Source organism: Nonomuraea turcica, from assembly GCF_030718205.1.
In the GTDB taxonomy this organism is placed as follows: Bacteria; Actinomycetota; Actinomycetes; order Streptosporangiales; family Streptosporangiaceae; genus Nonomuraea.
Genome location: NZ_JAUZQF010000003.1, coordinates 227,899 through 284,104, shown reverse-complemented (window position 1 = coordinate 284,104; position 56,206 = coordinate 227,899). Strand labels below are relative to the sequence as shown.

The window sequence follows — 56,206 nt, the reverse complement described above, 5'->3', positions numbered from 1 at the left end:
AGCGGGTATTTCGCGTGCCGGGTGCCGAGGAGCACGTCGGTGTCGCAGCGCTCGCGGTAGCCCTCCAGGGGGTAGCGGGACATGCTCGCGCCGAGGAACAGCAGGTCGTCGAAGTGCGGCAGGCGGCGCTTGGCGCCACCGCCGCGGATGTCGTACACGCCGGTGGCGGCGGCCCGCTGGATGGCGTGGATGGTGGCGCGGTCGAACGTGGCCGACTCGCGCAGGCCCTCAGTCATGGAGTCTCCCTCAGTACGCGTTGTCGACCGTGAAGTGGTAGAGCCGCCGCGCCGAGCCGTAGCGGCGGAAGGCCGCCGGATCCTCGTCCATCTCGGCCAGCTTCAGCAGCTCGGCCAGCTCGGTCAGGTGCTCGTCGCGGACCGGCTTCTCCACGCAGTCGGCCCCGAGCGACTTGACCGTGCCCTTGACGTAGATGCGTGCCTCGTACACCGAGTCGCCCAGGGCGTCGCCGGCGTCGCCGCACACGACCAGGCGGCCCGCCTGGGCCATGAACGCGCTCATGTGGCCGATGCTCCCGCCGACCACGATGTCGGCGCCCTTCATGGAGATGCCGCAGCGTGCCGCGGCATCGCCCTCGATCACCAGCAGCCCGCCGTGCGCGGTGGCGCCGGCCGACTGGGAGGCGTTGCCGCGTACCCGGACCATGCCGGACATCATGTTCTCCGCCACCCCCACCCCGGCGTTGCCGTGCACCGTGACGGTCGCGAGCTGGTTCATCCCGGCGCAGTAGTAACCGACATGCCCCTCGATGTCCACGGTGAGGTCCCGGGTCAGGCCGCAGGCGACGCTGTGCGCGCCACGCGGGTTGAGCACCCGCCACCTCGGCGCCGGGTCCGGCGCGTGCAGGGCCTGGTTGAGCTGCCTGACCGGCGATGCGGCCAGGTCCACGGTCAGCGCTTCCACACGTACACCTCTTCCGGCTCGGGTTCGAAGATGCGGGCTGACTCCACGCCCGGCAGCACCGCCAGCGCCCGGTACTCCGAGGCCATCGCCACCCAGCCGGGGGTCTCCGCGACCAGGGCGGGTTTGCATGCGATGGCGTCCCGTACCACGGCGAACGAATCGGCGGTCGTGACCAGCAGCGTGTAGAAGCCGTCGAAGCGCTCGCACAGCAGTCGCAGCGCCTTGTCCAGGTCCGCGCCACGGGCCAGGTGATAGGCGACGAAACGGGCGCCCACTTCCGAGTCGTTGTCGCTGTCGAAGGACACGCCCTCGGCCCGCAGCTCCCGGCGGATGGTGGCGTGGTTGGCGAACGACCCGTTGTGCACCAGGCACTGGCCGGGGCCGACGGAGAACGGGTGCGCCCCCTGGGGGGTGACCGCGGACTCGGTCGCCATCCGGGTGTGCCCGACTCCCTGCCAGCCCTGTACCCCCGCCAGGCCGAAGGCTCGGGCGAGGTCGCCGGGGTGGCCGGTGCCCTTCAGCACGGCGACCTCTTCTCCCGTCCCGATGACGGTGGCCCGCGGCAGCGCCTGGATCAGCGCGTCCACACCGACCGGCGCGTGCACGACGGTGGTGGGGCCGGCGTCGACGGCCACCGCATCGGGGATCCGGCCTCGGAACGCGGACTCGACGGTGGCGGCGTCGGTGTCCAGCAACGAGACCGCCGCCCGGCCGGGCGGGGTCAGCCGCGGGTCACCGTAGACGGCGACGCCTGCCGAGTCCGGTCCACGCTCCACCAGCTGGCCGAGCATCGCGGCCAGCAGCTCCCCCAACCGCGGATGGAGCTCGGGCTCCCGCAGGTGCAGCCCGACAATTCCACACATGCACAGACTCCTTCTAGAAGGCGGTGAGATAGCGGTCGACTTCCCACGGGCCGACCGTGCCGTGCCAGTCGAAGAACTCCTCGCGTTTGGCCGCGCCGAAGTACCCGCTGACGCCTGGTCCGGCCGCGTCCAGGGCGCCGCTGATCACCGGGTCGGCGGCCAGGGCCTCGACGGCGTGCAGCAACGTCGGCGGCAACTCAGGGCGGGCGGCGACGGCCGACGCCTCCCCCGGCTCTCCCGGGTCGAGGGCCCGCTCGACGCCGTCCAGGCCGGCCGCCAGCGCGGCGGCCGCGGCCAGGTAGGGGTTGGCCGAGCCGTCGCCGCCGCGCAGCTCCACGCGATTGCCGTCGGGCACGCGGACGAAGTGGGTACGGTCGTTGCCGCCGTACCCGGCACGACGCGGTGACCAGGTGGCGCCGGAGCGGGTGGAGGTGGCGCCGGTGCGCTTGTAGGAATTGACGGTCGGCGCGATCACCGCCTGCAGCGCCCCGGCATGCTCGAGGATGCCGGCGATGAACCCGTACGCCAGCGGCGACAGGCCCAGCCCGCGCCGGTCGGAGGTGTCGGGGAAGGCGGGATCCGCGCCGCGCCACAGTGACAGGTGCAGGTGCATGCCGCTGCCGGTGCGGTCGGTGAACGGCTTGGGCATGAAGGTCGCGGTCATGCCGCGCTGCTCGGCCAGCACCGAGACCAGATACCGCATGGTGATCACCCGGTCGGCGGTGGTGAGGGCGTCGGCGTAGGCGAAGTTCTGCTCGAACTGGCCGTTGCCGTCCTCGTGGTCGTTGGCGTAGTTGCCCCAGCCGAGGGCGTTCATGGCCTTGGACACGGCCGTGAGGTGGTCGTACATGCGGGTCAGGCCACGTGCGTCGTAGCAGGGCTGGGCGGCGGTGTCGCGGGAGTCGGCGAGCACCAGCGCGCCGCGCTCGTCCCGGTTGACCAGGAAGTATTCGATCTCCGCGCCCACCGCCAGGGACAGGCCCAGCGTGCGGGCTCGCTCCAGGACGCTGCGCAGGATGAGGCGCGGCGCGTACGGCCACGGCTTTCCGTTGACGTGCGGGTCGCAGTGCACCAGGGCCAGACCGGGCCGGACGAACGGCAGCGGGGTGTAGGAGGCGGCGTCCGGGACGGCGATGATGTCCGGATCGCTCGGCCGCTGGCCGAGCAGCCCGGCAGCGTATCCGGCGAACCCCACGCCCTCGTCGCGGAGCTCCTCCACGGCTTCGATCGGGACGAGCTTGGCGCAGGGTTTGCCGGCCAGGTCGACGAAGACGGCGAGGATGAACTCGATGTCGTCGGCGTGGGCCAGGGCGGCTAGGTCGAGGGGTGCTGCGGCGGCTTCTGTCGACATGAGGGACTCCAGGCGTTGTCTACTGATAAGAATCAGCGTTGCCTGATAGTGGACAACGCCAGTGTTACCGCGATGTTTCCCGCACGCAAGCACGTGGTTGCGCCTCGCCCTTACGCGGGCCATTGACCTCCTTACTGCCGGCTCTGGACAACGTGGCTCGTCCGTGATCTGACGGAGTTGAGAGCGTCGTCGATCACGAACAGGAGCACCTGCACATGAGCGAAACGCCGCGACTGCACACCGCCGGCACCAACATGCTGGACCGAACCCGCGACCTGCGCCCGTTGATCGAGCGCGAGGCGGACACGGCCGAGGCGCGGGGCAGACTCACCACGCCCGTCGTGGACGCCAAGATGCTCGGCAACTGGGACGTCCTGGGCCTGCGCGCGACCGCAGCATCAACTACGCCATCGACGGAGCCTTCGTACCGGAGTTGCAGACGCACGTCTTCACGCAGAACGAGCCGCTGCGCGGCGGCGCGATCTACCGGCTCGGCGTGGCGCGGGCCGGGCGGGCCGGCCAGATCGCCGGCAGCGACGCTTTCCACGCCGGCACCCAGCACATCACCTCGAGCCCGCAGGTGCTTCGGGAATGCGGCCGCGAACTGGCCGGTCTGGCTCCGGACCAGTCCTGGGTGGTCCTCGCGCTGGAGTGAGCATGCCCCTTCCGGGAAGAAGTGACGCATGATATACAATATTTCATGCACCAGAATTCGGCCTCTCGCGTGAGCTACGCCGTCGCCGATGACGGCACCAGCCTTCACTGTGAGGAGACCGGGACCGGCTTCCCCCTCCTCTTCATCCACGAGTTCGCCGGTGATCACCGCAGTTGGGAACCTCAGATCCGGCACTTCTCCCGTTCGTACCGTTGCGTCACCTACGCCGCCCGCGGATACCCGCCGTCCGACGTGCCGCACCGGCCCGAGCAGTACTCGCAGGCCCGTGCCGTGGCGGACGCGATCGCGATACTCGACCATCTGGGCATTGACCGGGCACACGTGGTGGGTCTGTCGATGGGCGGGTTCTGCGCCCTGCACCTGGGCTTGCGCCACCCGGAGCGGGCGGCGTCCCTCGTGGTCGCCGGGTGCGGGTACGGCGCCCAGCCGGAGCGGCAGGCAGGTTTCCGCGAGGAGTGCGAGGCGATCGCCACGGCCCTGGAGGCCGAGGGCGCCGAGGCCTTCGCCGCGCGCTACGCGCAGGGCCCCGCGCGGGTGCAGTTCCAGAACAAGGATCCCCGTGGCTGGGCCGAGTTCGCGCGCATGCTGGGCGAGCACTCCACCCCGGGCTCCGCGCTCACCATGCGCGGGGTGCAGAAGTCCCGCCCTTCGCTGTACGACCTGCGCGAGGAGCTTGCCCGGCTGACGGTGCCCACGCTGATCATGACCGGTGACGAGGACGAGGGCTGTCTGGAGCCGGACCTGATGCTCAAGCGCACGATCCCCACGGCGGGCCTCGCCGTCCTGCCCAGGTCCGGTCACACCCTCAACCTGGAGGAGCCTGAGCTGTTCAACCGGACGGTGGGCGATTTCCTCGCGGCGGTCGAACGCGGCGCCTGGGGGCGGCGTGATCCGCGCTCGTTGTCGGCGAGCACGACCGGCATCAAGTGAGCTCAGGGAGCGTGATTGTCCAGGTGCGCCGCGCCCAGGATGTGCTCGCGGGTGACCTGCGCCGCCCGCGCGCCGTCCCGGGCGCGGAGCGCGTCGATGATCTGGGCGTGCTGTCGCGTGGATTCCAGGTGCGTGCGCAGCACCCGGGGGCCTTGTGGCATGGACTGCCAGAGCAGTCTCATGATCGCGAGTAGCAGCGGGCTGCTGGCGGCCTCGTAGATCATGTGGTGGAAACGGCGATTGAGGTCGGCGTAGCGGGGATCCCCGTCGGGGATGCCGGCCAGCTCGGCGTTGAGCTCTTCCAGCCGTTCGAGATCGGCCTCGCCGATGCGGGGGGCGGCCAGCTCGGCGCCGAGGGACTCCAGCGCCGCACGGATCTGGAAGTTCTCCTCGGTCGCGCCCTTGTCGGCCTCGCTGACCGTCGCCCCCTTGTGCAGGTCGCCGCGCACCAGCCCTTCGGACTCCAGCCGCTGCAGCGCCTCCCGCACGGGCGTCTGGCTGACTCCGAACCGCTCGGCCAGATCGCGCTGCCGCAGCGGGGAGCCGGGCCGCAACTCGCCCGCGATGATCAGCTCGCGGAGAGTGGCGGCCACCATGTCGGTCTTGCTCGTGTACGTCGCCACGCTGGTGTTTCCTTCGTTGATGCGCCCGGTGGGCGAGGCGGCCGCGATAGATTGTATATGAAATGTAAAGTCCTTCACATCCGTCCCACGGCGAGCAGCCGCCGTAGAGCCGCCGCATCCGTACGGAGCGCCTGCGGGTCGGCCGTCTCGTGGACGACCCGCCCGCGCTCGAGCACGAGGGCTCGGTCGACGCGGCGCAGCGCGAAGTCGACCTTCTGCTCCACCAGGATCGCGGACGTGCCCCGGCGGCGCAGCTCGTCCACGACCTCGCCGATCCTGGCCACGGTCTGCGGGTCGAGGCCCTCGGTGGGCTCGTCCATCAGCACGAGCCGGCCGTTGCCCACCAAGGCCCGTCCCATGGTGAGCATCTGCTGCTGCCCGCCCGAGAGCTTCCCGGCCGGCAGGTTCCACCGTTCCCCCAGCACCGGGAACCGGTCGGCGATGTCGTCGATCGTCCACGGGCCACGGCGCGCGGCGACCTTGAGGTTCTCTCGCACGGTGAGGGACGGGAAGACCCGGTGGCCCTGCGGGACGAGGCAGAGCCCGGCGCGGGCGATGCGCTCGGCCGGCACGCCGGCGATGGACCGGCCGCCCAGCGTGATCTCGCCTTCCCTGGGCCGTATCAGCCCGCTGACGGTGTGGATGAGCGTGGTCTTGCCCATGCCGTTGCGCCCGAGTATGCCCAGCACCTCGCCCTCGCGGACGGTCAGCGACACGCCCTGGAGCACGTGGCTGGATCCGTAGTAGGTGTGGACGCCGCGTACGCCGAGCAGCGCCCCAGTAAGTGACTCAGTCATGCGCCACCTCCCCGAGGTAGGCCTCGATCACCCGCTGGTCGGCCGAGATCTCGTCGGGCGTGCCCTCGGCCAGGAGCCGTCCCTGCTGGAGCACGCTGACCCGGTCGGCGAGCCCGAACGCCACCGCCATGTCGTGCTCGATCATCACGATCGTGATGGACCGGGGAAGCGCGGCGACGAGCGCGGTCAGCCGCTCGGCGTCGGCCGGCGCCAGGCCCGCGGTGGGTTCGTCGAGCAGCAGCACGCGCGGCTCGCGGCACATGGCGAGCACGATCTCGAGCACCCGCTGCTGCCCGTACGCGAGCTGCCGGACCGGCCAGTCCGCCGTGTGCTCCAGTTCCCACCCGGTCAGCACGTCCACCGCGCGCTCACGCAGCATGTCCAGCCCGCGCCAGAACACCCGGTGCGCCCGCGCCTCGGCGGCGAGCGTGAGCTGGACGTTCTGTGCCACGGTGAGCTCGCCGAACAGATTGGTGATCTGGAACGTGCGCGCCAGCCCCATGCGGGCCCGCCGGTGCGCCGGCCGCCGGGTCACCTCGCGGCCCAGCAGCTCCACGCGGCCGCCGACCGGCCGGATCTGGCCCGCGAGCACCCCGAACAACGTCGTCTTGCCCGCGCCGTTCGGGCCGATGAGGGCGCGCCGCTCCCCCGCGGGGACGGCCAGGGTCACCTCGTCGTTGGCGCGGAAGGCGCCGTAGCGCACGGTGACGCCGTGCCCGGCGATCGCGATCTCGTTCATTTGCCCGCCTCCACGATCACCGATTCGTCCGCCGCCTCTTCGGCGGGAGGCACCGCTCCGCGCCTGAGCCGGCGCAGCAACGATCGGGACCGCCCCAGCACGCCGTCGGCGAGGAACAACGCCGTCAGGATGTAGACCACGCCGAGCACCGTCGTCCAGCGGTCGGTGTACGTGCTCACCCAGACCTCCAGGCCGGTCACGATCGCCGCGCCGAGGAAGGGACCGAGGAACCTGCGTGCCCCGCCGAGAATGGCGAACACGAGCACCTCGGCGCTGATCTGCCAGCTCAGGCTGGCGGTGGAGACGGACCCCTGCAGGTAGACCTCGAGCGCGCCGGCCACCGCGGAGAAGGCGCCGGACACGGCGAAGGCCATGACCCGGATCGTGGCCACCTGGTAGCCGGTCGCGCTCATCCGCGACTCGCTCTCCCGCATGCCCAGAATGGTCATGCCCGCGGGAGAGCGCTGGAAGGCCCACAAGGCCGCCACGCAGCCGGCGGTAACGGCCAGGGCGAGCAGGTAGAACCCGCCGCCCGTGGGCACCCCGTCGCGCGGGATGCCGGGGATGCCGTTGTCGCCGCCGGTGAGCTCGGTCTGATAGAAGGCCAGGCCGAACACCGCCTGCGCGAGCGCCAGCGTGATCAGCAGCAGGTAGACGCCGCGGACCCGCAGGCAGAACAGCCCGAAGACGGCGCCTGCCACCGCGCCGAGCACCAGCGCGACGGGCATGGTGAGCGGCATCGGCCAGGCCCAGCGGGTGACGGCGATGCCGACCGTGTAACCGCCGATCCCGAAGAAGGCCGCGTGGCCGAGCGACGGCATGCCGCCGTACCCGAACACCACGTTGTACGCCGTCGCGAACAGCCCGAGGATGAGGATCCGGCTCGCGACGAAGACGGAGAACGAATCGAGGGCGACGGGCACCGCCAGCAGCAGCACGGCCGCGGCCGCCACCGCGAGAATGCGCCGGCTCACCGGGTCGCGCCCTTGCCGAGCAGGCCCTGCGGCCGCAGCGCGAGCACGAGGGCCACCGCCGCGTACAGGGTGAACATCGCCCACCCGGGGAACAGCACCCTCCCGAACTCCTCGACGAGGCCGACGGCGAGTGCGGCGACCAGGGCCCCCGGGATGGAGCCGAGGCCGCCTGCGATCACGACCACGAGCGCGAGCAGCAGCACGTCGAACCCGCTGTCCGGCGACAGGCTGGTGAAGGCGCCGCCCCAGACTCCCGCGAACGCCGCCAGCCCGGTGCCGAGCCCGAAGACGAGCAGGAAGATGAGCGGCACCCGGATGCCGACGGTACGCGCCATCTCCTGGTCGTCGACCGCCGCGCGCACCTTCGCGCCGATCGGCGTGTACCGCAGCAGGGCGCTGACGAGCAGGGCCAGGCCGATGGCGATGCCGATGAGGACCAGCCGGAACTTGGGGAACACCAGGGCGCCGAGCTCGACAGGTCCGGTCAGTCCCGGAGGTGTCGGCGGGGAGATCGGGTCGCCGCCGTAGTGGGCGAGGATCTGGTCGCCGATCACCAGCGCGAGGCCGAGCGTGAGCACGATCTGCGGCAGCTCCTGACCGGCGATCCGGTGCAGGAGCAGCCGCTGCGCGATCATCCCGGCGACGGCGGCGCCCACGACGCCGATCCCCATCGCCAGCCAGTAGTCGGTGCCGCGCGTGGCCAGGTCGTACGCCAGGTAGCCGCCGAGCAGGTAGAAGGCGCCGTGCGCGAGGTTCACCGTACGCATCAGCCCGAAGGTGATCGTCAGCCCGCTGGCCACCAGGAAGAGCAGCGACCCGTAGGCGACCCCGTTGAGCGTGTGGGTGAGCCAGCTCATCACTTGGCCCAGGTGCCCTTGAGCTTGTCGTAGCCGGGGAAGGCGAGGTACTTCTCCTCGCCGTAGGTGAAGAACTGGCCCACCTCTGGGATCGTCGAGACGATGGTGTTGGCCCAGGCGCCGTCGCGCTGCTCCACCTTGCGGATGTAGACGTTGTAGACGGCCTGACCGTAGGCGTCGAAGGACACCGGGCCGCGCGGGGACTCCACCTTGACCTTCGTCAGGGCGGCCCGGAGGCTCTCGGGCGTCGGGGCGCCGTCGATCTGGGCCAGCGCCTGTTCCAGGACCATCCCGGCCGTCCAGCCGTCGTCGGCGTACTGGTTGGCGCTCTTCTTGCGCTCCTGGGTGAACGCCGCGACGAGGGCGTCGTTCGCGGGGGACTTGATCTGCGGCGTGTAGTGCAGGCTGCTGATGACGCCCTCGGCCGTGCCGGCCTCCGTGGGGAGGGTCGTCTCGTCGACGGTCGATCCGTGGGCGACCATAGGGAGCTGCACGCCGAAGTCGCGGTAGGCCTTGAGCAGCCGGATGCCGTCCGAGCCCGGCGCCACCACGTAGACGACGTCCGCCTCGTCCTTCTTGATCTGGTTGACGTACGGCCCCCAGTCCTGGGTCGCGAGCGGGGCGTAGATCTCCTGGACCACCGCGCACCCGGCGTCCTCGTACGCGCGGGCGAAGCCGCCGGCGGCCTCCCAGCCGAAGGAGTAGTCGAGCCCGAGGATCGCGGCCTTCTTGTGGCCGAGGGTCTTGCAGGTGTGCTCGCCGAGCGGCATGACGTCCTGGGAGCTGGTGTACGACACCCGGAAGGTGTTGCCGCCCTTCTTCCTGGTGAGCCCGTCGGCGCCGGCCACCGTGATCAGCAGCGGGACATCGGCCTGCTCCAGGTACGGCGCCACCGCGTAGGCGATCGCCGAGTTGACCAGACCCACGACCATCTGCGCCTTGCTCTGCTCGACGAGCTGCCGTGCCTTGGTCGTGCCCTGGGCCGGGTCGGTGCCCTCGTCCTCCTTGACGACCTTGATGCCGTACCCGGAGAGCACTCCGCCCTTGGACTTGAGGTAGAGCTCGAACCCCGCGTTGACATCCGTGCCCAGGGCCGCGAACGGCCCGGTGAGCGGGTTGAGCAGGCCGACGGTCAGCGTGCCTTTGCCACCCGTCGCGGCGGTCGCGCTGGTCGGGGCGCCTTCGATCGAGGGAGACCTGCTGCCGCAGGCCGCGACGGCAAGGAGCGCCGCCACGACGGCGAGGACATGAAGCCGGAAAGGAGGTGATCCCATGTCGTTCTCCTCTGGGCGGGGGGCGAAGGCTCCCGGAGTAACGCCTGATGTTTGGTATATCAAGTTTGATCGGTCGCGTCTATCCGTGGGTTAGCGCGATGTTACGAATCGTCGGCCGACAGCAGCTCGATCACCCGGGAGGCGGACAGCGGCAGCGCCCCCACGCCGCCCCGCAGCCCGAGCGCGTCGCGTACCGCGTTGGCGATCGCCGCTCCGGCCGCGGACAGTCCCCCCTCGCCGGCGCCTTTGACGCCCAGGGGGTTGCCGGGCGACGGAGCGTCCTCGGTGACGATCGTCTCGACCCGGGGCGTCTCCGCCGCGGTGGGCACGAGGTAATCCATGAACGTCGCGGCGAGCGGCTGCCCGTTGTCGTCGTAGCGGAACTCCTCCATCAGCGACCCGCCGATGCCCTGCGCCACACCGCCGACGAGCTGGCCTTCCACCAGGGTGGGGTTGATGGCCCGGCCCACCTCGTAGGCGACCAGGTACCGCCGTACCCGGACGCCGCCGGTCCCTTGGTCCACCTCGGCCAGGGCCACGTGCACGCCGTACGGGTAGGTCATGTGCTCGACCTCGAAGGTGCGCCGCGCCGACAGGCCCGCCGGCTCATCCGCGGCCAGATGCGGGCTGCCCGGAGCACACGCCGCGGCCACCTCGCCGAGCGTCAGCCGCACGTCCGGGCCGGTCACTGCCCCGCCGGTCAGGCGCAACCCGGACTCCGGCACGCCGAGGACGCGGGCGGCGACGCGCAGGGCCCGGCCGGCCACGGCCTCGGCCGCCAGCCGCACCGCCGAGCCGGACACCACGGTCGACCGGCTCGCCCACGAGCCCCCGCCGAACGGCTGCAGCTCGGTGTCGCCGTTGACCACCTCGACCTCGCGGGGATCGACCCCCAGGGGCTCGGCGGCGATCTGGGCCAGCACGGTCTCGATGCCCTGCCCCAGCGAGGTGCCCCCGGAGTGCACCCGCACGGTCCCGTCGGGGCCGACCAGGACGTCGGCGGTGTCGTGCGGGCCCAGACCGCTCTTCTCCAGGAACACCGCGAGCCCCAGCCCCGCGAGGCGGCCCTCGGCCCGCAGCGTGGCGACCTCCTCGGGCCAGCCGGCGGTGTGCGCGAGCGCCCGGTCCAGCAGCTTCGGGTAGTCGCCCGCGTCCAGCACGACGTCGGTGCCGATCGTGTTGAGCGGGCGGGTGTGGGGAATCTCCTCCGGCCGCAGCAGATTGAGGCGGCGCAACTCCACCCGGTCGATGCCGAGCCGGTCGGCGGCCACATCGAACAGGTGCTCCCTGGCGAACGTCCCCTCGAAGCGGCCCGGCGCGCGGTAGGTGCCGCAGGGGGTCTTGTTCGTCAGCACGACCCGGGCACGCCCCGCGTACGCGGGCACCCGGTACGGGCCCGGCAACATCGCGAGCGTCAGCTCGGGCACGAGCACGCCGTGCGTGCGCATGTAGGCCCCGTTGTCGTGGATGACGTCGTCGCGCAGGCCCAGCAGCGTTCCGTCCGCCGCGAACGCCGCCTCGATGCGGTGGCGCTGCTGGCGCGAGTGGTTCACCGCGACGAGATGCTCGGCCCGGTCCTCGGTCCACTTCACCGGGCGGCCCAGCCGCCGGGCCAGCCAAGGGACGAGGAAGTCCTCGGGGTAGAACTCGCCGCGGGGGCCGAATCCGCCGCCCGCGTCCATCGCGTGCAGGCGGATCCGGTGCTCGGGCAGGCCGAGCATGGAGGCGAGGACCCGCCGGTTGAAGACGGGCACCTTCGTGGCACCCCAGATCTCCAGCCGGCCGGTCCCGGCGTCGTAGTCGGCGAGCAGGCCGCGTGGCTCCATCGGGACCGCGCTGTGCCGGCCGACGTCCAGTGTGAGCGCCACCACCGTGTCGGCGGCGGCGAAGGCGGCCGCGCAGTCGCCGTACCCGAGGTCGAGCACGGCCGCGACGTTGCCCGCCTCGTGCAGCGGCACCGCCCCCTCCCCCAGCGTCTCCCTCAGGGCCGTCTCACCGTCGAGCACCGCGTCGAGGTCGTCGCAGGAGACCTCGACGAGCTCGGCGGCGTCCTCCGCGACGTACGGGTCCTCGGCGACGACCGCGGCCACCGGCTCGCCGACGTACCGGACCTTCTCCCTGGCGAGCACCGGCTGCAGGAACGCGCTGAGGTCGTGCCCGCCGACGTTGAGCCGGACCGGGATCGGCGCGACGTCCTTCACGTCCTCGCCCGTGATCACCGCTGTGACGCCCGGCAGCGACCGCGCCTGGCCCGTGTCGATCGACAGGATGCGCGCGTGCGCGGCCTGGGCCCGGACGACCCGCAGGTGCAGCGCGCCGACCCGGTTCACGTCGTCGGCGAACCGGCCGAGCCCGCGCAGCAGCCGCTCGTCCTCCAGCCGCCGCATCCGCCGCCCGTCGCTGGTCACGATCCCGCCTTGCGTCGCTCAGCGGTGGCCAGCAGGGCCTCCACGATGCCCTGGTAACCGGTGCACCGGCACAGGTTCGCCGCCACGACGTCGCGGACCTCCGCCTCGGTCGGCGAGGGGTTCTCCGCCAGGAACGCCTCCCCCAGCATGAGGAAGCCGGGGGTGCAGAAGCCGCACTGCAGGGCATGGCAGCGGGAGAACTCCTCCTGCAGGTCGGACAGCCGCTCCCCGTCCGCCAGCCCTTCGACGGTGCGGACCTCACAGCCGTCGGCCTGCACGCCGAAGACCAGGCAGGACCGCACCGGCTCGCCGTCGACCAGGACCGTGCACGCGCCACAGATGCCGTGCTCGCAGCCCAGGTGGGTGCCGGTGTAGCCGAGGTCGTGGCGCAGCACGTCGGCGAGGGTGCGGCGGGACTCGACGACGGCCTCGTGGTCGGCGCCGTTGACGGTCAGGCTGATCAGATGCAGGTCTTTCACGTGAGGACTCCCAGGATCTGCTCGGGACGGACCGGGATGGTGTCGAGCACCTGGGTGCCGGCGGCGTCGTTGACGGCGTTGACGACCGCGGCAGGGGCGCCGATCGTGCCGCCCTCCCCCATGCCCTTGGAGCCGGTCTCGCTGTGGGACGAGGGCGTCTCGAGATGGAGCACCTCGATCGGCGGGATCTCGGTCGCGGTGGGGACGAGGTAGTCCATGAGCGTCGCGGTGACCGGCTGGCCGGACTCGTCGTAGTGCACCTGCTCGTACAAGGCCGCGGCGATGCCCTGCGCGACCCCGCCACGCACCTGCCCGTCGACGACGAGCGGGTTGATGATCACGCCGCAGTCCTCGACGACGATGTACCGCAGGATCCGTGCCTGGCCGGTGCCCGGATCGAGCTCCACGACGACGGCGTGCGTGGCGTTCGAGAAGGTGCCCGGCGGGTCGTACGCCGCCGAGGCCTCCAGCAGATGATCGCCGTCGAGCCGGTACGACTGGAAGTGGGCGATGCGGGCGACCTCGGCGATGGGCATCGACGCCGCCGGCACGCCGCGGACGGCGACGGCGCCGCCGGCGAGCACGAGGTCGGCGGGATCGGCCTCCAGCAGCTGCCCGGCCGCCCGGCGGATGCGCTCGGCCAGTTGCACGGCGGCCCGCCGGGCGGCGCCGCCGCCGACGACGATGGACCGGCTCGCGAACGTGCCCCAGCCGTACCCGCCCACATCGGTGTCGCCCTGCCTGATGCGCACGTCGTCCGGGTGCAGCCCGAGCTGATCGGCGACGATCTGCGCGAACGTCGTCTCGTGGCCCTGGCCGTGGGAGGCGGTCCCGGTCGTCACGAACACGGTGCCGGAGGGGTCCATCCGGATGTGCGACACGTCGTACCCGGGAGTCATGGCCATGCGCCGCTGCATGAACGCCGGCGTTCCGTACGCCGTGCGCTCGGAGAAGCAGGACAGGCCGATGCCGACGAGCCGGCCTTCGTCCCTGGCCGCGGCGCGGAGGTCGTACCAGCCCTCGGCGCGCAGGCGCTCGGTGGCCAGGTCGAGCGATTCGCGGTAACTGCCGGGGTCGTAGGTGATCCCGGTGACGCCCGTGTAGGGGAACTCGTCCTTGGAGATGAGGTTGCGCCGCCGCACCTCCGCCGGGTCGAGGCCCAGCCGGGCCGCGGCCTTGTCCATGAGCCGTTCCATGACGAAGGTGATCTGCGGGCGGCTCACCCCGCGGTACGGCGCGGTGGGCGCCTTGTTCGTGGCCACGGCCCGGCTGCGCACGCGATAGTGCCGGAGCTTGTAGGGGCCGGGCAGCTCGGTGGCGGCCATCAGCGGCTCGACCCCGGACGTGAACGGGAACACCGAATAAGCCCCGACGTCGCAGCGGATGTCGGCGTCCACGGCCAGGATGCGCCCGTCGGCGTCGAACGCCGCGCGGATGTCGTACTCCTGCTCCCGGGCGTGGAAGGCGGCAGTCAGGTTCTCCTGCCGGTCCTCCACCCACTTCACCGGGCGGCGCAGCCGGTGCGCCAGCGCGGCGACGGCGATCTCCTCGCGTCCGGCGACGCACTTGAGCCCGAAGCCGCCGCCGACGTCCGGCGCCACGACCCGCACCCGGCTCTCCGGCAGGCCGAGTGACGTGGCGATGGCGGTGCGCACCTGGTGGGGGACCTGGGTTGAGACGTGCACGACGAGCTGGTCGTCGCGGTCCGACCATTCGGCCAGGCAGGCCCGGCCCTCCATCGGCAGCGCCGCCAGCCGCCCGCTGGTGAAGGCCTCCTCGAGGACGAGTGGTGCCGCCCCGACGATGGTGTCGAGCTCGGGATCGTCGAACATCGTCAGGTCGACGAAGACGTTGCTGGCGACCCCGTCGTGCAGCGGCGCGGCGTCGAGCGCCCGCCGCAGGGACGACACGGCTTCACCGGGCTCGATGTCGGCGATCACTGCCTCGGCGCCGTCCTCCGCGGCGTACGCGTCCTCGGCCACGACCACGGCGACGGGCTCGGCGACGTGGCGGACGGCGTCCTCGGCGAGGATGGGCATGGTGGACGGGTGGAACTCGGGCCGTTCGAGCACGGCACGCAGCCCGGTGAGCCCGAGATCGGCCGCCGCGAAGGCGGCCACGACGCCGGGCACCGCAAGGGCCGAGGTCAGATCGACGGAGCGGAGCGCGCCGGCCGCGACCGGGCTGCGGGCGAACGCGGCATGCAGCGTGCCGGGCGGCTCGAGGTCGCCGACGAACCGGCCGCGCCCCTGTAGCAGCCGGGGATCCTCCTTGCGCGGGAGTGCCGCCCCGATCCAGCGCCCATCCACGCTGAGCGCAGCCTCACGCACATCCGAACCAGCCGCGGCCTCACGCGCCTCCGAACCGGCCGGAGTCTCAGGCCCTTCCGACCCGGCCGCGGCCTCACGCGCCATCGGCCGCAGCCTCCTCAAGCGCTCGCGTCAGCAGGGTGCGGACCAGCCGCCGGCGATAGTCGGCGCTGCCGTGCACGTCGCTGGGGGGCGACACCTCGCGGGCGGCGACGTCGGCGGCCGCCGCGAAGGCGTCCCCGGTGAGCGCCGCCCCTGCCAGCACCCGCTCCGCCGCGGGAACCCGGACCGGCCGCGCGTCGACGCCGCCGAGCACGATCCGCGCGCCGGTGCAGGTCGTGCCGTCGGCGTCGTCGAGGTCAAGGGCGACCGCCGCCGCGACGATCGCGAAGTCCCCGCGGCGCTGGGCGAACTCGGTGAGCGCGGCACGGGGGGCGGGGCGCGGGAACACCACCTCGACCAGCATTTCGTCCGGGCTCAGCGCGGTCGTCAGGAAACCTTGGAAGAAGCCGGCGGCGGGGATCGTCCTGCGGCCGTGCGGGCCCTCGGCGACGAACTCCGCGTCGAGGAGCAGGGCGAGCATGCACCATTCCGAGGTCGGGTCGGCGTGCGCGATGCTACCGCCGAACGTGCCCCGGGTGCGGATCGGATAGTGGCCGACCCAGTGCGCGGCGCGCGGGAGCACCGCATAACCTCCGAGGACGGCGGGGTCCCGCGTGGTCTCCACCGCGCGGTGGCGGGTGAGCGCTCCGATACGCAGCCGGTCGCCGTCCCGCCGCAGGTACGACAGCCCGGAGATGCGGTTGACGTCCACCAGCGCGCTCGGGCGGGCCAGCCGGAAGTTCATCATCGCGACGAGGCTCTGCCCGCCGGCCAGGATCTTGGCGTCCTCGCCGAGCTCGCCGAGCAGCTCCACGGCCTCGCGGACGTCGTACGCGCGGTGGTAGGCGTACGCGGCCGGTTTCACGAGGGTTTCCCCATATGCCGATCCCTTGACTGGAAGGGGCGATTGAAGTTTGGTATATCATGCATCAATTGGAGGGTGGATGGTCAAGGGTGAGGGCCTGATCCTCGATTCGTCCCGGCCGGGTGTCCTACGCATGCGGCTCGACCGGGGTCGGCGGCGCAACGCGCTGGTCCCTGGCCTCGTGGCCAGGCTACGTGACGCCTTCCGTACTGCCGGTGAGCGCGTGGTGATCCTGGACAGCGCCGATCCGGCGGTGTTCTGCGCGGGCGCCGACCTCGACCTGCCGGACCAGGTCCGGGCCGGGCTGAGTGACGACTTGTACGCACTCTACGAGCAGATGGCCGCGCATCCGGGCCCGGTGATCGCCGTGGTGGAAGGGCCCGCGGTCGGTGGTGGCGCGCAACTGGCCCTCGCCGCCGACCTGCGCGTCGGCGGCCCCGGTGCCCGGTTCCGTTTTCCCGGCGTGGGGCATGGCCTGGCCGTGGGCGCGTGGGGTCTGCCGGCGCTCGTCGGCGCGGGCCGCGCCATGGACCTGTGCCTGACCATGCGCTGGGTGGCGGCGGACGAGGCGGCGCGCATCGGACTGCTGACCAGGCTGAGCGACACCCCGGGCGACGAGGCTTTGGCTCTGGCGGACGAGCTGCTGCGATGCGACCGCGACGCGATCCGCCGCGTCAAAGCGGCGATCCGGGACCCGGCGCTCTTCGACCGACTGGCGGCCGAACGCGCGGGCAACCGCCGCGCCTGGGACGGCTCGGTGGCGTTCCTCCGGCAAGAGAGGGGCGCGCCCCGTGGCTGACCTCGGACGCCAGGCCCTGGGAGCGGCACATGGCTGACCTCGGACGCCAGGCCCTGGGAGCGGCACATGGATGACCTCGGACGCCAGGCCCTGGGAGCGGCACATGGATGACCTCGGACGCCAGGCCCTGGGAGCGGCGCATGGATGACCTGGGACGGGCGGCTTGGGAGCGGCACGTGGAGGACGACGTCGCCGGCGTGCTCGCGGGACTCGCGGAGGGCACGCTGGGCGAGGCGTTCCAGCGGACCGCGCGGCAACGTCCTGACGCCGTCGCCGTACAGGTCGATGATGACGCGCTGACCCACGCCGAGCTGGACGAACGCGCGGCAGCGGTGGCCGGCTGGCTGCGCGGGCGCCTCCCGGCAGGCGCCCGCGTCGTCATCGCGGCGCCCAACGGTATCGCCCTCGTCACCGCCTACGCCGGCGTGGTGCGGGCCGGATGTGTGGCGGTCCTCGCGAGCCCCGCGCTCACCGAGCGCGAGCTGCGCCACCTCGTCTCGGACGCGGGGGCAGAGGCGGCCTTCGCCGCCGGGGCGTCCCGCGAGGCGCTCGCCCGCATCGGCCATCCGCTGCGCACGCTGGCGGCACTCGACGGTACGGACTTCGGCGACGTCCTGGCCTGCGGGCTCGCCCGGGATCCCGAGCCGGTCCCGTCGGACTCGCCCGCACTCCTCGCCTACACCTCGGGAACCACCGGGACGCCCAAGGGCGTGCCGCTGAGCCATGCCAACCTGTTGTCGTCGATCCGCGCGGCCCTCGCCGCCTGGCGGTGGACCGCTGACGACGTCCTCGTCCACGCGCTGCCCCTGACCCATCAGCACGGGCTCGGCGGCGTCCATGCCGCCCTGCTCACCGGATCCCGCACCCGGGTCCTCTCACGCTTCGACCCGCGGCGGCTCGTCGAGACCGTCGCCGAGGAGCGGGCCAGCGTTTTGTTCGCCGTACCCGCGATGTACGAGCGGGTGGCCGAGCTCGCGGAGCTCACACAGCCTGCTTCCCTGCGGCGGCTGCGCCTGGCGGTCTGCGGGTCGGCGCCGCTCTCGCCGGAGCTGGCCCGGCGGGTGGCCACCGCGATCGGGCAGGTCCCGCTCGAGCGGTACGGAACGACCGAGAGCGGCCTCAACGTGTCGAACCCACTCGGCGGGCCGCGGCTGCCGGGCACCGTCGGGCTGCCGCTGCCGGGCGTGGAGCTGCGGATCTGTGACGCCGCGGGCCGGGACGCGGCGGAAGGGGAGATCGTGTTGCGCGGCCCTCAGGTGTTCACGGGCTACTGGAACCGTCCGGAGGCGACCGCCGACGCGTTCCATCCAGGGGGATGGTTCCGCACCGGCGACCTCGGGCACGTCGACCCCGCCACCGGCCATCTGACGATCAGCGGCAGGTCCAAGGAGCTCGTCATCACCGGAGGGCTGAATGTCTACCCCCGCGAAGTGGAGCAGGTGCTGGAGGAGCATCCGGGCGTCGCGGAGGCCGCGGTCGCCGGCCTGCCGTCGGCGCGATGGGGTGAGGAGGTGACCGCCTGGGTGGTGCCGGCGGGCCACTCCCCCGCCGTCTCGGGGGACGCCCTCATCGCCTTCGCCCGCGCCCGGCTGGCCCCCTACAAGTGTCCCAAGCGGGTGCTCTTCATCGATGCGCTGCCGCGCAACGCCATGGGCAAGATCGTCCGCCACGAGCTGCCGACGCACTCCGCCCGTGACACCTGACCTGCCGTCAGGCCGCGATTCGGTGTCGCCGTGGGCCGCGGCACTGGAGCGCGCGGTCAACCGGCTGCGGTCGGTACCCCTGGCCGAGAATGGGCCGGACGGCATGACCGCGCCGCTCGCCGAACCGGACCCGAGCACCATGGCCACCGGCGATCTGCCGACGGCCCGCGCCGGCCGATGGCCGACCGCCGGTCACCTGCCGGACGACAGTCCGGGCCGATGGCCGGCCGTCGGTCACCTGCCGGACGACAGTGCGGGCCGGTGGGGGCCCGGTGAGCTCGACGCTCTCGGCGCGCGGTTGCACCACGGTGCGGCGACGGCGGTGGAGCTCGCGGAGGCGGCCCTGGCCGCCGCAGAAGCGGACGCTTCCGGCGCGTTCGTCGCCCTGCTGCCGGACCGGGCGATCGCCGCCGCGCGCCGGGCGGATGCCGAGCGGCGGGACGGTCTGGCCCGCGGGCCGCTGCACGGCGTGCCGGTCGCGGTCAAGGACAACATCGACATGGCCGGCGTCGCCACGAGGAACGGCACCCCCGGCCTGGGACATCGGGTGCCCGTACGGGACGCCACCGTCGTACGTCTCCTGGAGGAGGCCGGAGCCGTCATCATCGGCAAGACTCGGATGCACGAACTCGCATGGGGCATGACGACGCCCGGCTGCCGCAATCCCCGGGACCTCTCGCGGTCGGCCGGCGGATCGAGCGGCGGGTCGGCGGCGGCGGTCGCCGCGGGCATCGTCGAGATCGCGCTGGGCACGGACACCGGCGGCTCGATCCGCAACCCCGCAGCGCTGTGCGGGGTCGCCGGGTTGCGGCCGACCTGGGGAACCATCCCGATGGCAGGCATCACCCCGCTCGCCCCCACCCAGGACACGGTGGGACCGATCGCCCGGTCTGCGGCCGACTGCGCCGCCGTGTTCGCGACACTCACCGGATCGCCCTGGCCGGCAGCGTTCTCCGCCGGATCGCCCGCGCCGCCAGGAGAGCGCACCGGAGCACCCGCCCACGGACGCCCCGCCCTGCACGGTCGCCGGGTCGCGATGCCCGACGGGCTGTGGCGCGGCAGGGTCGGGGAGGGGATCGCGGAGCGCATGGCCGCCGCCCGCGACGCGCTCCTCGCCGCCGGCGCCGACGTCGTCGAGCTGGATCTGCCCGGCGTCATCGCGGCAGCGCCGGCGGTGACGCTGGTGGTGATGCTCGCCGAATCCGCCGACCTGTGGGCCGACGCGCCGGGCGCGGCGTCGGCGGAGCTCCGCGCGACTCTCCGGACCGGAGCCGAGATCAGGGCGGTGGACTATGTACGGGCCCGCCGCGTGGCCGCCCACCTGCGCGACCTCATCGCCGCGGGCCTGCGGACCACCGGCGCGGACCTGCTGCTCCTGCCCACCGTGCCGGTCACCGCGGCCCCTACCGGAGCGGACACGATCGAGATCGCCGGCCGCCCGGAGGCCACGGGCGCCGCCTACGCGCGGCTCACCGCGCTCGCCTCGGTGACCGGCCTGCCGGCGCTGTCCGTGCCGGCAGGGACAGACGCGACCGGACGACCCGTCGGCGCGCAGCTCATCGGCCCCCCACGGGCCGAGGCGCTCCTGTGCGCCGTAGGCACTGTCATCGCGTCATCACGGGTCTAGCGTCTCAGGTTGATGGATGGTATATCAAATATCAACAGTCGACCTAAAGGAGACGTTCGTGGACCTCAAGCTCGAGGGGCAGGTCGCCTTCATCACCGGGGCGAGCAAGGGGATCGGCCGGGCGGTGGCCGAACAGCTCGCCGGCGAAGGATGTGACGTGGTCATCACGGCCCGCACGGCCGACGAACTGGAGAGGACGGCCAAGAAGATCTCCGAGGCCAGCGGGCGCACCGTCCTGCCGCTGGCCGGCGACATGAGCGTGACCGAGGACGTGCGACGCTGCGTCGAGGAGACCCTGGAGCGGTTCGGCCGGATCGACGTCCTGGTCACCTGCGCCGGCAGCTCGCCCGGCGGCCTCCTCGAGGACCTCACCGAGGAACAGTGGATGAGCAGCCTCAACCTCAAATTCATGGGGTACGTGCGGACGGTCCGAGCGGTCATCCCCCACATGCGCGAGCGGGGCAGCGGATCCATCGTGCTCGTCGTCGGCAACGACGGGCTCAAGCCCAGCTACTGGGAGATGACGGCAGGCGTCGCCAACGCCGCCGACATCAACTTCGCCTCGTCGGTCGCCGAGCAGTACGGCCGGTACGGCGTGCGCATCAACACCGTCAACCCCGGCCCGGTCAACACCGACCGCTGGGACACGCTGGAGAAGGCGTTCGCCCGGGACAAGGGAGTGAGCCAGGACCGCGCGCACGAACTGGCGGTCGCCTCGATCCCGCTCGGCCGCATCTGCGAGCCGGAGGAGGTCGCCTCCGTCGTCGCCTTCCTCGCCTCGCCGCGGGCGAGTTTCGTCAACGGCGCCCATCTGCCGCTCGACGGCGCCCAGCGCAAGAGCATCATGGACACCTGATGCGACTGCGCCACACATTCACCCTCGCCGAGGAGCCCGCCCGCGTCTTCGACCTCTTCCTCGACGTCGAACGGATCGCCGGATGCATGCCGGGCAGCCGGCTGCTCGGTCGCGCCGACGACGCGTACGAGGGAGAGGTCAAGGTCAAGGTGGGCCCGCTCGGCGTGGCGTACCGGGGGAAGGTGCGCTTCCTGGAGGCGGACGAGGCGAGCCGCCGCGTGGTCCTCAGGGCCTCAGGCGCGGAGCAGAACGGCAACGGCAACGCCGACGCCCACGTCGTGGCGGAGCTGGCGCCGGACCCGGCCGGGACGAAGGTCTCCCTCGACACCGACCTGATGATCCGCGGCAGGGTCGCCCAGTTCGGCCGCGGCGTCATCGCGGACGTGTCCCGACGGCTGATCGACGAATTCGCCACGAACCTCGAGACCCTGCTCACCCACCCCGAACCCGCTCCACCGGCAGACACCAGAGGATCCACCCAGCCGGCACCGGCGCCATCGTCCGGGTCCGACCGCGCGACGTCCCCGTCCGGCGTCCGGGGATCGGCCGATCCCGCGACGGCGTCGACCTCCGAGCCGGAGACCCCCGCGCTGGACGGTCTGCGGCTCGTCGCACTCCCGCTGCTGCGGCGCGCCGCGCCGGTGCTCGCGGCCTTCGCCGCCGGGGTCATCGCGGGAGCGCTCGCCACCCGCTCCCGCCGCCGTCGGCGCTGATGTGAGGCCCGAGGGCGTGCTCCCGGATCGTCCGGGCCAGTTCCTCGCCGTCGGTGAGCTGCGGGTGGTGGCCCGCCCCGGCGATCGTGGACACGCTCGCCCGCGGGCCGAGCGTGTCCACCAGCGCCCGCCCTTCGCCGGTCAGCGGGTCCTCGGATCCCACGATCACGTGCACGCGGCCCGGGTAACGCCCGAGCTTGGCTCGGAGGTCCCGCCGCCATCGTTCGCGGCCGGCGGCGGACAGGAGCTGCGCCACGTGGGCGGCTACGCGGCCCCGGCGCAGGTCCTCGGCGCTGGACGCGAGCTGGTCCGCATGGGACGTGTCCCCGGTGAGCAGCCGTGACAGGGCGCCGGGACGTGCCCGGCGGAGGTAAAGACGGGTGAGCGGGGCCAGGCGCGTGGCGAACGGGGCGCCGGCCTGCAGGAAGAAGGGCGACACCAGAGTGAGCTGCTCGACGCGATCCGGGCGCGCCAGTCCGGCCTCGACCGCCGCGGCGGCCCCGAGGGAGTGGCCGATCAGGTGCGCAGGGCCGGTCTCCTCGACCAGCGCGGCCAGCCACGCGGGCAGGTCCCGGGGACGGCCTGCGCTGAGGCCGAGGCCGGGAAGGTCCACCACGCGCGCGTGGCCGAGCGCGGCGGCGACCGGCGCCCAGGTGTCGGTGTTGACGGGAAGACCGGGCAGCACCAGGACCGGCGCGCCCGGGTCGCCGATTCCGAACGTCCGCACGCCCGCGTGCCGGGTGAACCGCCGTGCCGGTCCCTCGGCGGAGGCGCCCCCGAACCGGTGGGCGGCCAGGTGGTCGGCCCACCGCAGGATCGACTCGGCGGTGTCGGGGAGCTCGAGTCCGTGACGTCCGGCGAACTCGCGGGCGGGCCCCGTGGGATAGCGGTCGGAGGACATGAAGGTCAGCGTCTCCGGGTCCGCTTTGGTCAGCGCGGCGGGCAGCCGCCGGATCACCGGCACGGGGACCCTCAACCGCGGGACCTTGACCTGATAGTGCCGGCCCACGAGCGAGAGAAGATCCGGCAGCGGCGGAGTGTCGTCGTCCAGGATCCAGAACGCGGCTCGCGCGGCGGCCGGGTCCTCAGGGAGCAGCGTCATGAATCGAGCCAGATAGTCCACGGGAATCACGGGGACGAACGTCCGCGTGTCGCCCGGAAGGGCCGCGACCGAGCCTCGCCAGATGTCCTTCAGGGTCGCGGCGAGACCGAGCTGCTGATCGGACTCTCCGCTCGTGCTGACCCCGATCACGCTGGACGGGTTGACGATGGACCAGGGCACGCCCAGCTGATCGGCGAGGGCCCGCAGGACGGCGTCCGCCTCCATCTTGGACCCCTCGTACGCGCCGACGCGCTGGTAGACCTGCCGGACGAGCTCGTCGCTCCACGGCACCGTCGCGGGGTCCTGGCCTCCCACGCGGTAGCCCGAGACGTGCACGAGCCGCCGCAGGCGCGGCAAGCGCGCGGCGAAGGACACGATCGCCCTGACGCTGTCGACGTTGGCGCGACGCGCCTCCGCTACCGTCATCCCGAACCGGTAGGCCCCCGCGCAGTTGTAGATCTCGGTGACGTCATCCCCGTCACCGTCGATCAACGCCGGCGCGTCGAAGTCGACGCGTACGCCGTCCACGGCGGCTCGGCATCCGTGCGCGGCGAGCCAGCCGCTCAGCCTGGCGAAGGACCCGCTGTCCCGCGTGGCTGCGGTGACCCGGACACCGGCCTGGTCCAGCGCGAGGATCACGTGGCGGCCGATGAACCCGGAGGCCCCGAACACGAGCGCATGCCGGTTCACGAGGTCTCCTCTTCGGCGGGCGGCTGGTCGAGAAGTGCGCCGAGAACCAGAGCGGCGTTGCGCAGCGCCTCCACGTCGCGCCGGGCCCTGGACATGATCACCGCGCCCTCCAGCGTGCTGACGACGGTGGTGGCCATGGCACGCGCCGTCGCACGCGCGTGGCCGCGGCCGGCGAGGTGGTCGGTCATCGGGGCGATCCACGATTCGAAGGCGGCCGCGCAGGCCGTGCGCAGGCGCTCGCTGTGCGCCCCCATCTCCAACGTGACCACCGAGACCGGGCAGCCAAGCCGGTAGTCGTTGCCGGTGAGGATGCCCGCCAGCACGTCGACGACGCGCCGGAGCACGTCCCCTGGGCTCGCGGCCTCTGCCGCCATCTCGGTCACGAGCCTGCGGAACTGCTCGGCGGCCAGCTCGACGGCCTTCTCGCCCAACGCCTCCTTGCCCTCGGGAAAGTGGAAGTAGAGCGACCCCTTGGGGGCCTGAGCGTGCTCCACCACCGTGTTGAGGCCCGTGCCGCTGTAGCCGCGGGCCTGGATCAGTTCGAGCATCGACTCCGTCAGGCGCGCGGTCGTCCGCGCTCCCTTGTCAGTGACCATGGAAGCAAAATAGACCGGTCTATATATTTATGCAACCATGCGTTCATGGCGTGAGGCGGGCGGCAGCGAGGAGCTCGCGGGTGTAGGGGTGGGCGGGCGCGTCCCAGACGCCATCGGCCGGGCCGGTTTCGACGATCCGGCCGTGGTGCAGCACCGCGACCTGGTGGCGGGCCACGTGCCGGACGAGGGCCAGGTCATGGGCGATGAACAGCTGGCCAAGACCCAGCTCGTCCCGCAGGTCGGTGAGGAGGTTGACGATTCCGGCCCGTACGGAGGGATCGAGCGCGGACACGGGTTCGTCCAGCACCAGGAGCTTGGGGTCGCAGGCGAGGGCTCGGGCGATGCCGACGCGCTGGCACTGGCCGCCGGACAGCTCGTGCGGTCTACGGCGGGCGAGCGAGCCGTCGAGGCGTACGAGGTCGAGCAGCTCCGCGACGCGGGCCGGTCCGGTCAGCGGATCCCAGCGTCCCTGGACGCGCAGCGGCTCGGCGATCGTGTCGTGCACGCGCAGGCGAGGGCTGAGCGAGCCGTAGGGATCCTGGAAGACGGGTTGCAGCGCGGGCCGCAGCCGGCGCAGGGCGTGCTCGTCGAGCCCGGTCAGCTCGTGACCGTCGAACCGCACCGACCCGCTCTCGGGCCTGCGCAGCATGAGGACGGCGGCGGCGATGCTCGACTTGCCCGATCCCGACCCGCCGACGAGGGCCAGGGTCTCGCCGTGCGGCACGGTGAAGGAGACGTGGTCCACCGCGAGGACCGGCGGCGTACGGCGGCCGCGCGCCGGATAACGGACGGTGAGGTCGCGGACGTCCAAGAGGGGCGGCGGCGTCATGCGGGGCCCTCCGATCGCGTGGCCTGCGGCGTCATGCCGGCTCCTCGAACAGCTCGGTCACCGGATCCGGCAGGTCGCCGACCCGGTGGCAGGCGACCAGCCGCTCGTCGCCGGCTTCGTGCGGCTGCGGCTCCCGCTGCCGGCACTCGTCGGCGGCGGCCGGGCAGCGGGGCGCGAAGGCGCACCCGGGCGGCAGCGCGCCGGGCCGCGGTGGGGAGCCGCCGATCGACGGCAGCCGCCGGCCCGTCGCGCCCCGCCCTGGCAGGGAGGCGAGGAGCCCGCCGGTGTAGGGGGCGCGGGGGCGGCGCAGCACCGGGCCGACCGGGCCGGACTCGACCAGCCGCCCCGCGTACATGACCAGCACCCGGTCCGCGTGCGCGGCGGCCACCGCCAGATCGTGCGTGACCAGCAGCAGCCCCGGCCGCGTGCCCTCGCGCGGCTCTCCCAGCATGCGCAGGATGCGGTCCTGGACCACCGGATCCAGCGCCGTGGTCGGCTCGTCGGCGACGATGAGGGCGGGTTCGTTGACGGTGGCCATGGCGATCACCACCCGCTGCCGCATCCCGCCGGAGAACTCGTGCGGGTAGGCACGCGCCCGCCGGGCCGCGTCGGGGATGCCGGCCCGCTCCAGCGCGGCCACCGCCCGTTCCGCCGCGGCTCTGCGGCTCAGCCGGCGCACCGATCTCGCGGCGAGGGCGAGCTGGTCGCCGACGGTGTGCACGGGGCTGAGCACCGACAGCGCGTCCTGCGGCACGAAGGCCACGCGTCGGCCTCGAACCTGCCGGTAGCGGCGCTCCGGCGCTCCACGCAGTTCCCGCTCGTCCAGGCGTACGCTGCCGGAGACGCGCAGGCCGGGTGGCAGCAGCCCGAGCACGGCGCGCGCGGTGAGCGACTTGCCCGCGCCGGACTCGCCGACGACGGCTACCGTCTCGCCGTGGTCCACCTCGAAGGACAGGCCGCGGACAAGTTCGGCGTCCGGACCGGCGATGCGCAGGTCGCGCACGCGCAGCAGCGGTTCGATGTCTGACGTGCCCGAGTCCGGCACCATGTCTGACGTGCCCGAGTCCGGCACCATGCCCGTCATACCGGCCGTCCCCGCGTACCGGCGAGGGTGGACAACGAGACCGCGAGAGCGGCCAGGAGCAGGAGCATCCCCGCCGGGACCAGCGACGCCCACGGCCCGCGTTCGACGTACGGGAGCGACTCGGCCAGCGTCAGCCCCCACTCGGGAGCGGGCGGCTGAGCCCCCAGGCCCAGGAAGCCGAGGGAGGCCATGGCCAGGGCGATGCTGGGCAGGCGCAGCACCGCGTGCCGGGCGAGCGGACCGGCGACGGCGGGCAGGACGTGACGGGTCAGGATCCAGGAGGGTGGCGAGCCGATGGCGCGCTGGGCCACCAGGTGGGCAGCGGCGCGGGTCTCGGAGACCAGCGCGGCCGCGTGGGCGGCGAGCATGGGCCAGGACACCAGGGCGACCGCGACGGACGCGCCGAGCGTGCTGGGACCCAGCAACGCCGCGGCCAGGATTCCGGCGATCGCCGGCGGCACGGCGTTGCCGATGTCGGCGGCCCCGGAGGCGATGCCCGGGAGGAAGCCGAGGGCAAGGGAGACGACGTAGGAGGCGGCGCAGACCAGCGCCGCCACCCCGACCGTGGCCGCCGCCCCGTGACCGGCCCTGGCCAGCACGTCCCGGCCGAGCGCGTCGGTGCCCAGCGGATGGTCCCAGCTCGGCCCGGCGAGCCTGGCGGCCAGGTCCACGGCCAGCGGATCGAGGAGCAGACCCCAGCCGATGGCGGCCGCCAGCACCGCGGCGCAGGCGGCCGGGATCAGGCGGCGCGCCCGGCCGTCACCCGTCACCGGCGCGGGCAGTGACAGGGCGGCGTCACGCAGCCCGGGGCCGAGCATCCAGCGCCGTGCGGCGCCCGACAGGATTCCGGCGAGCACACCGAGCAGGACGAGGGCGAGCACCGCGGCCTGCAGCAGCGGCAGGTCCTGCGACTCCGCCGCGCCCAGCGCGGTACGGCCGATGCCGGGCACCGCGAACACCGTCTCGACGGCCACCGCACCACCCGTCAGCCCCACGGCGACCAGCCCGAACTGCGGCACGAGAGCCGGCAGTGCACGCCGCAGCACCGCCCGCGCGAGCACGCCGGGACCGCAGCCGGCCGAGCGCCACAATCCGACCCACGGCTCGGCGAACACGGCCGGCAGCGCGTCGTCCACCAGCCGCCCCAGCACCCCGCCGGCCGGGATGCCCAGCGCGAGCGCGGGCAGCACCATATCTTGCGGGTTGTGCCAGCCGTACGGCGGCAGCCAGCCCAGCCACACCGACAGCGTGATCAGCAGCAACGTCGCGACGAGGAACTCGGGCAGCGCGGCGAGCACGGCCGCCGCGGACCCCGTGCCACGGGCGCCGCGCAGGGTGCCCCGCGCGCCGCGCACCAGTGTCGGCGCGCACAACGCGCAGGCCAGGACCAGCGTCACGACCAGCGCCGCGCCCATCAGCGTCAGCGAGACGCCGAGCCCCGACATCACCGACGGCAGCACCGGAGCGCCGTTCACCCAGGAGCGGCCGAAATCGCCGCGCAGCACGCCTGCCAGCCAGTCGCCGAGCACCGGTACGGGACCGCCGTCCAGGCCCAGGTCGCGCCGGATGGCCTCCAGGGTCTCCGGCGTCGGCTCCTGCTCGCCCGACCGGGCGCGCAGCAGCGACAGCGCCGCGTCGCGGCCGGACAACCAGGGCAGCAGCCCGACCGCGACGATGATCGCGACGAGGGCGACGGCGCGCGAGGCCGGCACGCCGGCGCGATCCCCCCTTCCCGGGACCGTCATTTCAGCCGCGTGTCGGTGGTGATCAGGGCGCGCTCGCGCGGGTCCTTCGCCGAGTCCGCCACCGTGGTGGCGTCGCCCTGGATGACGCGCTCGTGCAGCATCGGGATCGCGGCGTCGGTTCGCAGGATCGCCGCCTCGGCCTCCAGGATCGCCGCGCGCCTCGGGGGGCCGGCCTCCGTCGCCGCGGCCTTCTTCACGGCCTGGTCGACGTCCTCGTCGCACAACTTGGCCAGGTTGAAGGAGCCTTCGCAGGTGAAGTCGGCCTGCAGGTACGCCACCGGGTCGCCCGAGTCCAGCACGGTCGCGCGAGAGAGGATGAACGCGTCGAACGCGCCGGCCAGCGCGTCCTCCTCGATGTGCGCGTACTCGCGGACCACGAGCTTGACGGTGAACCCGGCGGCCTGGAGGTGTTGTTGCAGCACCGAGGCGACCTCCGGCAGCTCCGGCCGGTCGGAGTAGGTGGCCAGGGTGATCGACACGCCCTTGGCGTCCGTGGGCGCCGCGCGCCCGGTCACGGGGCGGCGGCCCTCGGCGGCCCACGGCAGCGCGGGTCCCAGGAGGCCGCGGGCGAGGTCGGCGCGGCCCTCGTACACGCCCGTGACCAGTTGGGCGGGGTTGATGGCCGTGCGTGCGGCGGCGCGTACCCCTGGGTCCTTGAAGGGACCCGTCTTGGTGTTCAGGTAGAGGGTGTTGGTGCGCGGCATCGGCACCTCGCTGACCGTCTCCTTCTGCAGCAGCGCGGCTTGTGAGACCGGCACCGCCTCGGCGATGTGCGCCTGGCCGCTGCGGATGGCGGCGGCGCGGGCGGTGCCGTCCGGCACGAAGGCGACGTCGATGCCGGTGGCCTTGGCCTTCTCACCCCAGTAGCCGTTGTAACGATCGAGGGTCGCGGTCGTGGTGCCGTTGACCTTGGTGAGCTTGAAGGGGCCGCTGCCGGTGCCGACCGGGTTCACCGTGCCGTCCGGGCCGTAGGCGCTCTCCGCGAGGATCGACAGCTGCGGCGAGGACAGACGCTGCGGTACGAGCGGGTCCGGCTCGCCCGTGGTCACCACCACCTTGTCGCCCTCCGCCTTGGCGGTCAGCTCGACGCCGTCGAGGATGCGGGGTTTGGGGGTGGCCTTGGTGGCGCGGGTCAGCACGTTGACGGCCACCTGGGCGGTCAGCCGGGTGCCGTCGTGGAACGTCACGCCGGGGCGGACGGTGAACTCCCAGGTCCGTGCGGAGGTCCGCGCCCACGCGGTGGCGAGCCCCGGTCGCGCGTCACCGATCTCGTCCAGGTTGATCAGGGTCTCGGCGGTGGACCAGCGCGACAGCTTGAAGGCGTCGTCGCTGAACGGCGACAGGCCCGTACGCGGGGGCTGGAGCATCGCCAGCTTGATCCGGCCGCCGGTCGAGGCGGAGTCCGTGCTCTGCCCGCCTGCCGGCACCGAACATGCGGCCACGGAAAGGACACAAGCTGCCGCCAGGGCACGCGAAAAGCTGGGGTAACGCACTGAATGTCCCTAGTTCAGGGGGATTGGGGCGATCGCGAGATTAGCACATGAAAACCGTTTCCATAGTCGGATCTCGCCCCATTTGTGAGCATGGATACCCCTCGGGGTATAGTCGAGGGCATGGAACTGACCGAGGGCATGGTGGGCGACGCGCTGACCCGGTTGAAGCGGGCGCACGGCCAGCTGGCCGGGGTGATCGCGATGATCGAGGCCGGCGAGGACTGCACGAAGGTGCTGACCCAGCTGGCGGCGGTCTCCAAGGCGCTGGACCGCGCCGGATTCAAGATCGTGGCCACGGGGCTGCGGCACTGCCAGGACGCGCAGGACCGCGGCGAGCAGCCGCCGATGAGCGTGGCCGAGCTGGAAAAGCTCTTCCTGGCCCTCGCCTGATCCAGCGGCCGCGGACTCCGCGGCCGCATTTTTGTACGATCGACATACCCCTGGGGGTATTTTATGGACGTCATACCTTTTCGCACCCCTGGCTTGGGCGACCAGACCTATCTGCTGACGCACGAGGGCAAGGGTGTCCTCGTCGATCCACAGCGGGACATCGACCGATTCCTTGCGGCCGCGGCCGACGTTGAGCTGCGGTTCGTGCTGGAGACGCACCTGCACAACGACTACGTCTCCGGCGCCGCGCAGGCCGCGCTGCGGACCGGCGCGGAGCTGGTGCTGCCGGCCGCCGCAGCGGCCGCGTACCGGCACACGCCCGCTTTCCATCTGGAGGACATCGAGGGCGGCGGGCTCACCATCCGGCCGATCCACACGCCCGGCCACACCCCCGAGCACACCAGCTACCTCGTGCTCATCGACGGCGAGCCGGTCGCGGTGTTCTCCGGCGGCAGCCTGCTGGTGGCCTCGGCCGGCCGCACCGACCTGCTCGGCCCCGAACGCGCCCCGACGCTGGCCCGGCTCCAGCACCTCTCGCTGCGCCGGCTGGCCGCGCTGCCACCCAGCGTCGGCCTGTACCCCACGCATGGCGAGGGCTCGTTCTGCACGGCCACGGGCGCGGGCCGGCTCACCTCCAGCATCGGCGCGGAGCTGACGGACAACCCGTTGCTGGCCATCGACGACGCCGGCGAGTTCGCCGACCGGCTGCTCGCCGATCCCCTGCCGATCCCGGCCTACTACCGGCGCATGGGCCCGGCCAACACCCTCGGCGGGGCGCCCATGCCTCCGGTCGGGGTCCCCGAGCTCCACGCCGTGCCCGCCGGCTCGCACGTGGTGGACATCCGGCCCCGTCAGGTCCAGGCGCGCGGGATGCTGCCCGGCTCGCTCGGCATCGAGCTGGACGACGACTTCGGGGCGTGGGCGGGCTGGCTGCTGCCGTACGAGGAGCCCATCACCCTCGTCGCCGAGCCCGGCCAGGACGTCGCCGAGGCCGTCACCCAGCTGGCCAGGATCGGCATCGACACCGTCCAGGGCGTCGTCCGGGAGCTGGGCGAGGCCGCCACGCAGACGTACGAGCTGCTGGAGCTGAAGGCGTTCGCCGAGCGGCTCGCCCGGCCCGGGGCGCAGCTGCTGGACGTGCGCATGCCGAGCGAGTGGGCGGCGGCCCGGGTCGAGGGGGCGGTCGAACGCTTCCTGCCCGACCTGTTCACCCTCGGCGTTCCCGCGGAGCTCGACCCGGCGCGGCCGGTCCTGGTCGCCTGCGGCAGCGGCCGCCGCTCGGCCATCGCCGCCGGGCACCTGGCCCGCCTGGGATACCGCGCGGCGGCCCTCACCGGCGCCGGCGTGCCCGACCTCGCCGCCGCCTGACTCCCGACATCCGCAGAGCTCTGAGGAGAACCTTCCTTGTCCCGTTTCAACGCCGCCCGCATCGACGCCGTCTCCGCCCGCTCGCTGATCGCGGCCGACCCCGGCGTGCTGCTCGTCGATGTGCGTACCCCGGCGGAGTTCCGGTCAGCGCACCTCGACGGGGCCGTCAACCTGCCGCTCGAGCAGATCGACGACGCACACCTGCGGCGCATCGTCGCGAACGCCGGCGGCCCCATGGTGCTCATCTGCCAGTCCGGCAACCGCGCGGAACGCGCCCGGCAGGCGCTCGCCGGAGCCGGGTCCACCGATGTCGCGGTCCTGGAGGGCGGCATGAACGCCTGGATCGCCTCGGGAGCCCCGGTCACCCGCGGGCGCCCGCGGTGGGCTCTGGAGCGGCAGGTCCGTCTGGTCGCCGGCACGATCGTGCTCGTCTCGGTCGTGGCGAGCCCGTGGCTGCCCGCGGCGACGATCGCCGCCGGGGTCATCGGCGGCGGCCTGACGCTCGCCGCGCTCACCGACAGCTGCCTCATGGGCACGCTGCTGTCCAAGCTGCCCTACAACCGGGCGGGCGGCGTCGACGTCGAGGCCGCGATCGCCGCCCTGCGCCGGGCGGCTACCGCGCCGCGGGCGGCAGCGGCGGGACCGCATTCTTCGCCCGTTCGAGGGCCTGGTCAGGCCACCACTGACCGGCGGCCGGGGTGACGATGCCATACAGAGGGTCGGCCGGTCCCGAGGTGCCCCTGGTGCACTGGCCGTTGGAGAACCCCGGGCTGTTGAGCCACAACAACGCGTCGGCCAGCGGGCTCCCCGTGTCGGCGGTCGGCCGCGCACCCGCACCTCGGCCCGGTGGATTGCACCATTCGTCCGGCACGGGGAACCGCCCGGCGGGCGGCTCCCACTCCCCCGCCCCGTTGCGGCTGGTGTCGACGACGAAGTGGGGCAGGCCGGGCGCGGCGTCGGGCACGGCGGCCAGAGCCGCGTCGGCGCACGACGCCGTCCTCGACGCGACTCTCAGGTAGACACATCTGGACAGCTTGGCGGCGTACGCGAGCGACAGCTCGGTCGTGCGGTAGCCGACCATGTTGACGTAGAAGCCGTCGGCGTCGACCACCCCCGCGTTGACCAGCCGGTCGGCGACCTGGGTGAAAGCGGGCCACCCCGCCAGCCCGCCGTCGAGGTACACGGCGGTGCGGGCCAGGCCGGTGAGGGTCTCCACGGCGTACGTGAGATCGGCGTACCGCTGGGCGGCGGCGGCCTGCCCACCCTGTGGGCACTCCGGGCTGCCGGGCATCCGTGCCAGGCCGCTGGGCTCCAGGGCGACGACCGCGGGCCGGCTCCCGATGCCCTCGGCCACCGCGTCGATCCACGCCCGGTAGCTCTCGGCGTTCGGGGCGCCGCCGTTCCAGCAATCACGTCCGGGGATGTGGTCGGTGACGAACGCGGGGACGGTCCGCTGCCGGTCCGCCTCGGCGACCGCGTCACGGACCGTACGGGAGATGTCGGCGGGCGAGCCTCCGGCGAGCCACATGGCCGCGGGGACCTCCGACAGGGCCCGCATGAGGGCGGCGTCGGCCGTCCTGCCCTGCGTCGACCAGGTCCGTGCCTGCCGCGCCGCGTCGTTGTCCGGCTGCACGTGGAACCGCACCCCGTCAGCGTGGAGCGGGTTCTCCCCGGGGAGTTTCCGCCAGCGCGTGCCGGCGTCCTGCGCGGACGGTTCATGAAGGGCCAGTTCGGCAGGCAGGGGGTTGCGGTTGGCGGCCGCCTGAGAGACGAAGACGGCGCCTGCCGTCACCAGGGCGAGCGCGGCCAACGCCGCACCGCCCCACGCCCAACGCCGGTACGGGGCCCGCCGGCGTCTGCGCCCCTTGCCCGGCCTGGTGATCGCGTGTGGCTCCGGGTCGGCCGGCGGGGCTTCGGGCTCCTGGCAGGCCCCGGGGTCGGCCGGCTGGGGCTCGGGCTCCCGGCGGGCCCCCGAGATGGTCGGCGGGAGCCGGAGACCGGTGCCCCCGGCGAGCAGGTCCACGAGCTCCGCTGCCGACGGCCGCGCCGCCGGGTTCTTGCTCAGCGCCCGCGACACCAGCTCCCCCAGCACGCCGTCCAACGCGGGAAGAACGGGGTCGTCGTGAACCACGCGGTAGAGCACCTCGTGCCCCGCTCCTCTGCCGAACGGCGGCTGCCCACCGGCCGCGAAGACCACGACGCCGGCCCAGGCGAAGACGTCGGAGGCCGGCGAGAGCGGCAGCCCGCGCACCTGCTCCGGAGACATGTACGCCGGCGTGCCCATTCTGGTGAACGACAGGGTGGTGGAGTCGGCCGCGAAGGCGAGACCGAAGTCGATGACCTTCGGGCCCACGGGCGACAGCAGCACGTTCGACGGTTTGAGATCCCGGTGGACGACGCCGGCCGCGTGGATGGCCCACAGGGCGACCGCCGTGCTCATGGCGAGCCCTTCGAGCTCCGAGCCCGACATCGGGCCCCGCTCCTTGACCGCGCGGAACAGCGTCGGCCCCGGCACGTATTCGGTGACGACGTACGCGAGGTCGCCGTCCAGATCGGCCTCGAGCACGGGCGCCGTGGAGAAGCGGGCGACCCGCTGCGTGGTCGCGACCTCGCGGCGGAAGCGCCGGCGGAACTCCGGGTCGCCGGCGAGATGCCGGTGGATGATCTTGATCGCCACCAGTCGCCGCGAAGGGCTCTCCGCCAGGTAGACGACGCCCATCCCGCCCGCGCCGAGCCGGCGGATCACGCGATGGCCGCCCACCTGCAGGGGGTCACCGCCGGTTCGCCCACCCACCGCCTCGCCGTGCTTGGTGCCGTGTGCCATCGCCCGCCCATCCAGGACCCGAGGGTCCTCCTGAGACCAGAACGCAACAGGACTCTCTCCTCCAGACAGTCGACAGGAGGTACGGATCCGGCAGCCTCCGGGTTCAGCCCTTGACAGTCGTGCCTGTATCGATAAAGTTGCCTCGCTTTACCGATCCATGTATCGGTAAAGCGACCTCCACCACCCCTGAGGGATTCATTCATGAGCAATGTCGTCGTGCCTGCCATCATCAATGTCGACGTCGAGGGTCCGGTGATCAACCGGCATCTCTACGGTCATTTCGCCGAGCATCTGGGCCGCTGCATCTACGGCGGGTTCTATGTGGGCGAGGACAGCGAGCTCCCGAACGCCGGCGGCATCCGCCTGGACGTCGTCGACGCGCTGCGTGCCCTGAACATCCCCAACCTGCGCTGGCCCGGCGGCTGCTTCGCCGACGAGTACCACTGGATGGACGGCATCGGGCCGAAGGACCAGCGCCCCGCGATGGTGAACACCCACTGGGGCAACGTCGAGGAGAACAACCACTTCGGGACCCATGAGTTCATGGCCCTGTGCGAGTTGCTCGGCGCCGAGCCGTACATCAGCGGCAACGTCGGCTCGGGCACGGTCAAGGAGATGAGCGACTGGGTCGAGTACCTGACCCGCGAGGGCGACTCGCCGATGGTGCGCCTGCGCAAGGCCAACGGCCGCGAGGAGCCCTGGCGGGTGCGCTTCTGGGGGCTCGGCAACGAGACCTGGGGCTGCGGCGGCCACATGACCGCCCAGCACTACGCCGACGAGGCCCGCCGCTACGGCACCTACTGCCGCGACCACGGCGACAACAAGCTCTACCGCGTCGCCGCCGGCGCGAACACCGACGACTACGCCTGGACCGAGACGCTCATGAAGCAGCTCGGCGACCTGGGCTGCGCCTACCGGCCCCAGCCGTTCTACCAGGCGCTCTCCCTGCACTACTACACGATTCCGGGCACGTGGCAGGACAAGGGCGACGCCACCGTGTTCGACACCGACGACTACTACCGCACGATGGTCCAGGCGGCGCGCATCGACGAGCTCCTCACCGGCCACTCGAACGTCATGGACTGCTACGACCCGGACAAGAACGTCGGCCTGGTGCTGGACGAGTGGGGCACGTGGTGGAACGTCGAGCCGGGCACCAACCCGGGCTTCCTCTACCAGCAGAACACGCTCAGGGACGCGCTGGTGGCCGGCCTGCACTTCGACATCTTCCACCGCCACGCCGACCGGCTGGTGATGGCCAACATCGCCCAGACGGTGAACGTGCTCCAGGCCATGATCCTGACCGACCCCGACTCCGGCGCGCTCGTGCTCACGCCCACGTACCACGTGTTCGAGATGAACAAGGGACACCAGGACGCGGCCTCGCTGCGGGTCGACCTCCCGGCGGGCGTGCCCGGCAGGGAAACGCTGAAGACGGTCTCGATCTCGGCGAGCCGCAAGGACGGACGGATGCTCGTGTCGATGTCCAACCTGGACGCGGCCGAGGCCGTCGACGTCGAGCTGGACCTGCGTGGCGGCGCCGTGGCCGGCGCGCACTCCCGGATCCTCACCGCGGAGAAGCTGCAGGCCCACAACACGCCCGAGACGCCGGCCGCCGTCGCCCCGCGGCCTCACGAGCAGGTCACGGCGACCGCTTCCGGGCTGCGGGTGCACCTGCCCGCCCACTCCTTCGTCACCGTGGAGGCCCGCCTCGGATGACGGTCACCAGGGCCGCCGAGCGCACCGCGATAGGCTCACAGGCATGGTGACCATGAACGACGTCGCCCGGCTGGCGGGTGTGTCGAAGATGACGGTCTCCAACGTGGTCAACAACCGCGCCGGGGTCAGCGACCCGGTCCGCCGCCGGGTGCTGGAGGCCATCCGGCAGTCGGGCTACCGCGTCAACCTCTCCGCCCGGACGCTCAAGTCTGGGCGGACCGGCATCATCGGCCTGGCCGTGCCGGAGATCCACAGCCCCTACTTCGGCCACCTCGCCGCCCACGTGATCGACGAGGCCGCGCAGCGGGGGTTCCACGTCGCGATCGAGCAGACCGGGGCGGCCGCCGCCGGGGAGATCGACGCGATCGCCCATTCGCACACGCTGCACTTCGACGGCCTGATCCTCAGCGCGGTCGAGCTCGGGCGGGAAGATCCACGGCTGGCCGGCGCCGGCTACCCCATCGTCATGCTCGGCGAGCGGGACTTCGGCGGCCGTTTCGACCACGTCGCCATGCCCAACGAGGAAGGCACCAAAGCGGCGACCACGCACCTGATCGACCGGGGATGCCGCAGGATCGCGATCGTCACCGGCGACGCCCTGGAGGGGGTCAACGTGGTGACCCGCCGCTACCAGGGCTACCTCGCCGCCCTCGCCGAGCGCGGGCTCGAGCCCGATCCCGGGCTGCTCTTCACCGTCGGCAGGATGACGATGGAGGCGGGCCGCGAGGCGGCGCACCGCCTGGCCTGCTCCGGCCGCGAGGTCGACGGCGTGGTCGCGGTCACCGACACCGTCGCGCAGGGAGTGCTCCGCGGCCTGGCCGACCGCGGCCTCCGGGCCCCCGGCGACGTCCGCATCGTCGGCTTCGACGACATCCCCGAGGCGGAGTTCATGGTTCCGTCGCTGTCCACAGTGGCGCCGGATCACCGGTGGATGGCCGCGAAGGCCGTCGAGCTGCTGACCGGCCGCATGGGGGCGCCCGCACGCGAGGCCCGTGAGCACACCGCTCCCTTCGAGCTCATGGTCCGCGAATCCACCACCTGACCGTCGCTCTACGTTAGAGTGTCGTATCATCATGGATCTGTAGCACGTTCTGGATAGAGGAGCGTCCGCTGAGCGACACACTGAGGATCGAGGACGGTCAGGATCGGGTGCTGGTCCGGCTGGACCGCCCGCACGTGCGCAACGCGATCGACGCGGCGATGGTGGCCGATCTGCACGAGGTGTGCGCCGAGCTGGAGCGCAACCCCCGGATCCTGGTGATCACCGGGTCGGACGGCGTGTTCGCCGCGGGCGCCGACATCCGGGAGCTGCGCGAGCGCCGCCGCGAGGACGCCCTGGCCGGCATCAACAGCGGCCTGTTCGACCGCATCGCCCGGCTGCCGATGCCCACGATCGCCGCCATCGACGGTCCCGCGCTGGGCGGCGGCGCGGAGCTGGCCTACGCCTGCGACTTCCGCATCGCGACCCCGCGGGCCCGGTTCGGCAATCCCGAGGCGGGGCTCGGCATCATGGCCGCCGCGGGCGCGTGCTGGCGGCTGCGCGAGCTGGTCGGCGAGCCGCTCGCCAAGGAGATCCTGCTCGCGGGCAGAGTGGTGTCCGCCGAGGAGGCGCTGGCCGTCAGGCTGGTCAACGAGCTGGTCCCCGAGGAGGAGCTGGCGGCCGCGGCGGACCGGCTGGCCGCCCGCATCGCCAAGAACGCGCCGCTCGCGCTGCGCCTGACCAAGCTCGCCCTGGCCGCGCCTCCTGGCGCGCATCCGCGCTTCGACGACGTGGCACAGGCCGTGTTGTTCGAGACCGAGGACAAGCACGCGCGCATGACGGCGTTCCTGGACAAGCGCCGCTGACGGTCAGAGGTCCAGCCTGCGCAGTTCGTGCCGGTAGCGCTTGGCGTTGCCGCGGTATTCGTCCACGCCGAAGTCGATCCACTCGCTCTGCGCGGTGCCGTCCATGGGCCTGGGGCGGGCCGGCACGCCGAGCGCCAGGTGGCCGGCCGGGACCTCCAGCCCTTCCGGTACGAGCGCCTGCGCGCCGACCACCGACCCGGTGCGGACCAGGGCGCGGTTCAGCACGACTGCCCCCGAGCCGATGAGGCAGCGGTCCTCGACCGTGCATCCCTCGAGATGGGCGTTGTGCCCGACCACGCAGTCGCTGCCGATCACGGTGGGCCACTGCTCGGTGGTGTGCACGACGGTGCCGTCCTGGACGGAGGTCCGCTCGCCGATCTCGATGCGGCCGAAGTCGCCCCGCAGCACGGCGGCCGGCCACACCGACGACTCCGCGCCGATGGTGACGCTGCCGATGACGACGGCGTCGGGGTGGACGTACGCGTCCGGATGAATGCGGGGCACCTGGTCGCCGAGAGCGTAAACGGGCACCGGTCACACCCCCGCGTACACGCGCATCGCGTTGCCCGCGAGCACGGCCGCGGCCACGTCGGCCGGCAGCAGCCCGGCGACTGCACGCGCGTTGGCGGCGATGCCGGGCACGCCGGGCCAGTCGGTGCCGAAGATGCACTTGCGCGCCAGGCGGGTGAGGTCGTACCGCGCGTAGTACTCGGGCAGCCGCTTGGGCGGCAGGCCGGACAGCTCCAGCCACACGGTGTCGTTCGACAACGCCAGGAAGGCCGCGGCGTCGTACCACCAACCGCGCCCGCCGTGCGCGAGCACGACGTTGAGTCCGGGGAAGTCGCGCACGACGGGGATGAGGAAGCGCGGGTCGGCGTTCTCGTTCATCGAGCCGGGGAAGGAGCTGGTGCCGCAGTGCACGACGAGCGGGACGCCCCGCTCCTCGAGCACCTGGTAGGCCGGGTAGAGGGCCGCGTCGTCGCAGCGGAACCCGCCGTGCACCGGATGCAGCTTCAGCGCGGCGGCCCCGAGGTCGAGCTGCCGCCGCACCTCCTCGGCGATCGGGAAGTGCAGGTGGGGGTTGACGTTGGCGACCGGGCGGAATCTGGCCGGGTTGTGCTCGACGATCGGCAGCAGGTCCTCGAAGGACTGCAGGCCGGTCGCCTTGGGGCTGTATTCGCAGAACAACAACGCCACGTCCACGCCCTGAGCGGCGAAGATCTCATCCAGGCGGGCCGGGCGCGGCCTGCCGCCGGAGTCCCAGGCGTCCTCCATGAGGCCGCGCTCGCCGAAGTCGCGGGCCCACTCCAGCCAGGCCGGCTTGAGGGTGTCCAGCACGGGGATGTGCACGTGCGCGTCGATGAGTCGCATGCCATCGATCATGACCGGTCCGCCACCATGGGAGTGTCCACGCCGATGCGGCCCGTCTTGTTCGACCCTCCGGGCGTGCCGATCGGCGCCTCGCGTCCCGGCAGCACCTCGATGAAGAAGAGGCGGTTGTCCTCGACGAAGCCGGCGTGCTCGGGGTCGACCCGGCGGTCCTGGCTGATCGCCTCGACGGGGCACACGGGCTCGCACGCGCCGCAGTCGATGCACTCCTTGGGGTTGATGTAGAGCTTGCGATCCCCCTCGTAGATGCAGTCGACCGGGCACTCCTCGACGCACGACTTGTCCATGACGTCGATGCAGGGTGCGGCGATGACGTACGGCATGTGAGAACTCCTGAACTAGACCGGGGCGGGGTTGTCGGTCGAGTGCCCCGGGAAGAGCTGGGCGGCGGGGTCGATGTGCACCGCTGCGTTGTTGACGGCCGTCGCCACCTCGCCGAACCCGACCGCGATCAGCCGCACCTTGCCGTCGTAGTCGGCGATGTCGCCGGCGGCGAAGATGCCGGGCACGTTGGTGCGCATCGCCGAGTCGACGACCAGGTGGCGGTTGTCGTGCAGGTCGAGCCCCCACTCGCGCAGCGGCCCCAGGTTGGCGGTGAAGCCGAGGGCCGCGACGAGCCGCTCGCACGGGAGGGTCTCCCCCGTGCTCAGCTCGACGCGTTCCAGCTGGTCGCCGCCGTGGGCGGCGGTGACCTGGGCGTTGGTGACGATCTCCACGGGCGCGGCCTTGAGCTGCTCGACCGAGCCGTGGTGGGCGCGGAAGGCGGCACGGCGGTGCACGAGCGTGACGCTGCTCGCGATGGGGTGGAGCATGAGCGCCCAGTCCACCGCGCTGTCGCCGCCGCCGACGACGACCACGTCCTTGCCCGCGTAGCCCACGGCGTCGGGCACGAAATACTCAAGGCCCCTGCCGAGGAACTCTTCGCCGGCCGGGAGCGGGCGGGGCGTGAAGGTGCCGATGCCGCCGGTCACGACGACCGCCCGGGCGGTGATCTCGGTCCCGCCGCTGGTCTTCACCACCAGCACACCGCCGGGCGCGTGTTCGAGCCGCTGGGCCTCCTCACCGAGCACGTACGCGGGCCGGTACGGCGCCGCCTGCTCCACCAGATTGGCGATGAGGCGGCGGCCGGAGACGGCGGGGAACCCGGCGATGTCGTAGATCTCCTTCTCCGGGTACATGGCGCTGACCTGGCCGCCGACCTGGCTGAGCGAGTCGACGACCGCGGTGCGCAACCCGCGCACCCCGGCGTAGTAGGCGCCGAACAGGCCGACCGGACCCGCCCCGACGATCAGCACGTCAACGTCGAGCACGCTCATCCACGTACCTCCCGCTGGACGAGGAGCTCACGGACCTTGAATCGCTGGATCTTGCCGGTCGCCGTCTTGGGCAGCTGATCGAGGAAGACCACGTGCCGGGGGCGCTTGAACGAGGCCAGCCCGTCACGGCACCACTGGACGAGCTCCTCGGCGGTGACCCCTCCCCTGGTGACGACGCACGCCACCGGCTTGTCGAGCCCGTTCTCGTCCGCCACGCCCACCACGGCCGCCTCCGCGACCTGCGGGTGCTCGAGCAGGCGGCTCTCGACCTCGGTCGGCGAGACCCAGATGCCGCCCGCCTTGAGCAGGTCGTTGCTGCGGCCCAGGCAGGTGTAGTAGCCGTCCGGGGATCGCACGTACGTGTCGCCGGTGTTGAGCCACTCGCCCGCGAACACGGTGCGGCTTGCGTCGGTGCGCCGCCAGTAGCCCAGGGCGATGGACTCCCCGCGTACGTACAGCGCCCCCGGCACGCCGTCGGGCACCTGCGCGCCTTCGGCGTCGCGCAGCTCGATGTCGTAGCCGGGCACCGGCACGCCGGTCGTGCCGGGGCGCACCTCACCCGGCCGGTTCGACAGGAAGATGTGCAGCGCCTCGGTGGAGCCGATGCCGTCGATGACCTCGACACCGAAGCGCCCGGTGAACCGCTCCTGCAGCGGCGCGGGCAGCGCCTCCCCTGCCGAGGCGGCCAGGCGTACCGACGTGAAGGTGTCCTCGGGCAGGTCGGCGGCCAGCAGCGCGGCGTAGAAGGTGGGGACGGCGAAGAACAACGTTGGCCGGTCCGCGGCCATGCGCGAGGCCGTCACGGCGGGGTTGGGGCGGCGCGGCTCCAGCACTGTCGAGGCCCCGGCCGAGAGCGGGAAGAACATCGAGTTGCCGATGCCGTAGGCGAAGAAGAGTTTGGCGATGGAGAAGCAGACGTCGCCGGGGCCGATGCCGAGCACCTGGTCGCCGTAGGTCCGGCAGACGTGGCGGATGTTGGCGTGGCGGTGCATGGCGCCCTTGGGCACGCCGGTGGTGCCGGAGGTGTAGAGCCACAGGGCCCAGGAGTCCTCCTGGGTCACGGCGGGCTCGCGCGACTGGCCGTCGCCCCCCTTGAGCAGCTCGGCCCACGTCATGGACGTGTCGCCCGGCGGCGCGTCGCCGTCCCACACCAGGTGGCGCACTTCGGGCGCCAGGGTGAGGGCCTCCTGGACCTGGGGAGCGTAGTCGGCGCTCGCCACGACCACGGCGGCGCCGGAGTCGGCGATGATCGTGCCGAGCTCCTTGGCCCCCAGCATGGTGGAGACGGGCACGGCCACGAACCCGCCGCAGAAGGCGGCGAGGATCCCGGCGAACAACGGCACGTCGTCGTTGGTGACGAACACGACGCGGTCGTCGCGCCGCAGGCCGAGAGAGCGCAGCCCGGCGGTGACGGTCCCGACGACCTCCGACAGCTCGGCGTAGGTGAGGGTGGCGGCGCCGCGCACGGCCACCCGGCCGCCGTGGCCCTCCTGGACGTGGCGGTGGACGAGCCAGGTTCCCGCGTTGAACTCGGTCATGGTCAGACCCGCCCGAGGTCGTAGTCGCCCTTGCGGCCGGAGCCGTAGCGGCGCAGGGCGCCGTCGGGGCCGGAGGCGTTCGGCCGGATGAAGATCCAGTTCTGCCAGGCGGTGAGCCGTCCGAAGATCTTCGTCTCCAGCGTCTCGGGGCCGACGAAGCGGTGGTTGGCCTCCATGCCGGTCAGCGCGTCGGGAGAGAGCGAGGCGCGCTCCTCCAGGACGATCCGCAGCTCCTCTTCGAAGTCGATGTCGTCCAGGGCCAGCGTGACCAGGCCGAGCTCCACCGCGGCGGCCGCGTCCAGCGGCTCGCCGATCCTGGCGCGCACGGCCTGCAGGTCCTCCTCATGGCCCCAGAAGCGCGACTGCAGGCGGGACAGGCCGTTGCCCATCGGGTAGTCGCCGTCGTTGGCCGGGGTGAGCACGATGGTGGCGGGGACGGCGTCGTCGTCGCGGTCCTCGTAGACGCCCTCCAGCATGTACTGCCGGTCGGCGGCCAGGGCCAGCTCGGCCAGCAGCCCGGCGAAGGCCGTGCCCGGCTCGATGACGGCGATGAGGCTGCGGCTGGTGACGTCGAGGCGCTTGAGCGTGCGCTTGTAGTAGTGGCGCACCTCGTTGACGAACCAGTCGCCGGCCAGCTCGCGCAGCTGGGCGTCGTAGGCCAGCACCCGCTCGTGGTCGCCCGCCGCCCGCAGGACCCAGATGCCCAGGTCCAGCTCATTGGTCCGCAGGTGCAGGATGAGGTCGTCCAGCGCCCGCGTCACGGCGAGCGGCCAGTAGTCGGCGCCCTGGGCCGCGGGGTCGGCCGGGGGGGCGTCGTGGGGGCCGGTCACGGTGATCTCGACGAGGCGGGCGGCCCGGTCGATCCGCGCCGACAGGTACGGGTAGGTGATCACGTCGCCCTCGTCCTTGCGGTCGAGCGGCGTCAGCGCCACGCCCTTCGCCTCCGAAGGCCGCTGGGACGTCGCCGCGGCGGCCTCGGTGCGCCTGGCGACCTCCTCGTCCAGGGCGTTACGCGGGACGGAGGCGTCCACCAGGCCCCACTCCACGGCCGTGCCGCCGCGGAAACCCTCGGACTTGGTGGCGAAGAGGTCGGCGCGGTCCTTGCGCACGTGGCGCTTGTCCACGACGCGGGTCAGGCCGCCGGTGCCGGGCAGCACGCCGAGCAGCGGCACCTCGGGCAGGGACACGGCCGAGGACCCGTCGTCGACGAGGACGATCTGGTCGCAGGCGAGCGCGAGCTCGTAGCCGCCGCCGGCGGCGGTGCCGTTGAGCGCGGCGATCCAGGTCTGGCCGGAGTGCTCGGTCGCGTCCTCGATGCCGTTGCGGGTCTCATTGGTGAACTTACAGAAGTTGACCTTCCAGGCGTGCGTGGACTGTGCCAGCATCCTGATGTTGGCTCCGGCGCAGAACATGCGCTCCAGGCCGCCGGTCACCACGACCGCCTTGACCTCCGGGTGCTCGAAGCGCAGCCGCTGGGCGAGGTCGTACAGTTCGATGTCGACGCCGAGATCGTAGGAGTTCATCTTGAGCTCGTAGCCGGGGACCAGGCCGCCGTGCTCGTCGACGCGCAGCGTGACGGTGGCCACCGCCCCGTCCACCTCGAGCTTCCAGTGACGGTAACGGTCCGGGGAGGTCGCGAAGCGAACCACCGGCGGAGCCGAATGCGTTGTTTCACTCAATGCGTGCTCCTGGAGGTGCAGGGGGGCTTGCGCCTACAATGTTCGACGTTTCGCAGATGTATCGTCAAGTGTTTGTAGCATTTTGGGGGAACGGTACGTCACGACGCGCAGCCTTGCCTAACCTGGCAGAATGCGCCTCACCAGCGAGACTGACGACAGGAGGGCGGACGTGGCCCCGCGCGAAGCGCACACGGAGACCGGCCAGGCGGCCGAGCGCCGCCCGACCGGCGCCAGTGCGCGCTCGCTGCTGCTGACCGTCCTCGGCGAGTTCGTGCTGCCGCGCAGCGGCGAGGTCTGGACGGGGACCCTGGTCACCGCGCTCGGCGCCCTCGGCGTCGAGGAGAAGTCCGCGCGTCAGGCTCTGTCCCGCACCGCGGCCGAAGGCCTGCTCACGTCGGTGCGGCACGGCCGCAAGGTGCGCTGGAACCTGACCGAGGCCGGCGACCGGCTGCTGCGCGAGGGCACCGAACGCATCTACGGCTTCATGCGGGGGCCGCACGGCTGGGACGGCCGCTGGCTGGTCCTCACGGCCGGGGTGCCGGAGGCCCAGCGCCAGCTGCGCCACCGCCTGCGCACCAAGCTCACCTGGCTCGGGCTCGGCTCGCCCTCCCCCACGCTCTGGATCGTCCCCGACGCGTCCAAGGAGGCCGCGGTCCGGGAGGTCATCCGCGAGCTCGACCTCGCCGACCGCGCCTACGCCTGGACCGGTCCGTCGGCGGGCATCGGCGACACCGCCACACTCATCAACGCCGCGTGGGACCTCGACGACGTGGAGAAGCGCTACCTCGCCTTCATCGAACGCTTCGAGGGCCTCCCCGTCGAGTCCGACCGCGATGCGTTCGTCAACCAGGTGCTGCTCATCCAGGAGTGGCGGCGCTTCCCGTTCCTCGATCCCGACCTGCCCGCCGAGCTGCTCGAGCACGACTGGCCAGGACCGCGGGCGGCGGCCGTCTTCCACGACCTGCACAACCGGTGGCACCGGCGGGCCCAGGCCGAGTGGGACCGCATGGACGAGGGCGCCGCCGCCCGCTCCTAGATCTTTCTAGAGGAGCCCTTCGTCGGCCAGGTGCACGTAGTCGAACTCGACCGGCTGGTCGTTGATGCCGGTCTTCGGCGGGGCGATCCAGCCGGCGAACTTGCCGTACTCGTACTCGGGGACCATCAGGCCCGCCACCGCCTCGCGGTCGGCCGTCGTGGGCAGCCACTCGTCGATCCTGGCCTGCCAGGCGGCCTCCTCAATGACCTCGCCCTGCGGGGTCACGTGGTGTCCTGCGTACACGCCGACCTTGCGGTTGAAGCCCTCGTGCGGCAGGTACAGCCGGTCGCTGAGCCCGGCGTCCTCCAGCGCCTGGTTCCAGCGGCGCACGCCGTTGGCGCAGTCGGCGACGTACTCGTCGCGCAGGTCGAGGTTGAGCGCGCTGAGCATCGGCACGGTCTTCGTCTTGATCTGGCCGTCCTCGACGTAACGCAGCTCGCGGGTGGCTTCCAGCAGCACGTGGTCGTCCTTGCGCCGGGTCTCCATCCACCGGCCCTTCAGGCCGGAGCTGTAGTAGTTGCCGGCGTTGGTGGACTGCTCGGAGCCGAACAGGTCCATCGACACCGAGAACTGGAAGTTGAGGTATTTCTGGATGATGTCCAGCGGGATGCCGCCGTGCGGGAGGACGTCGGCCGTGCCGTGCTCCTTCATGAGCTCGGCGGTGCGCTCCAAAATCCGCTGCACGCCGGTGGTGCCCACGAACATGTGGTGGGCCTCCTCCTTCAGCATGAACTCGCAGGTACGCGCCAGCGGGTCGAACGCCGACTCCTTCAACGTCCCGAGCTGATACTTGCCGTCCCGGTCGGTGAAGTACGTGAACATGAAGAACTGCAGCCAGTCCGTGGTCGCCTCGTTGAAGGCGCCGAGGATCCGCGGCGAGTCGAGGTCGCCCGAGTTGCGCTTGAGCAGCTGCTCGGCCTCCTCACGCCCCTCCCTGCCGAAGTAGGCGTGCAGGAGGTAGACCATCGCCCACAGGTGCCGGCCCTCCTCCACGTTGACCTGGAAGAGGTTGCGCAGGTCATAGATGCTGGGCGCGGTGTTGCCGAGGATGCGCTGCTGCTCGACCGAGGCGGGCTCGGTGTCGCCCTGCACGACGATCAGGCGCATCAGGTCGGCCCGGTGCTCGCCGGGCACCTCCTGCCAGGCCGGCTCACCCTTGTGCTTGCCGAAGTTGATCTTGCGGTCGGGGTCCCGCTCGGCCAGGAAGATGCCCCAGCGGTACTCATCCATCGGGACGTGCTCGAAGTGCGCCCACCCGTCGCGGCCCACCGCCACGGCAGTGCGCAGGTAGACGTCCTTGGTCGGCAGGGCCGGGCCGAGCTGCTTCCACCAGTCGAGGAACTTCGGCTGCCAGCCTTCGAGCGCGCGCTGCAGGCGGCGGTCACCGGCCAGGTTGACGTTGTTGGGGATGCGCTCGCTGTAGTCGACCCGGCTGAGGGGGCCGGCGGGCGCGGGGGCGGCGCCGGTGCGGGAGTCGGTGCTCATCGCTGCTCTCCTGTCTGCATGTCTCAGTTGACGATCGCGTCGAGAATCTCTGGGCCGCCCTGGAGGGCGGTGCGCTGCAGGTGGGCGTGCACGGCACGCAGGCCGCCCTCCTCCTCGCCGCCGCCGGCGCGGCCCGGTCCGCCGTGGACGAGCTGCGGCATGGGCGTGCCGTGCCCGGTGGACTCTCCCGCACTGTCGCGGTCGAGCACGAGGAGGCGGCCGTGGCAGGCGGCCGCGCCGAGCACGACCTGCCGGACGAAATCACGGTCGTGGGAGACGACCGACCCGGCCAGCGAGCCGTCGCCCCGGGCGATCAGCTCCGCCAGCTGCGCGGTGTCGCGGTAGGGCATGAGCGTGCTCACGGGGCCGAACGCCTCCACCTCATGGGGCTCGGGACGGTCCACGTCGTCGGCACGCAGCAGCAGCGGCGACAGGAACGCGCCCCGCTCGGCGTCGGCGCCGACGACCTCGACCTTGTGCGGGTCACCGTACACAATGGAGCCGGCCTCGGAGAGGCGGGCGACGGCGGCGCGGACGTCGTCGCGCTGCGCGAGGCCGACGAGCGCGCCCATCGTCACGCCCGCCGCACCCGGCGCGCCCACGACCACACGCGCGAGCCGTGCCTCGACCGCCTCGGACACCGGGTCGATGAGGTGCGCGGGCACGAACGCGCGCCGGATGGCGGTGCACTTCTGCCCGGCTTTGACCGTCATCTCGGTGACGAGCGCGTCGGCGAACAAGTCGAACTCCGGCTGCCCGGGCACAGCGTCCGGGCCGAGGACCGAGCAGTTGAGCGAGTCGGCCTCGGCGTTGAAGCGGGCCGAGCGGCGCGTGACGGCGGGGTCGGCCCGCAGCCGGGCGGCCGTGGCCGCGGACCCGGTGAACCCGATGTGGTCCTGCCCGCCGAGCAGCTCGAGCAGGCCGGGGATGCCTCCAGCGACGAGCTGGATCGCCCCCGGCGGCAGCGTGTCGGCGATGATGCGCACGGCGTGCGCGGCGATGTACGCGGTCGGGGTGGCGGGCTTGACGATCGTCGGCAGCCCGGCGAGCAACGCGGGGGCGAGCTTCTCCAGCATGCCCCAGACCGGGAAGTTGAACGCGTTGATCTGCAGGGAGATCCCGCGGGGCGTGGTGAGGACGTGCCGGCCCGCGAACGTGCCGCCCTTGCCGAGCGGGATCAGGTCGTCCTCGACGATGAGGGTGTGGTCGGGCAGGCCCTTGCGGGCGAGGCTCGCGTAGACGAGGGCCGTGCCGATGCCGCCGTCCACGTCGACCGCGGCGTCCCTTCGAGTGGCGCCGGCCCGCGCCGACAGGTCGTACAGCTCTTGCTTGCGCTCCTGCAGTGCCAGGGCGGCGGCCTTGAGCGCGGCGGCCCGCTGCGGGAAGGTCAGCTCGCCGAGTGCGGTCAGGCCGGTGCGGCGCGCGTACGTCACCGCGGCGGCCAGGTCGAGCCCGTCGCTGGTGACCCGGGTGACGAGCTCGCCGGTGACCGCGTCGGCGACGGGCGTCCCTTCGCCTGCGCCGGTGCGCCAGCCGCCTTCGAGATAGCTCGGCAACGTCATGCGTCACTCCAGTCGTAGAAGCCCTTGCCGGTCTTGCGTCCGAGATGGCCCTGCTCGACGAGCCGGACGAGCAGGTCCGGCGGGGCGAAGCGGGGGCCCAGCTCGCGTTCGAGGTAGCGGGCGATGCCCAGCCGCACGTCCAGGCCGACGAGGTCGGTCAGGCGCAGGGGTCCTGTCGGGTGGCCGTAGCCGAGCGTCATCGCGGCGTCGATGTCCTCGGCCGTGGCGACGCCCGACTCGACCATGCGGATCGCCTCCAGGCCGAGGATGACCCCGAGCCTGCTGCTGGCGAAGCCGGGCGAGTCGCGGACGACCACGGCGGTCTTGCCGATCTCCCCCACCCAGGCCGCGGCACGCTCCCGCAGGGCGGGTTCGGTGGCGGAGGCGATCACCACTTCGACGAGCTTGCTCGCCGGGACGGGGTTGAAGAAGTGCAGCCCGAGGAAACGTCCTGGCCGGGCGAGCGCCTCGGCGAGGGTGTCGAGCGAGATGCTGCTGGTGTTGGAGGCGATGATCGCCTCCGGCTCGACCGCGTCCTCGACGGCGCGGAGGGTGACGAGCTTGAGGTCGAGGTCCTCGGGCACCGCCTCGATCACCAGCCCGCATCCGGCCAGGCCGGCGGCGCCGGTGACCGGGTGCAGGCGGGTCATCGGCTCGTCGGCGTCCTTGATCAGGCCACGCTCGGCGCTGCCCCGGACGGCGCGGGCCACCCGGGCGCGGGCGGCGGCCGCGGCCTCCCCGTCGCGCTCCACCAGCGTGATCTCACAACCGGCCAGCAGAAGGGCGTGGGCGATGCCGGCGCCCATGCGCCCGCCGCCCACCACGCCGCATCGGTCCGGCAACGTACGGGTCATCGCAATCCTCCGCTCACACCCCAAACTTGCCACACTTTCATCGCGTTGCGAAAGGCTTATGTAGCAGATTGTGTTATCGCAACGCCGCGTCACACCAGCGTGACCTGCATCGACACACTAGATCCGACCTGGATGGGAACCGAGTTGACCCGCCGACACGATCCACACCTGACGCCCCGCAGCTCAACGAGGTATCGATTTGTTACAGACTCTTGACGCCACAACACTCATCTGTGGATTCTGTGCGCACTGTGTCAGCGCAATGACGCCGACGTCACCCCCGGGAGTCGCACATGGGTGTTCTCTCTACTGTTCTCCACACGCTACGACCCGGCACCGCCGTCGTCCTGCTCGCGCTGTCGGGTTGTGCGGGTTCGAGCCTGACCCAGTCCGGCGGCGAGTCGACCGCGGGCTCCGTGAAGATAGGTCTGCTGGTGCCGCTGTCGGGGGTCTACGCCCCACTCGGCGAGGACATGCGCAATGGATTCCAGTTCTACCTGGACCAGCACAGCGGCAAGCTGGGCGGGCGCACGGTCGAGGTCGTGTCCGCCGATGAGGGCGAAGGGCCGCAGACCGGCGTGCCCGCCGCCCAGAAGCTGGTGACACAGGATCAGGCGACCGCGGTCGTCGGAGTCGTCAACTCCGCCACCGCGCTCGGCCTGCGGGACTTCTTCCATGAGTCCAAGAAGCTGCTGCTGATCGCCAACGCCGGCGCCGACGCCATCACCGGCGCCCAGAAATCCGACTATGTCTGGCGTACCAGCTTCTCCAACGGCAAGGTCGCGGCCGCGCTCGGCCCCGAGGTGGCCAAGGAGACCGACGGCGGCGTCTACCTCATCGCCGCCGACTACGCTGCGGGCAAGGAGATGGTCGCCGGCTTCCGCAAGACGTTCGAGGCGGCCGGCGGCAAGGTCGCCGGCGAGAAGTACACGCCGTTCGGCAAGACCCAGGACTTCCAGCCGTTCCTGTCGGCGATCCGCGGCTCCGGCGCCAAGGCCGTCTACAGCTTCTACGCGGGCGCCGAGGCGGTCAACTTCGTCAAGCAGTACCGGCAGTTCGGGCTGGCCGACAAGACGCCGCTGTACGCCACGGGCTTCCTCACCGAGGGCGGCGTGCTGGACGCGCAGGGCGAGGCGGCGGTCGGGGTGAAGACCTCCCTGCACTACTCCACCGAGCTGGACAGCCCGCGCAACAAGGAGTTCGTGGCCGCCTACCGCAAGGCCTACAACGAGGCGCCCACGGTGTACGCGGTGCAGGCCTACGACTCCGCGGCCGTGCTCGACAAGGCCCTCGCGAACGCGCCGAGCGGGAGCGGTGACGAGCTGGTCAAGGCGCTGGGCGCGGTCGGTCCCGTCGACAGCCCGCGCGGCCAGTGGAGCTTCGACGCCAACCATGACCCGCAGCAGGCGTACTACCTGCGCGAGGTCAAGTCCAGCGGCGGTGCCGTCGTCAACGCGGTCGTCGGCCCGCTCAGCGGGACGCCATGACGGGCCACCTGGTCAGCGTGCTCAACGGGCTGGCGATGGGCTCGCTGCTGTTCGCCATCGCGCTGGGATTGTCCCTGGTGTTCGGCATGATGGACGTGCTCAATCTCGCGCACGGCGCGGTCTACCTGGTCGGCGCCTACGTCGCGGTGGCGCTGGTCGCCGACGGCGCCGGCCTGGCGGCCTTCGTCCTGGCGGTGCTGCTCGCCGCCGTGCTGGGGGCGGTGCTGGGCGGCGTGCTCGCGGGCCTGACCCGGGCCACGCCGCACCATCTCGACCAGGCGCTCCTCACGCTCGGCGTCTCCCTCGTGGTCGCCGAGCTGCTGTCGATCTTCTTCGGCAACGATGTGCACTCCATCGCCGCGCCGGCCCCGGTCGCGGGGAGCGTCGTCGTGTTCGGCGAGACCTACCCGGTTTACCGGCTGCTGGTGATCGGGTTCGGGGTGGTGCTGGCGGTCGCGGTCTACTTCCTGGTCGAGCGGAGCGTGCTCGGCTCGGTGATCCGCGCGACCGTCGCCGACCGCGGCATGGTGTCGGCGCTGGGCATCAACACCGGACGCGTGCTGGTGGGGGTGTTCGCGGCGGGCGCCGGGCTGGCGGCGGTCGGCGGGGTGCTGGCCGGGCCGATCCTGGGCGCCCAGCCTGGCCTGGACGAGAAGGTGTTGCTGCTGGCGCTGGTCGTGGTGGTCATCGGTGGTCTCGGCTCGGTCCGCGGTGCGCTGCTCGGCGCCGTCCTGATCGGGCAGGTGCAGGCGCTCGGCACCTCGCTGCTGCCGGAGTACGCGTCCTTCCTGATCTTCGCCGCGATGGGTCTGGTGCTCCTGCTGCGCCCGGCCGGTCTGCTGCCCGCCGGCGGGGCGGTGCGCGCGTGAAGGTCACCACCACCATGGAACGGACGGAGACCGTGACTCCCGAGGTGACCCGCTCTTCGCCGCGCAAGGTGGCGCTCGTCGCCGCCGTCCTCGCGGTGCTGGTGGCGGCGCCGGTGGTGCTGGGGGCGTACCCGGTGACCACGATGACGCGCATGCTGGCCTTCGCGGTGCTGGTGCTCAGCGTCGACCTGCTCACTGGGGTCGCCGGCCTGCCCACGCTCGGGCAGGCCGCCTACTTCGGCGTGGGCGCCTACACGGCCGTGCTCATCGGCCTCCACATCACCTCGGACGCGACGGTGCAGGTGGTCGCCGGGCTCGCGGCCGGGTTGATCGCCGCGGCCGCCACCGGGTGGGTCGCCGTGCGGGCCCGGGGCATCGTCTTCCTCATGCTGACGCTGGCCATCGGCGAGTCGGTGCATCAGGTGGCCGACACCTGGTCGGCCGTGGGCGGCAGCAACGGCCTGGCGGGGATGCCGCCGATCAGCCTGTTCGGCGCTCCGCTGCTGGCCAGCGGGTTCGTCTACTGGTGGGTGCTGGCGGTGGCGGTCGTCCTCTTCGCGGCGGTCGCGCTGGTCGTCCGGTCCCCGTACGGCAGGACGCTGCGCGGCGTACGCGACAACGAGGCCCGGATGCGGGCGCTCGGCTACCGTCCGGCGCTCGCCAGGTATGGCGTGTTCTGCCTGGCGGGGGCCGTCGCGGGAGCCGGTGGCGCGTTGTGGGTGGCGCAGGCGCGGTTCGTCTCGCCCGGGGACCTGGGTTTCGAGGTCGCGGCGCTCGCCCTGCTCAGCGTCGTCATCGGCGGGTCGGGCAGCCTGTGGGGACCGTGCCTGGGCGCGGCCCTTGTGCTGCTGGTGCGCGACAACCTGTCGGCCTCCATCGACGGGCACGGCCCGCTGCTGCTGGGTCTGCTGTTCGTCGCGGTCGTCTTCGTCATGCCGCGCGGGCTGGCCGGCGTCCGCCGGAGAAAAAGCCGCGGAAAGGAGCGCTCGTCATGACGCCTCTCCTGGAGCTGCGGGGGCTCACCCGCGCCTACGGCTCGCTCACCGCCGTGGACCACGTCGACCTGACGGTGTCGCCGGGCGAGCGGCACGCCCTCATCGGGCCGAACGGCGCCGGCAAGTCGACGTTGTTCGCGACCGTGGCGGGCACGTTGCCGGCCACCGGCGGAAGCGTGATGTTCGACGGCCAGGACGTCACGGCCCTGCCCGAGTCCGAGCGGGCCCGGCGCGGGCTGCTGCGCACCTACCAGCATTCCAGCCTCTTCCTGGACTGCTCGGTGCTGGACAACGTCGCGCTCGCCGTCCAGCGCGTTCACCGGGTGGCGTACCGGTTCGACCGGGCCGCGCGGCGTTTCCGGCGCACCGAAGCCGAAGCCCGCCGCCACCTGGAATCGGTGGGGCTGGCCGGGCGGGCCGGCGACCGGGCCGCCGACCTGTCCCACGGCGAACGCCGGCAGCTCGAAGTGGCGATGGTGCTCGCGGCGCAGCCGGCTCTCGTCATGTTCGACGAGCCCACCGCGGGGATGTCCGCCGCCGAGACCGAGCGCTTCGCGGCACTGGTGGAGCGACTGCCGGACGAGCTGACCCTGCTCATCGTCGAACACGACCTCGACGTGGTGTTCCGCCTGGCCGACCGCATCACCGTCCTGCACCTGGGACGCGTCCTGGCCACCGGGACCCCGCAGGAGATCCAGGCCGACGACGAGGTGCGACGCGCCTATCTCGGCTCCGCCAGAACCGACGAGCTCTTCCCGGGAGGTCTCCGATGACGGACCTGCTGACCGTGCGCGACCTGCGCGCCGGCTACGCGGGCAGCACGGTGCTCGACGGCGTCGACCTCACCGTGCCCGCCGGCGGCGTCGTGGCCCTGCTGGGCCGCAACGGTGCGGGCAAGAGCACCTTCGTCCACACCGTCATGGGCATGCTCAAGCCGTACTCCGGCAGCATCCGCCTCGGTGACCGGGAGCTCGCGGGGGCGGCCGCGCACGTGGTCGCCCGCAGCGGCGTGGCGATCGTCCCCCAGGGCCGCCGCGTGTTCGCGCCGCTCACCGTGGCGGAGAACCTGCGCATCGCGTCCGGGCGCGGGCAGGACGGCTGGACGCCGGAGCGGATCTACGAGCTGATGCCGCGGCTCGCCGAGCGCCGCGGCAACCGCGGCGACCAGCTGTCCGGCGGCGAGCAGCAGATGCTGGCCATCGGCCGCGCGCTGCTGCGCAACCCGCGCCTGCTGCTGCTCGACGAGCCGTCCGACGGCCTCGCGCCCGCGGTCGTCGACCAGGTCGCCGAATTGCTGGAGGGGCTACGCGGCGAGGGCATCGCGGCCGTGCTCGTCGAGCAGGACCTGCACCTGGCCTTCCGCCTGGCGGACGAGGTGGCGGTCATGCAGAAGGGGCGCATCGTGCACCGGAGTTCCACCGCGGACTTCCGGGCGGATCGCGCCCGCGCCCACGCCCTCCTCGGCGTGGGCTGACCACGTCCACCCGGCCCTATCGGAGGTCGCCGTGCGTACCAGCGACATCGCACCGAGCCTGCGTCCCGAGATCGCGCTGTCATGGCGACGGTGCCGGATGAGCGGCCTCCAGCCCGAGGCGCCCGATCTGCGCATCGAGCCCGGCGAGGTCGACCCGCGCAGCCGCCTCGTCGCCGCCGCCCAGCCGGTCCTGGAGCAGCTCGCCGAGCAGCTCGGCGACGCGGACTACTGCGTCATCCTCGCCGACCGGGAGTCGCGGCTGGTGGACGTGCCCCTCGGGGCGCGTACGCTGCGCAGCCGGCTGGAGGCGCTGGGCGTGGTGGCCGGCGGGGTCTTCATGGAGGAGACCACCGGGACCAACTCGATCGCCACGGTGTACGAGCTGCGCCACGGCCTCGCGGTGCACGGCGAGGAGCACTACCTGGAGCCGTTCAAACGGTTCAGCTGCTACGGCCATCCGATCAGGCACCCGGCGACGCGCCGGCTGGAGGGCGTGCTCGACATCACCTGCCTGGCCGAGAACGACTCGCCGCTGCTGGGCCCGTTCCTCGCCCGGGCCGTGAGCGACATCGAGGAGCGGCTGCTGCTCAGCGCGCGCCGGGCCGAGCAGCACATGCTGGCCGCCTTCCAGGCGGCCGCGGCCGGCCGCAACCGGCCGGTGCTGGTGCTCGGCGAGGGCGTGGTGCTGGCGAACCCGGCGGCGGTCGAACTCCTCGAGCCGATCGACCACCTGCGGCTGCGCGAGCTGGCGGCCGACCTCGGGCGCCACCACCGGCACGAGGAGCGCGCGATCGAGCTGTCGTCGGGGCGTCACCTGCACGTCCGTCTCAAGGCCATCGCCGCCACCGCGGACGGGACCTTGTTCGAGTTCACCGACCCCGGCGAGCCCCGGCCGCTCATCGGCGGCGCCGCGCGGCCTTCCGCCGCACCGGCGCGCGCCTGGGTCTCCACGGGCGCCGTGGTCTCCACAGGCGCCCCGGTCGCCTCGGTCTACATCGGCGGGGAGCCGGGGACCGGACGGACGACCACGGCGAGGTCGCTGGCCGGGGAGACCGGGTTCGTCACGCTCGACGCCTCGGAGGCGGCCGTCCAGGGCGAGGCCGCGTGGCTGGCCGCCCTGGAGCAGGCCTGTGCCTCCGGCATGCTGCTCGTGGAAGACGCGCACGTGCTGCCCGGTGCGTGCGCGGTCCGGCTGCGGCGGCTCATCGAGCGAGCCCTCAGGGGGCAAGCAGCGAGGCGAATCCTCCTGACCGGGGCCCCGTTCGCCGAGCTCGCCGGGGACGCGGCGGCGCTCGCGGCCGGGTGCGCCTCCCGAATCGAGCTGCCGGCCCTGCGCGACCGTCCCCATGACCTGCCGGGGCTGGTGCGGGCCATGCTCGACGACCTCGGCGTGGGCGACCGGGTGCGGTTCACGCCCGCGGCGCTCGCGGCCCTGGCCGCGCACCCGTGGCCGGGCAACCTGCGTGAGCTGCGCGCGGTGATCGGCGGGGTCGTGGCACATCGCTCGGCCGGTGACGTGACACCGCGCGACCTGCCCGAGAATTACCAGGTCAGCCCGCGGCGGGGGCGGATGACGCCGTTGGAGCGGGCCGAGCACGACGCCATCGCCGCCGCCCTGCGCGAGTACGACGGCAACAAGCTGCGTGCCGCGCAGCGGCTCGGCATCAGCCGGACGACGCTCTACAGCCGGATGCGCGCCCTGCAGATCACCGTGTCCAATAGTTGAACAGTGCACCGGGCGGATGCCGCCATATGTTGCCGGTGAGAAACCCACCGGCAAAGGAGTCGTAACGTGCGCATCACCGCGGCACTGACCGAGACCAAAGGCGCTCCCTTCGCCCTCACCCCCCTCGAACTGGACGACCCGCGGCCGGGCGAGGTCGTCGTGCGGATGGTGAGCTCCGGCGTCTGCCACACCGACCTGATCGTCCGCGACCAGTGGTACCCGGTGCCCCTGCCCGCCGTGCTCGGCCACGAGGGCGCGGGTGTCGTGGAGGCCGTCGGCGACGGCGTCACCTACGTCGCCCCCGGCGACCACGTCGTGCTCACGTTCAACTCCTGCGGCTCCTGCCGCATGTGCGACCAGGGCCGTCCGGCGTACTGCGATCAGTTCTTCGCCTTCAACTTCGCGGGCTCGCGCGGCGACGGCAGCACGACGCTGCACCGGGACTCCGGCGACGTGCACGGCGTCTTCTTCGGCCAATCGGCGTTCGCCACCTACGCCCTGGCCACCGAGCGGAACGTCGTGAAGGTGGACCGGGACGCGCCGCTGGAGCTGCTCGGCCCGCTCGGCTGCGGCATCCAGACCGGCGCCGGCGGTGTGCTCAACTCGCTCAAGCCGCCGGCGGGCAGCAGCATCGCGATCTTCGGCGCGGGCTCGGTCGGCATCAGCGCCATCATGGCCGCCGCCGTCGCGGGCTGCACCACCATCGTCGCCATCGACCTGAACGACCAGCGGCTGGAGCTGGCCGAGCAGGTGGGCGCCACGCACATCATCAACGCGGCCGCGGGCGACACGGTGGAGCGGCTCCGCGGCCTCACCGGCGGCCTCGGTGTGGACTACACGGTGGAGACCACCGCGGTGCCCGCCGTGCTCCGGCAGGCGGCCGACGCGCTCAACCAGGGCGGCACCTGCGGCCTCATCGGCGCCGCCGCGCTCGGCACCGAGGTCTCGCTCGACATGTCCTCGCTGCTGTTCGGCCGCAGCGTACGCGGCATCGTCGAGGGCGACAGCGTGCCCCGCCAGTTCATCCCCAAGCTCGTCGACCTGTACCGGCAGGGCCGGTTCCCGTTCGACAAGCTGATCAAGACGTACGCCTTCGAGGACATCAACCAGGCGGTCGAGGACTCCGAGAAGGGCACCACCCTCAAGCCCGTCCTGACCTTTGGAGAGCGCTGATGAACCTCCGCTACGACACCTTCTTCATCGGCGGCAGCTGGGTCAGCCCCGCCACGGACCGAGTGATCAGCC

52 protein-coding genes (2 of these 52 running past the window's edge) are annotated in these 56,206 nt (G+C 72.3%); 22 read left to right on the top strand and 30 right to left on the bottom strand.

All coding sequences use genetic code 11. The annotated features are described in order from the left end of the window. The 4 genes in view from Q9G87_RS10105 to glnT are tightly spaced (at most 13 nt apart) and all read right to left on the bottom strand, a layout consistent with a single transcriptional unit that may run on beyond the window. A protein-coding gene (locus Q9G87_RS10105) for an FMN-binding glutamate synthase family protein (RefSeq protein WP_305915987.1) crosses the window boundary here: on the bottom strand, positions 1-236 show its 5' portion. It extends 1,075 nt beyond the left edge of the window; the window shows 236 of its 1,311 coding nt (coding positions 1-236); it begins with the start codon at positions 234-236; the stop codon falls past the left edge of the window. 10 nt (positions 237-246) lie between these two features. Continuing rightward, on the bottom strand, positions 247-921 hold the full coding sequence (locus Q9G87_RS10100; RefSeq protein ID WP_305915986.1) for a GltB/FmdC/FwdC-like GXGXG domain-containing protein: 675 nt from the start codon (positions 919-921) through the stop codon (positions 247-249). Beyond that, on the bottom strand, positions 909-1,784 hold the full coding sequence (locus tag Q9G87_RS10095; RefSeq protein ID WP_305915985.1) for a class II glutamine amidotransferase domain-containing protein: 876 nt from the start codon (positions 1,782-1,784) through the stop codon (positions 909-911). Before Q9G87_RS10095 ends, Q9G87_RS10100 begins: the two co-directional genes overlap by 13 nt. Positions 1,785-1,797: 13 nt before the next feature. Beyond that, complete coding sequence (gene glnT, locus Q9G87_RS10090) at positions 1,798-3,135, bottom strand: type III glutamate--ammonia ligase (RefSeq protein WP_305915984.1); 1,338 nt, start codon at positions 3,133-3,135, stop codon at positions 1,798-1,800. 433 nt (positions 3,136-3,568) lie between these two features. On the opposite strand from glnT, the gene Q9G87_RS10085 reads away from it, so the two are divergent. Next, the gene (locus Q9G87_RS10085; RefSeq protein WP_305915983.1) at positions 3,569-3,790 is read left to right on the top strand and encodes a hypothetical protein; all 222 of its coding nucleotides are present in this window, start codon (positions 3,569-3,571) and stop codon (positions 3,788-3,790) included. A gap of 45 nt (positions 3,791-3,835) precedes the next feature. Next, positions 3,836-4,741 carry an alpha/beta fold hydrolase gene (locus tag Q9G87_RS10080; RefSeq protein ID WP_305915982.1) on the top strand — a complete coding sequence of 302 codons (906 nt, stop codon included), beginning with the start codon at positions 3,836-3,838 and terminating at the stop codon, positions 4,739-4,741. Between the two features lie 2 nt (positions 4,742-4,743). Here the strand turns inward: Q9G87_RS10080 and Q9G87_RS10075 are convergent, their stop codons facing one another. The 10 genes from Q9G87_RS10075 to Q9G87_RS10030 all read right to left on the bottom strand — a co-directional run bounded on the left by Q9G87_RS10075 (position 4,744) and on the right by Q9G87_RS10030 (position 16,168). After that, positions 4,744-5,364: a GntR family transcriptional regulator gene (locus Q9G87_RS10075; protein WP_305915981.1), complete on the bottom strand. Its 621-nt coding sequence runs from the start codon at positions 5,362-5,364 to the stop codon at positions 4,744-4,746. 74 nt (positions 5,365-5,438) lie between these two features. Then, complete coding sequence (locus Q9G87_RS10070) at positions 5,439-6,161, bottom strand: ABC transporter ATP-binding protein (protein WP_305915980.1); 723 nt, start codon at positions 6,159-6,161, stop codon at positions 5,439-5,441. Continuing rightward, the gene (locus Q9G87_RS10065; RefSeq protein WP_305915979.1) at positions 6,154-6,900 is read right to left on the bottom strand and encodes an ABC transporter ATP-binding protein; all 747 of its coding nucleotides are present in this window, start codon (positions 6,898-6,900) and stop codon (positions 6,154-6,156) included. The genes Q9G87_RS10070 and Q9G87_RS10065 overlap by 8 nt, the downstream gene beginning before the upstream one ends. Next, on the bottom strand, positions 6,897-7,874 hold the full coding sequence (locus Q9G87_RS10060; RefSeq protein ID WP_305915978.1) for a branched-chain amino acid ABC transporter permease: 978 nt from the start codon (positions 7,872-7,874) through the stop codon (positions 6,897-6,899). The genes Q9G87_RS10065 and Q9G87_RS10060 overlap by 4 nt, the downstream gene beginning before the upstream one ends. Continuing rightward, entirely contained in the window at positions 7,871-8,731 is an 861-nt protein-coding gene (locus tag Q9G87_RS10055; protein WP_305915977.1) for a branched-chain amino acid ABC transporter permease, read from the bottom strand. The genes Q9G87_RS10060 and Q9G87_RS10055 overlap by 4 nt, the downstream gene beginning before the upstream one ends. Beyond that, complete coding sequence (locus Q9G87_RS10050) at positions 8,731-10,005, bottom strand: ABC transporter substrate-binding protein (protein WP_305915976.1); 1,275 nt, start codon at positions 10,003-10,005, stop codon at positions 8,731-8,733. Before Q9G87_RS10050 ends, Q9G87_RS10055 begins: the two co-directional genes overlap by 1 nt. A 101-nt stretch (positions 10,006-10,106) precedes the next feature. After that, complete coding sequence (locus tag Q9G87_RS10045; protein ID WP_305915975.1) at positions 10,107-12,413, bottom strand: xanthine dehydrogenase family protein molybdopterin-binding subunit; 2,307 nt, start codon at positions 12,411-12,413, stop codon at positions 10,107-10,109. Then, a complete protein-coding gene (locus Q9G87_RS10040) occupies positions 12,410-12,892 on the bottom strand; it encodes a (2Fe-2S)-binding protein (RefSeq protein WP_305915974.1) in 483 nt (160 codons plus the stop codon). The genes Q9G87_RS10045 and Q9G87_RS10040 overlap by 4 nt, the downstream gene beginning before the upstream one ends. Then, complete coding sequence (locus Q9G87_RS10035) at positions 12,889-15,306, bottom strand: xanthine dehydrogenase family protein molybdopterin-binding subunit (protein ID WP_305915973.1); 2,418 nt, start codon at positions 15,304-15,306, stop codon at positions 12,889-12,891. The genes Q9G87_RS10040 and Q9G87_RS10035 overlap by 4 nt, the downstream gene beginning before the upstream one ends. Further along, positions 15,296-16,168 carry an FAD binding domain-containing protein gene (locus tag Q9G87_RS10030; RefSeq protein WP_305915972.1) on the bottom strand — a complete coding sequence of 291 codons (873 nt, stop codon included), beginning with the start codon at positions 16,166-16,168 and terminating at the stop codon, positions 15,296-15,298. The genes Q9G87_RS10035 and Q9G87_RS10030 overlap by 11 nt, the downstream gene beginning before the upstream one ends. A gap of 79 nt (positions 16,169-16,247) precedes the next feature. Here Q9G87_RS10030 and Q9G87_RS10025 point away from each other — a divergent pair, with 79 nt between their 5' ends. From Q9G87_RS10025 to Q9G87_RS10005, 5 genes are all read left to right on the top strand, one after another. Continuing rightward, complete coding sequence (locus tag Q9G87_RS10025) at positions 16,248-16,967, top strand: enoyl-CoA hydratase/isomerase family protein (protein ID WP_305915971.1); 720 nt, start codon at positions 16,248-16,250, stop codon at positions 16,965-16,967. A 140-nt stretch (positions 16,968-17,107) separates the two neighbouring features. Continuing rightward, entirely contained in the window at positions 17,108-18,670 is a 1,563-nt protein-coding gene (locus tag Q9G87_RS10020) for a class I adenylate-forming enzyme family protein (RefSeq protein ID WP_305915970.1), read from the top strand. Next, positions 18,660-20,297 (top strand): amidase, encoded by a 1,638-nt coding sequence (locus Q9G87_RS10015; RefSeq protein ID WP_305915969.1) that lies wholly within the window; start codon positions 18,660-18,662, stop codon positions 20,295-20,297. The genes Q9G87_RS10020 and Q9G87_RS10015 overlap by 11 nt, the downstream gene beginning before the upstream one ends. 58 nt (positions 20,298-20,355) lie before the next feature. Further along, positions 20,356-21,153 carry an SDR family oxidoreductase gene (locus Q9G87_RS10010; RefSeq protein WP_305915968.1) on the top strand — a complete coding sequence of 266 codons (798 nt, stop codon included), beginning with the start codon at positions 20,356-20,358 and terminating at the stop codon, positions 21,151-21,153. Then, on the top strand, positions 21,153-21,866 hold the full coding sequence (locus Q9G87_RS10005) for an SRPBCC family protein (RefSeq protein ID WP_305915967.1): 714 nt from the start codon (positions 21,153-21,155) through the stop codon (positions 21,864-21,866). The genes Q9G87_RS10010 and Q9G87_RS10005 overlap by 1 nt, the downstream gene beginning before the upstream one ends. Here Q9G87_RS10005 and Q9G87_RS10000 read toward each other — a convergent pair. From Q9G87_RS10000 to Q9G87_RS09975, 6 genes are read right to left on the bottom strand one after another with little or no spacing between them, the layout of a single operon-like run. Next, the gene (locus Q9G87_RS10000; protein WP_305915966.1) at positions 21,820-23,658 is read right to left on the bottom strand and encodes an alpha/beta fold hydrolase; all 1,839 of its coding nucleotides are present in this window, start codon (positions 23,656-23,658) and stop codon (positions 21,820-21,822) included. The genes Q9G87_RS10005 and Q9G87_RS10000 overlap by 47 nt on opposite strands. Next, positions 23,655-24,254, bottom strand: a complete 600-nt coding sequence (locus tag Q9G87_RS09995; RefSeq protein WP_305915965.1) for a TetR/AcrR family transcriptional regulator — start codon at positions 24,252-24,254, stop codon at positions 23,655-23,657. Before Q9G87_RS09995 ends, Q9G87_RS10000 begins: the two co-directional genes overlap by 4 nt. A 43-nt stretch (positions 24,255-24,297) precedes the next feature. Further along, positions 24,298-25,083: an ATP-binding cassette domain-containing protein gene (locus tag Q9G87_RS09990; protein WP_305915964.1), complete on the bottom strand. Its 786-nt coding sequence runs from the start codon at positions 25,081-25,083 to the stop codon at positions 24,298-24,300. A 31-nt stretch (positions 25,084-25,114) separates the two neighbouring features. Next, positions 25,115-26,167, bottom strand: coding sequence for an ABC transporter ATP-binding protein (locus Q9G87_RS09985; protein ID WP_305915963.1), 1,053 nt, complete (start codon positions 26,165-26,167; stop codon positions 25,115-25,117). Further along, positions 26,164-27,879 (bottom strand): ABC transporter permease subunit, encoded by a 1,716-nt coding sequence (locus tag Q9G87_RS09980; RefSeq protein WP_305915962.1) that lies wholly within the window; start codon positions 27,877-27,879, stop codon positions 26,164-26,166. Before Q9G87_RS09980 ends, Q9G87_RS09985 begins: the two co-directional genes overlap by 4 nt. A 29-nt stretch (positions 27,880-27,908) precedes the next feature. Next, positions 27,909-29,354, bottom strand: a complete 1,446-nt coding sequence (locus tag Q9G87_RS09975; RefSeq protein WP_305915961.1) for an ABC transporter substrate-binding protein — start codon at positions 29,352-29,354, stop codon at positions 27,909-27,911. 171 nt (positions 29,355-29,525) lie between these two features. Between Q9G87_RS09975 and Q9G87_RS09970 the strand changes: the two genes are divergently transcribed. From Q9G87_RS09970 to Q9G87_RS09960, 3 genes are all read left to right on the top strand, one after another. Continuing rightward, complete coding sequence (locus Q9G87_RS09970) at positions 29,526-29,795, top strand: metal-sensitive transcriptional regulator (protein WP_305915960.1); 270 nt, start codon at positions 29,526-29,528, stop codon at positions 29,793-29,795. Positions 29,796-29,858: 63 nt separating this feature from the next. Then, positions 29,859-31,163: a rhodanese-like domain-containing protein gene (locus tag Q9G87_RS09965; protein WP_305915959.1), complete on the top strand. Its 1,305-nt coding sequence runs from the start codon at positions 29,859-29,861 to the stop codon at positions 31,161-31,163. A 36-nt stretch (positions 31,164-31,199) separates the two neighbouring features. Then, a complete protein-coding gene (locus Q9G87_RS09960) occupies positions 31,200-31,865 on the top strand; it encodes a rhodanese-like domain-containing protein (protein WP_305915958.1) in 666 nt (221 codons plus the stop codon). Here the strand turns inward: Q9G87_RS09960 and Q9G87_RS09955 are convergent. Continuing rightward, complete coding sequence (locus Q9G87_RS09955) at positions 31,777-33,987, bottom strand: glycoside hydrolase family 6 protein (protein ID WP_305915957.1); 2,211 nt, start codon at positions 33,985-33,987, stop codon at positions 31,777-31,779. The two genes, Q9G87_RS09960 and Q9G87_RS09955, sit on opposite strands and share 89 nt — an antisense overlap. 201 nt (positions 33,988-34,188) lie before the next feature. Here Q9G87_RS09955 and Q9G87_RS09950 point away from each other — a divergent pair, with 201 nt between their 5' ends. The 3 genes from Q9G87_RS09950 to Q9G87_RS09940 all read left to right on the top strand — a co-directional run bounded on the left by Q9G87_RS09950 (position 34,189) and on the right by Q9G87_RS09940 (position 37,551). Beyond that, positions 34,189-35,706 (top strand): alpha-N-arabinofuranosidase, encoded by a 1,518-nt coding sequence (locus Q9G87_RS09950; RefSeq protein ID WP_305915956.1) that lies wholly within the window; start codon positions 34,189-34,191, stop codon positions 35,704-35,706. Between the two features lie 43 nt (positions 35,707-35,749). After that, on the top strand, positions 35,750-36,748 hold the full coding sequence (locus Q9G87_RS09945) for a LacI family DNA-binding transcriptional regulator (RefSeq protein ID WP_305915955.1): 999 nt from the start codon (positions 35,750-35,752) through the stop codon (positions 36,746-36,748). A 107-nt stretch (positions 36,749-36,855) separates the two neighbouring features. Beyond that, positions 36,856-37,551 carry an enoyl-CoA hydratase/isomerase family protein gene (locus Q9G87_RS09940; protein WP_305915954.1) on the top strand — a complete coding sequence of 232 codons (696 nt, stop codon included), beginning with the start codon at positions 36,856-36,858 and terminating at the stop codon, positions 37,549-37,551. 3 nt (positions 37,552-37,554) lie between these two features. On the opposite strand, the gene Q9G87_RS09935 is transcribed toward Q9G87_RS09940, so the two are convergent. From Q9G87_RS09935 to boxC, 6 genes are read right to left on the bottom strand one after another with little or no spacing between them, the layout of a single operon-like run. Continuing rightward, entirely contained in the window at positions 37,555-38,082 is a 528-nt protein-coding gene (locus Q9G87_RS09935) for a gamma carbonic anhydrase family protein (RefSeq protein WP_305915953.1), read from the bottom strand. 3 nt (positions 38,083-38,085) lie between these two features. Then, entirely contained in the window at positions 38,086-38,922 is an 837-nt protein-coding gene (locus tag Q9G87_RS09930; protein WP_305915952.1) for an amidohydrolase family protein, read from the bottom strand. Positions 38,923-38,930: 8 nt separating this feature from the next. Beyond that, positions 38,931-39,263, bottom strand: a complete 333-nt coding sequence (gene fdxA, locus Q9G87_RS09925) for a ferredoxin (RefSeq protein WP_305915951.1) — start codon at positions 39,261-39,263, stop codon at positions 38,931-38,933. A 15-nt stretch (positions 39,264-39,278) separates the two neighbouring features. Further along, positions 39,279-40,256 carry an NAD(P)/FAD-dependent oxidoreductase gene (locus Q9G87_RS09920; RefSeq protein ID WP_305915950.1) on the bottom strand — a complete coding sequence of 326 codons (978 nt, stop codon included), beginning with the start codon at positions 40,254-40,256 and terminating at the stop codon, positions 39,279-39,281. Further along, positions 40,253-41,794, bottom strand: coding sequence for a benzoate-CoA ligase family protein (locus Q9G87_RS09915; protein WP_305915949.1), 1,542 nt, complete (start codon positions 41,792-41,794; stop codon positions 40,253-40,255). Before Q9G87_RS09915 ends, Q9G87_RS09920 begins: the two co-directional genes overlap by 4 nt. A gap of 2 nt (positions 41,795-41,796) precedes the next feature. Beyond that, positions 41,797-43,443 carry a 2,3-epoxybenzoyl-CoA dihydrolase gene (boxC, locus tag Q9G87_RS09910; RefSeq protein ID WP_305915948.1) on the bottom strand — a complete coding sequence of 549 codons (1,647 nt, stop codon included), beginning with the start codon at positions 43,441-43,443 and terminating at the stop codon, positions 41,797-41,799. 160 nt (positions 43,444-43,603) lie between these two features. Here boxC and Q9G87_RS09905 point away from each other — a divergent pair, with 160 nt between their 5' ends. Next, a complete protein-coding gene (locus tag Q9G87_RS09905; protein WP_305915947.1) occupies positions 43,604-44,509 on the top strand; it encodes a PaaX family transcriptional regulator in 906 nt (301 codons plus the stop codon). Between the two features lie 6 nt (positions 44,510-44,515). Here Q9G87_RS09905 and boxB read toward each other — a convergent pair whose 3' ends face one another. The 3 genes from boxB to Q9G87_RS09890 are packed head-to-tail and all read right to left on the bottom strand — an operon-like array spanning position 44,516 to position 48,410. Continuing rightward, positions 44,516-45,994, bottom strand: a complete 1,479-nt coding sequence (boxB, locus tag Q9G87_RS09900; protein WP_305915946.1) for a benzoyl-CoA 2,3-epoxidase subunit BoxB — start codon at positions 45,992-45,994, stop codon at positions 44,516-44,518. Between the two features lie 23 nt (positions 45,995-46,017). Next, complete coding sequence (paaZ, locus tag Q9G87_RS09895) at positions 46,018-47,556, bottom strand: phenylacetic acid degradation bifunctional protein PaaZ (RefSeq protein ID WP_305915945.1); 1,539 nt, start codon at positions 47,554-47,556, stop codon at positions 46,018-46,020. Next, complete coding sequence (locus tag Q9G87_RS09890; protein WP_305915944.1) at positions 47,553-48,410, bottom strand: 3-hydroxyacyl-CoA dehydrogenase family protein; 858 nt, start codon at positions 48,408-48,410, stop codon at positions 47,553-47,555. The genes paaZ and Q9G87_RS09890 overlap by 4 nt, the downstream gene beginning before the upstream one ends. A gap of 293 nt (positions 48,411-48,703) precedes the next feature. Between Q9G87_RS09890 and Q9G87_RS09885 the strand changes: the two genes are divergently transcribed. The 8 genes from Q9G87_RS09885 to Q9G87_RS09850 form a co-directional block, all read left to right on the top strand. After that, on the top strand, positions 48,704-49,897 hold the full coding sequence (locus Q9G87_RS09885; protein WP_305915943.1) for an ABC transporter substrate-binding protein: 1,194 nt from the start codon (positions 48,704-48,706) through the stop codon (positions 49,895-49,897). Next, a complete protein-coding gene (locus Q9G87_RS09880) occupies positions 49,894-50,766 on the top strand; it encodes a branched-chain amino acid ABC transporter permease (protein ID WP_305915942.1) in 873 nt (290 codons plus the stop codon). The genes Q9G87_RS09885 and Q9G87_RS09880 overlap by 4 nt, the downstream gene beginning before the upstream one ends. Next, positions 50,763-51,761, top strand: a complete 999-nt coding sequence (locus Q9G87_RS09875) for a branched-chain amino acid ABC transporter permease (RefSeq protein ID WP_305915941.1) — start codon at positions 50,763-50,765, stop codon at positions 51,759-51,761. The genes Q9G87_RS09880 and Q9G87_RS09875 overlap by 4 nt, the downstream gene beginning before the upstream one ends. Further along, positions 51,758-52,534 carry an ABC transporter ATP-binding protein gene (locus tag Q9G87_RS09870; protein WP_305915940.1) on the top strand — a complete coding sequence of 259 codons (777 nt, stop codon included), beginning with the start codon at positions 51,758-51,760 and terminating at the stop codon, positions 52,532-52,534. Before Q9G87_RS09875 ends, Q9G87_RS09870 begins: the two co-directional genes overlap by 4 nt. Next, positions 52,531-53,235, top strand: coding sequence for an ABC transporter ATP-binding protein (locus tag Q9G87_RS09865; protein ID WP_305915939.1), 705 nt, complete (start codon positions 52,531-52,533; stop codon positions 53,233-53,235). Before Q9G87_RS09870 ends, Q9G87_RS09865 begins: the two co-directional genes overlap by 4 nt. Before the next feature lie 31 nt (positions 53,236-53,266). After that, on the top strand, positions 53,267-54,961 hold the full coding sequence (locus Q9G87_RS09860) for a sigma-54-dependent Fis family transcriptional regulator (RefSeq protein ID WP_305915938.1): 1,695 nt from the start codon (positions 53,267-53,269) through the stop codon (positions 54,959-54,961). A gap of 66 nt (positions 54,962-55,027) precedes the next feature. Then, positions 55,028-56,134 carry an NAD(P)-dependent alcohol dehydrogenase gene (locus Q9G87_RS09855; protein ID WP_305915937.1) on the top strand — a complete coding sequence of 369 codons (1,107 nt, stop codon included), beginning with the start codon at positions 55,028-55,030 and terminating at the stop codon, positions 56,132-56,134. After that, positions 56,134-56,206, top strand: partial view of an aldehyde dehydrogenase gene (locus tag Q9G87_RS09850; RefSeq protein ID WP_305915936.1) — the beginning only. 1,373 nt of this gene lie beyond the right edge of the window; only the first 73 of its 1,446 coding nucleotides appear in the window; its start codon is at positions 56,134-56,136; its stop codon lies beyond the right edge, outside the window. Before Q9G87_RS09855 ends, Q9G87_RS09850 begins: the two co-directional genes overlap by 1 nt.

What these genes read in the sequence shown, in the direction of transcription:
- Q9G87_RS10095 (WP_305915985.1), bottom strand. Translation starts at nt 1,784, where the DNA reads ATGTGTGGAATTGTCGGGCTGCACCTGCGGGAGCCCGAGCTCCATCCG.
- glnT (WP_305915984.1), bottom strand. Translation starts at nt 3,135, where the DNA reads ATGTCGACAGAAGCCGCCGCAGCACCCCTCGACCTAGCCGCCCTGGCC.
- Q9G87_RS10080 (WP_305915982.1), top strand. Translation starts at nt 3,836, where the DNA reads ATGCACCAGAATTCGGCCTCTCGCGTGAGCTACGCCGTCGCCGATGAC.
- Q9G87_RS10070 (WP_305915980.1), bottom strand. Translation starts at nt 6,161, where the DNA reads ATGACTGAGTCACTTACTGGGGCGCTGCTCGGCGTACGCGGCGTCCAC.
- Q9G87_RS10065 (WP_305915979.1), bottom strand. Translation starts at nt 6,900, where the DNA reads ATGAACGAGATCGCGATCGCCGGGCACGGCGTCACCGTGCGCTACGGC.
- Q9G87_RS10055 (WP_305915977.1), bottom strand. Translation starts at nt 8,731, where the DNA reads ATGAGCTGGCTCACCCACACGCTCAACGGGGTCGCCTACGGGTCGCTG.
- Q9G87_RS10050 (WP_305915976.1), bottom strand. Translation starts at nt 10,005, where the DNA reads ATGGGATCACCTCCTTTCCGGCTTCATGTCCTCGCCGTCGTGGCGGCG.
- Q9G87_RS10035 (WP_305915973.1), bottom strand. Translation starts at nt 15,306, where the DNA reads ATGGCGCGTGAGGCCGCGGCCGGGTCGGAAGGGCCTGAGACTCCGGCC.
- Q9G87_RS10025 (WP_305915971.1), top strand. Translation starts at nt 16,248, where the DNA reads ATGGTCAAGGGTGAGGGCCTGATCCTCGATTCGTCCCGGCCGGGTGTC.
- Q9G87_RS10020 (WP_305915970.1), top strand. Translation starts at nt 17,108, where the DNA reads ATGGATGACCTGGGACGGGCGGCTTGGGAGCGGCACGTGGAGGACGAC.
- Q9G87_RS10005 (WP_305915967.1), top strand. Translation starts at nt 21,153, where the DNA reads ATGCGACTGCGCCACACATTCACCCTCGCCGAGGAGCCCGCCCGCGTC.
- Q9G87_RS09995 (WP_305915965.1), bottom strand. Translation starts at nt 24,254, where the DNA reads ATGGTCACTGACAAGGGAGCGCGGACGACCGCGCGCCTGACGGAGTCG.
- Q9G87_RS09990 (WP_305915964.1), bottom strand. Translation starts at nt 25,083, where the DNA reads ATGACGCCGCCGCCCCTCTTGGACGTCCGCGACCTCACCGTCCGTTAT.
- Q9G87_RS09985 (WP_305915963.1), bottom strand. Translation starts at nt 26,167, where the DNA reads ATGACGGGCATGGTGCCGGACTCGGGCACGTCAGACATGGTGCCGGAC.
- Q9G87_RS09970 (WP_305915960.1), top strand. Translation starts at nt 29,526, where the DNA reads ATGGAACTGACCGAGGGCATGGTGGGCGACGCGCTGACCCGGTTGAAG.
- Q9G87_RS09965 (WP_305915959.1), top strand. Translation starts at nt 29,859, where the DNA reads ATGGACGTCATACCTTTTCGCACCCCTGGCTTGGGCGACCAGACCTAT.
- Q9G87_RS09955 (WP_305915957.1), bottom strand. Translation starts at nt 33,987, where the DNA reads ATGGCACACGGCACCAAGCACGGCGAGGCGGTGGGTGGGCGAACCGGC.
- Q9G87_RS09950 (WP_305915956.1), top strand. Translation starts at nt 34,189, where the DNA reads ATGAGCAATGTCGTCGTGCCTGCCATCATCAATGTCGACGTCGAGGGT.
- Q9G87_RS09945 (WP_305915955.1), top strand. Translation starts at nt 35,750, where the DNA reads ATGGTGACCATGAACGACGTCGCCCGGCTGGCGGGTGTGTCGAAGATG.
- Q9G87_RS09930 (WP_305915952.1), bottom strand. Translation starts at nt 38,922, where the DNA reads ATGCGACTCATCGACGCGCACGTGCACATCCCCGTGCTGGACACCCTC.
- fdxA (WP_305915951.1), bottom strand. Translation starts at nt 39,263, where the DNA reads ATGCCGTACGTCATCGCCGCACCCTGCATCGACGTCATGGACAAGTCG.
- Q9G87_RS09920 (WP_305915950.1), bottom strand. Translation starts at nt 40,256, where the DNA reads ATGAGCGTGCTCGACGTTGACGTGCTGATCGTCGGGGCGGGTCCGGTC.
- Q9G87_RS09915 (WP_305915949.1), bottom strand. Translation starts at nt 41,794, where the DNA reads ATGACCGAGTTCAACGCGGGAACCTGGCTCGTCCACCGCCACGTCCAG.
- Q9G87_RS09905 (WP_305915947.1), top strand. Translation starts at nt 43,604, where the DNA reads ATGCGCCTCACCAGCGAGACTGACGACAGGAGGGCGGACGTGGCCCCG.
- boxB (WP_305915946.1), bottom strand. Translation starts at nt 45,994, where the DNA reads ATGAGCACCGACTCCCGCACCGGCGCCGCCCCCGCGCCCGCCGGCCCC.
- paaZ (WP_305915945.1), bottom strand. Translation starts at nt 47,556, where the DNA reads ATGACGTTGCCGAGCTATCTCGAAGGCGGCTGGCGCACCGGCGCAGGC.
- Q9G87_RS09890 (WP_305915944.1), bottom strand. Translation starts at nt 48,410, where the DNA reads ATGACCCGTACGTTGCCGGACCGATGCGGCGTGGTGGGCGGCGGGCGC.
- Q9G87_RS09885 (WP_305915943.1), top strand. Translation starts at nt 48,704, where the DNA reads ATGGGTGTTCTCTCTACTGTTCTCCACACGCTACGACCCGGCACCGCC.
- Q9G87_RS09880 (WP_305915942.1), top strand. Translation starts at nt 49,894, where the DNA reads ATGACGGGCCACCTGGTCAGCGTGCTCAACGGGCTGGCGATGGGCTCG.
- Q9G87_RS09870 (WP_305915940.1), top strand. Translation starts at nt 51,758, where the DNA reads ATGACGCCTCTCCTGGAGCTGCGGGGGCTCACCCGCGCCTACGGCTCG.
- Q9G87_RS09865 (WP_305915939.1), top strand. Translation starts at nt 52,531, where the DNA reads ATGACGGACCTGCTGACCGTGCGCGACCTGCGCGCCGGCTACGCGGGC.